Raw genomic sequence first — 57671 nt, 5'->3', positions numbered from 1 at the left:
CTGGCACGGCCACGGCAATATAATGAGAATTGTTATCATTCTAAAAATGCTTGAGGAGTAAGAGATGGCTATTACTAAGCTGGTTCTGGTGCGTCACGGCGAAAGCCAGTGGAACAACGAAAACCGCTTTACCGGTTGGTACGACGTTGATCTGTCCGAGAAAGGCGTAAGCGAAGCAAAAGCAGCAGGTAAACTGCTGAAGGAAGAAGGCTTCAGCTTTGATTTTGCTTACACCTCTGTGCTGAAACGTGCCATCCATACCCTGTGGAACGTGCTGGACGAACTGGACCAGGCCTGGCTGCCGGTTGAGAAATCCTGGAAACTGAACGAGCGTCACTACGGTGCGCTGCAGGGCCTGAACAAAGCGGAAACCGCTGAGAAATACGGTGACGAGCAGGTTAAACAGTGGCGTCGCGGCTTCGCGGTCACCCCACCAGAGCTGACCAAAGATGACGAGCGCTACCCGGGCCACGACCCGCGTTACGCGAAACTGACCGACGCTGAGCTGCCAACCACCGAGAGCCTGGCGCTGACCATCGACCGCGTTGTGCCTTACTGGAACGAAACCATTCTGCCACGTCTGAAAAGCGGCGAGCGCGTGATTATCGCCGCTCACGGTAACTCCCTGCGTGCGCTGGTGAAATACCTGGACAACATGGGTGAAGACGAAATTCTCGAACTGAACATCCCAACTGGCGTACCGCTGGTGTATGAGTTCGACGAAAACTTCAAGCCAATCAAACACTACTACCTGGGTAACGCGGACGAAATCGCAGCGAAAGCGGCGGCCGTTGCGAACCAGGGTAAAGCGAAGTAATTTTCGCTGACCATAAAAAAAGCGCGGAACCGTCCGCGCTTTTTTATTTGAGCCGTCAGAATTAACCGCGACGCGCTTTCACCGCATTCGCCAGCTGGCGCAGGATGGCGTCGGTATCGTCCCAGCCGATGCAGGCATCGGTCACGCTCTTGCCGTACACCAGCGGCTCGCTGCCTTCCAGGTTCTGGTTACCTTCAACCAGATGGCTTTCGATCATCACCCCAATTACCGCCTTCTCACCGCCGGCAATCTGCTGACAGACATCTGCGCCCACTTCCATCTGCTTTTTAAACTGCTTGCTTGAGTTGGCGTGGCTGAAATCGATCATCACCTGCGGTGGCAGCCCGGCTTTTTCCAGCCCGACTTTGACTTCGGCCACATGCTTTGCGCTGTAGTTCGGCTCTTTGCCGCCGCGCAGAATGATATGGCAGTCACCGTTACCGCTGGTGTTAACGATGGCGGAGTGGCCCCATTTGGTCACGGACAGGAAGCAGTGCGGTGCGCCCGCTGCGTTGATGGCGTCGATAGCCACCTTAATGGTGCCGTCAGTGCCGTTTTTGAAGCCCACCGGACAAGAGAGACCGGACGCCAGCTCGCGGTGAACCTGAGATTCAGTAGTGCGGGCACCAATTGCCCCCCAGCTCATCAGGTCTGCCAGATACTGGGGCGTAATCATATCCAGGAACTCACCGGCCGCAGGCAGCCCGCTGTCGTTAATCTCCAGCAGCAGCTTGCGCGCAATGCGCAGGCCGTCGTTGATCTGGAAGCTGTTATCCATGTGCGGATCGTTAATCAGCCCTTTCCAGCCAACGGTGGTGCGCGGTTTTTCAAAATAGACGCGCATCACGATTTCCAGCTCATCCTTCAGCTCTTCACGCAGGGTGAGCAGACGGGCTGCGTATTCTTTCGCGGCAGCAGGATCGTGGATAGAGCATGGGCCAATCACCACCAGAAGACGATCGTCATTACCTTTCAGGATCTTATGGATCGCTTTACGAGCATGAGAAACCGTGTTTGCGGCATTTTCAGTGGCGGGGAATTTCTCAAGGAGTGCTACAGGAGGTAATAACTCATTGATCTCTTTAATACGTAAATCGTCATTCTGATAATTCATCTTCGTTCCAGCTCTGCCATATCTTTAGTAATGAAAGCAATCCTTTCAATCTATCTTGTCGCTCAGGAAGTGTAAACACGGTTTTACACTTCACGCAGATAATTCCTGGAATTCGCCTAAAAATCGCCACAAAATAGCGAAAAACGAGATCTAACCTAAGCTTTTTAACTGTAACAACCATTTTTACACGCTTAAACGCGATTCCCGACTGACGTAAGTCCGTATGGCGGAATCTTTCGCCTCTGAAAAAGATGCACTGTTGGAAAAAGTTATCCAGCGTAACGACAAGAACAGGAGCACCATGATGAAAATGACAAAACTGGCAACCCTCTTCCTGACCGCCACCCTCACCCTGGCCAGCGGTAGCGTTCTTGCGGCCGAAACGGGCTCATCGGGTAACGGTGATGCAAACGCGGCTGCGTCAGCAGGCCAGGTCGCCCCTGATGCCAAACAGAACGTCGCCCCGAACAATGTCGATAATAGTCAGATCAATAATGGAAACACTAACACCGGCGGCACCATGCTGCACCCCAACGGTACCGACTCCGGCACCATGAATCATGACAGCATGAGCAAAGATGAAGTTCATAAGAACTCCATGTGTAAAGATGGCAAATGTCCCGACCCGAATGACAAAGTGGGGGATGATGCCAATACCAAAACAGATGGTACGACTCAGTAACCGGCTGTGAAATTAATGATAAAAGGAGAGCTAAGGCTCTCCTTTCTTTTTGAGTAACCTATTAAAAACGCTACACTAAAAACGATAACGAATCAGGAAAGATAACATGGCACACACACATTCCCACGCCGCTGGCGACGACAACGCTAAACGATTGCTGCTGGCCTTTGGCGTCACCGCAACCTTCATGATTGTTGAGGTCATCGGCGGTCTGGTCTCCGGCTCTCTGGCGCTACTGGCTGACGCCGGGCATATGCTTACCGATGCAGCGGCGCTACTTTTCGCCCTTCTGGCCGTACAGTTTGCCCGTCGTCCCCCCAATACACGCCATACCTTCGGCTGGCTGAGGCTGACGACCCTTGCCGCCTTTGTTAACGCGATTGCCCTGGTGGTCATTACCATTCTTATCGTCTGGGAGGCCATTCAGCGCTTCAGACATCCTCAGCCGATTGCCGGGGCGACAATGATGGTGATTGCCGTGGCAGGGCTGGTGGCGAATATCCTGGCCTTCTGGATTTTGCACCGCGGCAGCGAGGAAAAGAACCTCAACGTGCGCGCGGCGGCTCTGCATGTGCTGGGGGATTTGCTCGGTTCAGTCGGGGCGATTTTCGCCGCGCTGGTGATCCTCTATACCGGCTGGACGCCTGTCGATCCGATTTTGTCCGTGCTGGTGTCGTGTCTGGTCTTGCGCAGCGCCTGGCGGCTGCTGAAGGAGAGCGTGAATGAACTGCTTGAAGGGGCTCCGGCATCCATGGACATCGACGAGCTGAAGCGCAACCTGCGCCGTACTGTTCCGGAAGTCCGCAATGTCCACCACGTGCACGTCTGGCTGGTGGGGGAGAAACCGGTCATGACGCTCCATGTCCAGGTGATCCCGCCTCACGACCACGATGCGCTGCTCGATCGCATCCAGCACTTCCTGGAACATCACTACGACATTAGCCATGCCACCGTTCAGATGGAGTATCAGCCCTGTAGCGGACCGGACTGCCACCTTAACGAGGCGCAGTCCGGTCATTCACATCATCATGACCACTAGCTGGAAAGCGCGCGAGAGCCTCGCTCACGCGCGCTGTTAATCCACATCCGGCTACCGTTCAGCGCGATGAAGGTCAGCAACAGATATTCCAGCGACATGGCATAGACGCCCTGCAGGGCGAAGATCGCCACGCTGATAACGTTGATGATGACCCACAGGAGCCAGTTCTCAACGTATTTACGGGTCATCAGAATCATCGCCGCAATCGACAGCACCATCATGCAGGAATCCCAGAACGGGAAAGCATCCGGCTGGAGTTCTGGCATCGTCACGTTCAGGCCGATGCCGGACATGACCGAAACGGCAATGCGGGTCAGGAACGCAAACACCGGATTGATGAAGACGGTCATTAAGCCAATGGCCACCACGCAGGCGACAAACCAGGCGATGGCTTTCGGCAAGGGCAGCCAGCGAATCTGCAGCTCTGCCTCCTGCTGGCTGTTCTGACGCGACCACGCATACCAGCCGTAAATATTGGCGGCGAAGAAGAACAGCTGCAAAAGCAGGCTGGCGTACAGCTGGATCTGGAAGAAGATAATCGCAAACAGCGTGACGTTAATCAGCCCGAACGCATAATTACTGATCTTCTCAAGGCTTGCCAGCCAGATACACAATAGTCCCGCCAGCGTACCAACGGCCTCAATCCATGACAGGTCATAGCCACCTGCACCAATCGGTATATGAACCAGAATGTTCTGTGTGCTAAAAAAATCCATCTTTTCCCCGGGGCGTAGTGAATTAAGTACGTAGTGTAGCCGCAAAATCCAGCATGCGGTTAAGCGGAATTAACGCGCCTTCACGCAGGCCAGCATCCACGTGGATTTCATGCGCCGCACCACCGGTTTCTAACCCTTCGGCAATCGCTTTCAGGCCGTTCATCGCCATCCACGGGCAATGCGCACAGCTGCGGCACGTTGCCCCCTCGCCTGCGGTAGGCGCTTCGAGAAGCTCTTTCTCCGGCACGGCCTGCTGCATCTTATAGAAGATACCGCGATCGGTCGCCACGATAAGCTGCTTGTGAGGTAAAGTCCTGGCCGCGTTAATAAGCTGGCTGGTTGAACCCACCGCATCCGCCATGTCGACAATCGACTGCGGAGATTCAGGGTGCACAAGAATGGCGGCGTCAGGATAAAGCGCCTTCATGCGCGCCAGCGCCTGCGTCTTGAACTCGTCATGAACGATACAGGCGCCCTGCCAGCAGAGTACGTCAGCCCCCGTCTGCTTCTGAACATAGTTGCCGAGATGGCGATCAGGCGCCCAGATAATTTTCTCCCCCAGACTATCCAGATATTCTATCAGCTCAACGGCGATGCTTGACGTGACCACCCAGTCTGCCCGCGCTTTCACTGCTGCCGACGTGTTCGCGTAAACCACCACGGTCCGGTCAGGGTGGGCATCACAGAAGGCCGTGAATTCGTCAATCGGACAGCCGAGATCCAGGGAACACTCCGCGTTAAGCGTGGGCATCAGAATGGTTTTTTCCGGGCTCAGGATCTTTGCCGTTTCGCCCATAAAACGCACGCCGGCAACCAGCAGCGTGGAAGCGGGATGTCGTGCACCGAAGCGCGCCATCTCCAGTGAGTCAGAAATGCAGCCCCCGGTCTCTTCCGCCAGCTGCTGAATTTCCGGGTCAGTGTAGTAATGGGCCACCATCACCGCGTCGCGCTCTTTAAGAAGACGTTTAATCTTCTCGCGGTAGAACTGCTTTTCGTCCTGGCTCAGCGGGACAGGCTTAGGCGGAAACGGATAGATTGCGGCTTCAGGATCAAACATCACACTCATTATGGCTTCTCGTTTTACGGGCTTAACAATATTGCCTTTCATTTGCCTGACATAGCAAAATGCGTGGCAATTGTGTTTTGTATACTAAACAAGATAGCGAATCTGGCGTGAAAAGTCACCGGGAATAGATGGGCGGAGCATTTGTTGTACCGCAGATAGCAAAAAGGCGCCTTTAGGGCGCCTTTCTACACTGGTGGGTCGTGCAGGATTCGAACCTGCGACCAATTGATTAAAAGTCAACTGCTCTACCAACTGAGCTAACGACCCATTCGGGTGCTGACTTCGAAGATTTTTACTCGGTACCACTTTAAAGTGGTGGGTCGTGCAGGATTCGAACCTGCGACCAATTGATTAAAAGTCAACTGCTCTACCAACTGAGCTAACGACCCCTTGCGGGATTTTTTTCTTCGAAGTGGTGGGTCGTGCAGGATTCGAACCTGCGACCAATTGATTAAAAGTCAACTGCTCTACCAACTGAGCTAACGACCCGAAATGGTGGGCGATGACGGGCTCGAACCGCCGACCCCCTCCGTGTAAAGGAGATGCTCTACCAACTGAGCTAATCACCCACTCTGTACTGCCGGAACTGCGTTAAGTGGTGGGTCGTGCAGGATTCGAACCTGCGACCAATTGATTAAAAGTCAACTGCTCTACCAACTGAGCTAACGACCCACTTTTATGCTGCTTTCACGTTGTTTGATATCCCGTGGCAACGGCGGCATATATTACTGATTTAAGAATTCTGCGCAACAAAAATTTCGATGAAGATCACTTAACTGCTTAGTAATCATGCTGCACGACCAGAAATAACGCGATTTCTGGTCATGCGATAATCATCCCATCGAATTCAGACGTTTTTGCGCCTGCTTAGCACCTTCGGTACCCGGGAATTTTGCGACCACCTGCTGATAAACCGCTTTGGCTTTCGCCGTGTCGCCTTTGTCCTGCATGATCACGCCAACCTTATACATCGCATCTGGCGCTTTCGGCGATTTTGGGTAATTTTTCACCACTGAGGCAAAATAAAACGCCGCATCGTCCTTTTTACCCTTGTTGTAATTCAACTGACCGAGCCAGTAATTGGCATTTGGCTGATAAGTGGAATCAGGGTATTTCTTAACAAAGCTCTGAAACGCAGCAATCGCGTCATCCTGACGAGATTGATCCTGCACCAGGGCAATGGCCGCATTGTAGTCCGTATTCGCGTCACCGCTCTGTACAGGCGCGCCTGTTGAGGCAGACGTATCAGCAGATGGCGCTGGCGTAGACGTCGCCGCACCGCTCTGATCGCCTGCGGCTGGTTGCGCTGCTGCACCACCACCGCTGCTCAGGCTATCTATCTGCAACAAGATTTGCTTCTGACGTTCCACAACCTGATTAAGCTGATACTGGCTTTCCTGAATCTGACCGCGGAGAGAGTCAATATCATGCTGGTTATCGGAAAGTTGTTGCTGGAGTTGGGTTAAAAGCTGGCTGTGAGCGTTAGAAATACGCTCGAGTTGAGTGACCCGGTCTTCTACCGAGCCTGAGCCGACACTACTGATTGGTGCCTGAGCAAAAGCGGCCCAGGGGGCCGCTATTCCAACCAGTAACGACAGACTCAACAGATGATGTCTGAAGTTACTGCTCATGCAATTCTCTTAGTAAACCAGTACGGCACGACGGTTTTTGGAGTAAGCCGCTTCGTCGTGACCCAGTACTGCAGGTTTTTCTTTACCGTAAGAAACGATGGAGATCTGGTCAGCAGAAACGCCTTTACCCTGCAGGTACATTTTAACAGCGTTAGCACGACGTTCACCCAGGGAGATGTTGTACTCTGGGGTACCACGTTCGTCCGCGTGACCTTCTACGGTGACTTTGTAAGATGGGTTGCTACGCAGGAAGTTAGCGTGCGCATCCAGCATCGCAGCGAAGTCAGAACGGATGTCGTATTTATCCAGATCGAAGTAAACGATGTTGTTCTGCTGCAGCTGCTGCATCTGAAGACGCGCCTGCTCTTCAGAAGACATGTTGCCATTGCCGTTCGCGTCCATACCGGTGCCGGCACCCATCATGCCTTCGCCGCTCTGGTCATTGCTGGCGTTCTTGTTAGAAGAACACGCTGCGATTGCCATTACAGGCAGAGCGATCATCAGCCCCTTCAGCACTTTGTTCAGTTGCATTTCTATGATTCCTTTAGTAATCAATTAATTATTATTTACAGATACGGCGACCAGGCAGGTGATTTTACCTGTCCATCAGTTGCCGGAATACGCGCTTTGAAACGCCCATCTGTAGAAACCAGATTCAGCACAGATCCCATCCCCTGAGAAGAGCTGTAGATTACCATAGTGCCGTTAGGTGCCAGACTTGGCGTTTCATCCAGGAACGTTGACGACAGAACTTGCACGCCACCCGCTACCAGATCTTGTTTGGCAATGTGCTGCTGCCCGCCGTTGGAGCTGACCATTACCATAAATTTACCGTCGCTGCTCACGTCTGCGTTCTGGTTCTGAGAACCTTCCCAGGTAATACGCTGCGGAGCACCACCGTTGATGTTGACTTTGTAGATTTGTGGACGGCCAGCCTGGTCAGAGGTAAACGCCAGGTTTTGACTGTCCGGGAACCATGAAGGTTCGGTGTTGTTGCTGCGACCGTCGGTCACCTGACGGATCTGGCCAGAGCCAATGTCCATCACGTACAGGTTCAGGCTACCGGTTTTTGACAGCGCAAAGGCCAGTTTAGAGCCGTCTGGAGAGAACGAAGGCGCACCGTTGTGACGTGGGAAAGACGCCACCTGACGAACCGCACCGTTTGCCAGCGTCTGGATAACCAGCGCAGAACGGCCGCTTTCGAAGGTCACATACGCCAGCTTAGAACCGTCCGGAGACCAGGCTGGAGACATCAGTGGCTGCGAAGAGCGTTTCACCAGGAACTGGTTGTAGCCATCGTAGTCAGATACGCGCAGTTCGTACGGGAACTGACCACCGTTGGTCTGCACCACGTACGCGATACGGGTACGGAACGCGCCTTTAATGCCGGTCAGTTTTTCAAATACCGCATCGCTGGCAGCGTGTGCCGCGTAGCGCAGGTACTGCTTAGTGACCTTGTAAGAGTTCTGGGCCAGAACGGTACCTGGTGCACCGCCGGTATCCACCAGCTGCCAGGCCACGTTGTAAGAACCGTCCGGATTAGGGGTAACCTGACCCACAACCACGGCATCAATACCCAGTGCAGACCATGCTGCAGGCTGAACTTCCTGCGCGCTACCCGGCTGCTGTGGCAGGCGAGAACGATCTAACGGGTTGAATTTACCGCTGTTACGCAGGTCAGCCGCCACGATGCCACCGGCATCTTCAGGTGCAGCGCCAGGACCGGCCCACTGGAACGGAACAACACCGATTGGGCGTGCCGAGTCCACCCCCTGGGTGATCTCGATACGTACTTCTGCGTGCAGTACTGCTGCCCACAGCATTAAAAAACTAAATGCTACACGTAATGCCTGCTTCATCATATCTCCCTTATCCGGGTAACCTTACCCACGATAATTTAGCAGAATGTTAACAAACTCAAATAGACAAAACTACCCGAACCCTGTGACTAAACCTGGTCTATTTTTCCCCGTTTGCACGGGGAAAATGTAACTTAAGGTTTGAAGTCCAGCGGCGCATTTTTGAAGACTTCGTAGACTGCCTGCGAAGGCGGTTTAGGCATCTTCGCCTGACGCGCTGCAGCCAGGGCCGCAGTACATAGAGCCGGGTCGCCACCTTCAGACTTAATATCCAGCAGCATGCCGTCCGGAGCCAGTTTTATACGCAACGTACACGTTTTACCGGTATAGGAAGACGCATCATAGAATCGGCTTTCAATAGCGGATTTAATCTGCGCGGCATAACCGTTGATTTCAGCCCCTGTCGCACCGTTACTCTTAGTGTTACCACTTCCGGTCGGCGCTGCGTTGTTTCCTTTCGCCCCACCGCCCGTTTTCGGCGCATTCTTACCGGAGCTCAAATCGCCGAGCAGATCGTCAACCCCTGCGGCAGCAGCGGCTTTTTCAGCGGCGGCAGCCTTTTTAGCAGCCGCTTTTTCAGCTGCTGCTTTCTTATCGGCAGCGGCCTTCTCAGCTGCAGCTTTTTTGTCAGCAGCGGCTTTTTCGGCAGCTGCTGCTTTTTCTGCCGCGGCTTTTTCTGCTGCTGCTTTCTCTGCAGCAGCCGCTTTCTTCGCGGCCTCGGCAGCAGCTTTCTTCTCTGCTTCCTGAGCGGCCTTCTTCGCGGCTTCCGCTTCTGCTTTCTTCTGAGCATCAGCTGCGGCTTTCTTCGCGGCTTCCGCTTCGGCTTTCTTCTGAGCATCAGCGGCCGCTTTCTTCGCCGCTTCGGCTTCCGCTTTCTTCTGGGCGTCTGCAGCCGCTTTCTTCGCCGCTTCTGCCGCTAATTTCGCCTGGGCATCAGCCTGTGCTTTCGCGTCCGCTGCGGCTTTTGCTGCCGCCTCTTCCGCCTGCTTTTGCTGTTCCTGTGCTTTTTTCGCGGCCTCTTCGGCTTGTTTCTGCTGCTCTGCCTGCGCTTTCGCGGCTTCCTGCGCCTGCAAACGTTCTTTCTCAAGCTGCTTCAGACGCTCCTGCTCTGCGGCCTGCTTTTCACGCAGTTCTTCCGCCTGCTGTTGCGCCTGTTTTTCACGCTGCTCTTCAGCCCGTTTTGCACTCGCCTTCTGCTGCTGTTGGCGATTATAGTTCTGTACTACCGCACCGGGATCCACCATGACGGCGTCAATGGAAGATCCTCCACCGCCGCCGGCTGATGCATCAATATGCTCGTCGAACGAACTCCAGATCAGCGCTGCAAAGAGAATAACGTGCAGCACTGCGGAGACGATTATCGCTCGCTTAAGCTTGTCGTTCTGTTCGGTTGCCTTTGACACTATCGGTTCCCAAAAACTACGCGGATGATCAAATAGGTTGGGTCATTAAGCCAACTGACTTAACACCCGCACTATGTAGCAAGTTCAGCGCTTTAATAATTTCATCGTAGGGTACGTCTTTCGCGCCACCGATTAAGAAGACCGTTTTCGGATTTGACTCCAGGCGACGCTGCGCTTCGGCAATAACCTGCTCAGGTGGCAGCTGATCCATACGATCTTTTTCTACCACGACGCTGTATTGCCCTACGCCGGAAACCTCAATGATAACCGGAGGATCGTCATTGGTGCTCACCGCCTGTGATTCTGTCGCATCCGGCAGATCAACTTCCACGCTCTGGGTAATGATTGGCGCTGTTGCCATGAAGATCAGCAGCAGTACCAACAGGACGTCCAGCAGCGGAACGATATTGATTTCGGACTTGAGCTCGCGACGACCTCGTCCACGCGATCTGGCCATGGTTTACCCCTTGTTGCTCTCGGTGCTGGTAAACGCCTGACGGTGCAGAATCGCAGTGAACTCTTCCATAAAGTTGTCGTAGTTCAGTTCCAGTTTGTTCACGCGCTGGTTCAGACGGTTGTAAGCCATAACCGCAGGAATTGCCGCAAACAGACCGATAGCGGTCGCAATCAGTGCTTCAGCGATACCCGGTGCAACCATCTGCAACGTGGCCTGCTTCACCGCGCCCAGCGCGATAAAGGCGTGCATGATCCCCCACACGGTACCAAACAGGCCGATATACGGGCTGATGGAACCGACAGTACCGAGGAACGGAATATGCGTTTCAAGGTTTTCCAGCTCGCGGTTCATCGAAATGCGCATCGCACGCGAGGCACCTTCCACCACCGCTTCCGGCGCATGATTGTTTGCACGATGCAGACGGGCGAACTCTTTGAAACCGCTATAGAAAATTTGCTCGGAGCCGGTCAGGTTTTCACGACGTCCCTGGCTCTCCTGGTACAGACGAGAAAGCTCAATGCCCGACCAGAACTTATCTTCAAACGCTTCAGCCTCACGGCCAGCGGCATTGAGGATACGCGTTCTCTGGATGATGATGGCCCAGGATGCGATTGAAAAACCAATCAAAATCAACATGATAAGTTTAACCAGAAGGCTTGCCTTCAGGAACAAATCAAGGATATTCATGTCAGTCACTGCTTAAACTCCGCGACAATAGACTTAGGAAGCGCACGAGGCTTCATTATGGTTGGATCAACACAAACAATCAGCACTTCAGCTGAGTTCAGTACGGTATTCTCTGCGTTGACTATCCGCTGCGTGAAAACAATTGAGGTCCCGCGCATTGATGTAATTTCAGTTTGGACTTCGAGCATATCGTCGAGTCTGGCAGGCGCAAAATACTCAAGCGTCATCTTGCGTACCACGAAGGCAACTCGCTCAGCCAACAGCACCTGTTGACTAAAGTGATGATGGCGCAGCATCTCTGTGCGTGCCCGTTCATAAAAAGCAACGTAGCTGGCGTGGTAAACCACACCACCGGCATCGGTATCTTCGTAATAGACACGAACCGGCCATCGAAACAGCGTTGTATTCACTTTACATCCCAGTAATGCAACAAAAGTTAGAGCTTTTAAACTTCGCTACTATACGCGCGGGAAAGATGGTTTGGAATGGGGGAAAGTAAACGGAGAGTAAATTTTTATGGGCTCGGGTAAGCCCATAACGTTAACGGACATTTCTTATTCAGAAGAAGAAGAAAATCAAACCGGCGAGTAGCACCAGATCGGCGATCAACGGGCAAAAAATTCCCTGCCAGTGAACGGCTTTCGGACGAAAGCCGACGCCGTGGATCACACCTGCGCACACCGCCCACATGATGAGGAAGCCGTGCCAGATTTCAAGCTCGCTGGTTTTCGCTGCAAAGCGCGAAGGGTCCCAGAAGATACAGCCTGCCAGCAGTAATGCCATCACTAAAGAAAGCGCCCGTAACGGGCGCTTATCCATTACCGCGTAAAGTTTCGCGATAATATTCATCAGTGTTTTTCTTCACCCGCTTTGGTCGCTTCAACGTGCTCAAGCGCCAGGGCAGTGATGACACCAAATGCACAGGCAAGAAGCGTCCCTAAAATCCATGCGAAATACCACATATTCAGCTCCTTACTTAATACATAGAGTGGGTATTGCTTTCGATATGTTCTTTCGTGATGCGACCGAACATTTTCCAGTAACACCAGATGGTGTAGGCCAGAACAATCGGAACGAACACGCAAGCAACATACGTCATCAGGTTCAGCGTCATATGGCTGGACGTTGCATCCCACATGGTCAGGCTAGCATTCAGCATGGTGCTGGATGGCATGACGAATGGGAACATCGCAATACCCGCCGTCAGGATGATGCATGCCAGAGTCAGTGAAGAGAACACGAACGCCAGCGCGCCTTTTTCCAGACGAGACGTCAACATGGTCAGCAGCGGCAGCAGCACGCCCAGCGCCGGGATCGCCCACAGCACAGGGGTATTGTTAAAGTTCACCAGCCATGCTCCCGCCTGACGCGCCACTTCTTTGGTCAGCGGGTAAGACGGTGCGGTGTGGTTAATGGCAGACGTCACCACGTAGCCATCAATGCCGTACACCACCCACACACCGGCCAGCGCGAAGCAGACCAGCGTAACCAGCGCAGCAACCTGAGCCGTCGCGCGGGAGCGCAGATGCAGCTCGCCTACGGTACGCATCTGCAGGTAGGTTGCGCCCTGAGTGATGATCATCGCCACGCTGACGACACCGGCCAGCAGACCAAACGGATTCAGCAGCTGGAAGAAGTTACCGGTGTAGTAAAGACGCATGTATTCGTCCAGGTGGAACGGTACGCCCTGCAGCAGGTTACCGAACGCCACGCCGATCACCAGCGGTGGAACGAAGCTACCGATGAAGATGCCCCAGTCCCACATGTTGCGCCAGCGGGTATCTTCAATCTTCGAACGGTAGTCGAAACCGACCGGACGGAAGAATAAAGAGGCCAGCACCAGAATCATCGCCACATAGAAACCGGAGAACGCAGCCGCGTAGACCATCGGCCAGGCAGCGAACAGCGCGCCGCCTGCGGTGATCAGCCACACCTGGTTACCGTCCCAGTGCGGGGCGATGGAGTTGATCATGATTCGACGCTCGGTGTCATTACGACCGAGGAAACGGGTGAGCATCCCCACCCCCATGTCGAAACCATCCGTGACGGCGAAACCGATCAGCAGAACGCCAACCAGCAGCCACCAGATAAAACGCAATACTTCATAATCGATCATTTGATGACTCCTGTCTTAGCGTGCCGGCTGAGTAGTCGCAGTGGACTGCTCGTAGTGATAGCGACCGGTTTTCAGGCTGCTTGGGCCAAGGCGCGCGAACTTGAACATCAGGAACAGTTCAGCCACCAGGAACAGGGTGTACAGACCACAAATCAGCAGCATGGAGAAGATCAGGTCGCCTGCGGTCAGGGACGAGTTCGCTACCGCCGTTGGCAGCACCTCACCGATCGCCCATGGCTGACGGCCATATTCCGCCACAAACCAGCCGGACTCAATCGCGATCCACGGCAGTGGAATACCGTACAGCGCGGTGCGCAGCAGCCATTTTTTCTCGCCGATGCGGTTGCGAATCACGGACCAGAAGGACGCCGCAATGATCAGCAGCATGATGATGCCGCAGCCCACCATGATACGGAATGCGAAGTACAGTGGCGCAACGCGTGGAATTGAGTCTTTGGTTGCCATCTGGATCTGCGCTTCCGTCGCATCAGAAACGTTCGGGGTATAACGCTTCAGCAGCAGACCGTAACCCAGATCTTTCTTCACGTCGTTAAACTGGTCGCGAACGGCCTGGTCGGTAGAACCGGCACGCAGCTGTTCCAGCAGCGAGTAGGCTTTCATACCGTTACGGATACGCTCTTCGTGCTGCACCATCAGCTCTTTCAGACCCGTCACCTGCTTATCAACAGAACGGGTGGCGATGATACCCAGCGCGTAAGGGATTTGAATAGCGAAGCGGTTTTCCTGCGCGTCCTGATCGGGAATACCGAACAGCGTAAAGGCAGCAGGTGCCGGCTGGGTTTCCCATTCGGCTTCGATAGCGGCCAGTTTGGTTTTCTGCACGTCGCCCATTTCGTAACCGGATTCATCACCCAGAACAATAACGGAGAGAATCGCAGCCATACCGAAGCTTGCAGCGATAGCAAAGGAGCGCTTGGCGAACGCGAAGTCACGACCGCGCAGCATGTAGTAAGAACTGATACCCAGTACAAACATCGCGCCGCACACATAGCCAGAGGCGACGGTGTGAACGAATTTAACCTGAGCAACCGGGTTCAGGACCAGCTCGGCAAAGCTGACCATCTCCATACGCATGGTTTCGAAGTTGAAATCAGACGCGATAGGGTTCTGCATCCAGCCGTTCGCGACCAGGATCCACAGCGCGGACAGGTTCGAACCTAATGCCACCAGCCAGGTCACCGCCATATGCTGGACTTTACCCAGACGGTCCCAACCGAAGAAGAACAGACCTACAAAGGTGGATTCAAGGAAGAATGCCATCAGACCTTCAATGGCCAGCGGCGCACCGAAGATATCCCCTACATAGTGGGAATAGTAAGACCAGTTAGTCCCGAACTGGAACTCCATGGTCAGACCGGTTGCCACGCCCAGTGCGAAGTTGATACCAAACAACTTGCCCCAGAACTTGGTCATATCTTTATAAATCTGTTTGCCGGAGAGAACGTATACCGTTTCCATGATGGCCAGCAGGAACGCCATACCGAGCGTCAGTGGCACAAACAGGAAGTGGTACATCGCGGTCAAGGCAAACTGTAAGCGCGACAGTTCGACTATATCTAACATCATGACTCCTTGCTCATCGCATGAAGACTCCGAGAGTGAACCCCGTCAGAAAGAGATCCACACGCATGCCCCAATACAAATTATTCGCATCCTTGTCGTCGTTATTACCCTGAAGGAGGATAAAAACGATGACGTGAGGTTACAAATACGTTAATAAAAAACTCAAATTGATACCGCAAATATAATACGCTGCAAACCCCTTACAATAAACAGGTTTTTATTGAATCACATTTACGTTTTTCGACGGTGATCAATTTATAGCAAAATTACCACTTTTCGGCCATTTTGATCGGGAACAATTTAGCGCTTTTCAGCACCTTTTTCCAAGGATTAAACTTTGATTTAAATCAAAAACAAACCTTGATGTTAACTATGTTTAATCGTGGTGAGAATGGTAAAAACCATGTTAATGATATGTGCATGTAAAGATGTGATTGGTTATCGAAGACGAAAAAAAATATAAACAGAAGTGATTTTAATTAACGCGAAACAAAAGCCTCATTTCGATGCGCGGCAAACAATAAAGCATAGTCGGGCCGGGTTATTTTTCCACGGCATTTATGCAACCCTTCGCAATTACATTTATTTTACTTTTGTCACCCCATAACTTAACACCGCGGAGTGACTATTTAATGAAAAAGGCCGCAAACAGTGCAGCCTTTTAATGATATCAGCGGTTCTCAGGCAAGAAGAAGGCTAAAGGTTCGCGACTGTCCCGGTCTGAACGCCCCGACAATCCCTTCGTCTTCACCGTGGTCCATCTGCCGTTCATTCATGTCCGTTTCGCAGCACCGCTTCACCGCTGGATTGACGGATAGCGTCGCGTCACATGCACTGGACTGTGAAGGGTTGAACAGACGAAGAATGAGCTCATCACGATCTTCCGCTTTTTTGATCGCACTGAGTACGCATCCCGTTGGCGAAAGCGCTAACAGGCTGTAACTTTCCGGCGTGGTCAACGACGCGCGATTCAGCTTCATTGCATCCCAGGGGATCTTGTTATAACACTGCACCGGCGTTAACCACGATTGAGCCTGCTGCGCGACACCCGCGTTTTCCGGCGTGCCGCTGAAGCTGAAGAGGCTAAAGCGACAGCTTAGCGGACCACGCACCTGAGCGTCCGGGACCGGCATTTTGATACCGGATGGTCTGCCGGGGCGCAGGAGCAGATCTTCTTTGCCGAGTACCCCCACGCCGCGCAGCAAGGTCAGAGCAAATGCCTTTTGTTCATCGCCCACGACTTCAAATTCACGCAGCCCCTCGGTAAATAGCGCAAGCCCGTTTCGTTTTTCCTGCAGGACGGCGTAGTTGAGTAAATTCCAGACGGGAACCGGCGCTTCTTTCCACCCCTCCTCCTGCCAGTTTTGCATCGCCGCGTCCTGCACCGGACGAGAGATCGTGCCAAACTGTGTATCCGCTAACACCTCCCGGGTCGCAAACGGCGTTGGGATGAGCACGCGAACGCGGTGGTCGTCGGCCTGATTATCCAGGCGCACCCCCACGTCAATGCGTCTGCTGTTGCGGCTTAGCGTAATTTCAAATTCAGCGTCGAGGTAGCCGTTTCGCTGGCGCGCCGCGCGTTCCGCCAGGTTTGCCGGAACGGCGATTCGATGGCGGATAACTGCCCTGCTCTGCCAGCCTTCATGCGTAACCTCAAATTCATGCTCGCCCTGCGCGGAAGTGAGTCTCCACTCTTCCCGCGAAGGCGAGTAGTCGTACTCATCGCCATCATCCGAGCTCTCTTCGATTTCCAGCACGCGGTCATAAATAAGCCCGGTTTCTTTGTCGCGCAGGCGCAGCGAACCGTCGTCATTTACGTCAATCTGCCAGAAGGCGTTTTCAAGTAAGGAGGCGGTATTTTCCCCGGGAGAGAGCACCTTCCCGGCCACGTTAGGTTCGATAAACAGCGTACGGTAGCCCATCGACGGCAATATCTGGCTGAGCTGAATATCAAACTCCATAAACGGTTCGTAATTGCCGTAGTGAACAATCTGTCGGTCAATGAGGCCCGGGTCGAGCTCTCGCGCGCTGCGGATGAAATACGGGATCTCGTTGCCTTTGTCATCCCGCAGACGGAACTGGCTGGCGCGCAGTCGAATCGTGGTGTTCATCACCTCCTCACGCGGCCAGGGCATCAGGTTGAACATCACCAGCTTATCGGCATCGCTTTGCGGCATGTTGTCGACAATCTTGCGCATATAGAAACGCGCCAGGTTATCTGCCATGTCCTCAGCCAGTTCAAAGCGGGAGACAATCTCGCGATGCACCTTGTCGCTGCAGCAGCAGCCGATGCTGTCGTGAGCGTGGTTTTTGAGGATCTCTTTCCACATCTTCTCCAGCAGGCCGTGGTGGTAGTCGAAGCCCAGCGTCCAGGCAAGCGTCGCCAGCGGCTCAAGGATATTGACAATTTTGTTCTCAATACGCGCATGGGCGATTTTGATATCCATGCGCGTGGAGCCGATGGTCCGGTGCACGCGCATGTATTTCCCGTCGATAAACTCACCTTTTAAGGTCGCCAGATCGTCGCGGTGCGCGTCGATGCGATCAAAGACCTCCTCAAACCGGCTCATCACAAATTGACGCTGAGGATAGATTTCACGCAGCTTCTCCATCACCGCGAAAATGTTCTGCTGCAGCGGCATCTGGTCGTGTCCGTTGGGCAGCAAAATCGCTTTGGTGACGGACGCCTTTTCCAGAACCTCGAAATAGCTGTCGAGCCGTTTTCGCAGCCCCGCTTCGTCCTCCGGTAAGTACTTACCAATCGCGTAGCCCAGCGGCAGCACCTGTGCCGTCACTTCACTGCCGTCCTGGCTCTGCCAGAGAAATTCGGTTTTATCGGTCCCGTGGCGTTCAGAACAACCGCGCCAGAACATCGTGCGGGTAATGCCAAACCCGTTATAGATATGCGGAAGCTGGCCGGACATGCCAAACGAATCCGGCAGATAGCCGATCTTCATCGGCTCGCCGAAGGCCATACAATCCCGGATGCCGTACATCAGGTTGCGGACAATCGACTCGCCGCTCACAATCGTGGTATCAGTCTGGGTATACCAGGGACCGATAATCAGCTTTCCACGCTCGACAAGCGCCTTCACGCGAGAGCGGTTTTCGGGCACAACGGCAAAATAATCCTCCAGAACAGCCGTCTGTCCATCGAGAACATAGTATTTGTACTCATCATCCTGCTCCAGCCGGGTCAGGATCTCTTCCATATTATTGACCAGAAGAATACGCGACTCTTCGGTGGTGAAGTACCACTCACGGTCCCAGTGCATATGCGGCGTGATATGAACGCGAGATACAGCTTTCATCTTCGTTTCCTGTTTGTGCGTTTTTACGATAAGGCGTCTTCAGTGACGTAGTTGCCCTTTTTTACCGCCTGGCGTCGCCAGAGCAGCAGAACCAGGGTGGAGATAGCGGTCCCCACCAGCGCCGCGCCAAACCAGCCCGCCGCAGCAACCACACCGCCCAACCCGGCATCGTGAAGTAAAAAGAGAGAGAAAATCCCGGCCCCCGGCGTAGACAACCCGATCCCCATCGCACCGACAGCCGCGCCTGTCACCATGGATCCGAGTACAAATGAGCCAATGACGCGAAGCGGATCTTCAATCGCCATCGGAATCGCCCCTTCGGTAATGCCCGCGAGGCCGAGCAGCCAGGTCGATTTACCGGTTTCAATTTCAAACGACTTAAACAGCTTCGGTGCCAGCATCGTTGACGCCGTGACGGTGAAGGCTGAGACCATTTTGACGGAGGCAAAGATGGCATAGGGACCGTATACCCCGTTCGCCATCGCCCCCAGGCAGAACGCGTAAGAGGCTTTGTTGACCGGGCCACCCAAATCGAATGAGCACATAAACCCGAGGATCGCCCCCAGAAGCAGCGCATTCGCGCCGGACAGACCGTTAAGCCAGACGGTGAGCGTGTTATTGAGCCAGGCCACCGGTTCGCCAATCACAAACAGCATCAGGCTGCCCGCGCCCAGCACGCCAATCACCGGATAGAGATAAAAAGTCAGAAAGCCGTTGTAGCGGCTACTGAGCCGGATGTGGTTTTTCACCCAGCGCATCAGGTAGCCCGCGATCAGCCCGCCGACGATAGCGCCAAGAAAACCGGAGCCGATCATGTTGGCAGCCAGACCGGCCGCAAAGCCCGGCGTCAGCGCGGGTTTATCCGCCAGCGAGTAGGCGGTATAGGCCGACAGGACAGGCACCATCAAAATGCCAAGCATGCCGCCGCCAAGCTTGCGGTACATCCACAGCCACGAGTTTTCCTGGTCAAACAGGTGCTGCAGGCCAAGGATTTGCGCCAGCAGTACCGATACGGCCAGCACCGTACCGCCGGCGACGATCAGCGGCACCGCAAAAGAGATGCCGCTGAGAAGCGCCTGCTTGAGTTCAGTTTTAACGCGCTTTTTCGTTTCGGTATCGACTTGCGCATGGCGCGCATCGGTAGAAGGCTTTAGCGCCAGCGCGCGCTCAATCAACGCTTCGGCATGACGCAGGGGTTCCGTAACGGGCACGGAAATGGCGGGGATCCCCTGAAAGCGCTCGCTCTCTTTGATCGCCACTTCAGCGGCAAAAATACACGCTTTCGCCTCCTGCAACTGCTGGGCAGTAATTCGCCCTTCGATGCCGTTCGCCCCCTGCTTTTCGACCACCACGTTGACGCCGAGCTTACGTCCCGCTTTCTCCAGGTACTCTGCGGCCATATAGGTATGCGCGATCCCCGCAGGACAGGCGGTGACACAGACGACGGTTGGTGCATTCACCGGCGTATCAGCCTCGTCTTCCTTCGAGACACCGTTCAGCGCATCAAGCAGATCCTCTGCCGTCTCAGCAGCCATAACGCGTTCCCGGAGGGCATCATCGGCCAGGCGAGACGTCAGCGCCGTCAGCACCTGAATATGCGTGGATCCCGCTTCAGCTGGCGGGATGGCAAGCAGGACGATCAGCTCTACGCGTTCAGGGCCGTCCACCCCCTCCCACTCCAGCGGTTCGCGCAGCGTAGCAACCGCAAAAGCCGCTTCGTTCACCGCGTTCGATTTACCATGCGGGACAGCCAGCCCTTCACCCAGGGCGGTTGGCCCCTGCGATTCGCGACGGTAGACCTCCGCCAAAAATGCCTCGCCATCGGTAATTTTGCCCAGCGCCACCAGCCGCATTGTAAGCTGGCGAATGGCCTCATCACGGCTGGCATAGTGCGCCTGCACGCAGACAGCACTGGTGTGGGTCAGAGTCGTCAGGTTCATAAGATCCTCACACATACGTTGTTATTGTCTGGCGGCAATTGTGGCAGGTCACACAATACATTTATGTGATCATTTTCACTAACAATGCAAATTTGTATTTAAGTTGTATTATTTACAAATTTTAAGCGGGAGGCATAATTCCATGAAAAGGTATTAGAAAGGCAGATTCGATGGGTAACAAACCGATGTACCGGCAAATAGCCGATGCGCTTCGCGAAAAAATCAGTGCGGGAGAGTTAAAGCCTGGCGATGCGTTACCGACGGAATCCAGCCTCCAGGAGGCATTCAACGTGAGTCGCGTCACGGTGAGACAGGCGCTGAAGCTGCTTACGGAAGAGCAGATCGTCGAGAGCATTCAGGGCAGCGGCACCTACGTAAAAGAAGAGCGCGTCAATTACGACATTTACCAGCTCACCGGATTTTACGAAAAACTGGCGGACCGGAACGTGGATACCCACAGTGAGGTGAGCATTTTCGAAGTGCTGAAAGCCGATGCAAAACTTGCCGAAAAGCTGAATCTCTCTCATGACGATAAAGTCTGGCACGTTAAACGCGTCCGCTTTATCAAACAAAAACCGGTAAATCTGGAAGAAACGTGGATGCCGCTGGCCCTGTTCCCCGACCTCGCCTGGGAAGTGATGGAGAATTCGAAATACCACTACGTTGAGCAGATCAAAAAGCTGGTTATCGATCGCAGCGAGCAGGAGCTGGTGCCGATCATGCCGTCAGAGGAGGCGATCGCCGCGCTGTCGCTCGATCCGGCAAAGCCGATCCTGGAAAAAGTCTCCCGCGGGTTTCTGAAGGACGGGCGGGTATTTGAATACAGCCGCAACGTGTTCAATACCGATGATTACAAGTTCACGCTAGTCGCCAGACGCAGGCAATAAAAAAGGCCGCTTTACAGCGGCCAACCATGTCGAAACGGACATTTTTATACTGCAACGCCCCCCTTTCGGGGAGCAGAGAGGACTTACTTAATGATGGATTTCAGTGCTTCGCCGATATCCGCCAGGCTGCGAACGGTCTTCACGCCTGCGGCTTCCAGCGCTGCGAATTTCTCATCAGCCGTACCTTTACCACCGGCGATGATCGCGCCTGCGTGACCCATACGCTTGCCTTTCGGCGCAGTCACACCCGCGATGTAACCCACAACTGGCTTGGTCACGTGTTCTTTGATGTAAGCAGCCGCTTCTTCTTCCGCGCTACCACCGATCTCACCGATCATCACGATCGCTTCGGTCTGTGGATCTTCCTGGAACAGCTTCAGGATGTCGATGAAGTTAGAACCCGGGATCGGGTCACCGCCGATGCCCACGCAGGTGGACTGGCCGAAACCGTAGTCGGTGGTCTGCTTAACCGCTTCATAGGTCAGGGTACCGGAACGGGACACGATGCCCACTTTACCCGGCTTGTGAATGTGGCCCGGCATGATGCCGATTTTGCATTCGCCCGGGGTGATAACGCCTGGGCAGTTCGGGCCGATCATACGTACGCCGGCTTCATCCAGCTTCACCTTCACGGTCAGCATATCCAGCGTCGGGATACCTTCGGTGATGGTGATGATCAGTTTGATGCCTGCGTCGATCGCTTCCAGAATGGAGTCTTTGCAGAACGGCGCCGGAACGTAGATCACGGTCGCGGTTGCGCCCGTCGCTTCTACGGCTTCACGCACGGTGTTGAACACCGGCAGGCCCAGGTGGGTGGTGCCGCCTTTACCTGGCGTTACGCCGCCAACCATCTGCGTGCCGTAGGCAATCGCCTGTTCGGAGTGGAAAGTCCCCTGGCTACCGGTGAAGCCCTGGCAGATAACCTTGGTATCTTTATTAATTAAAACTGACATTATTTCCCCTCCACTGCGGCAACAACCTGCTGAGCTGCATCCGTCAGACTTTTCGCTGCAATAATATTCAGGCCGCTGTCAGCCAGTTTTTTCGCGCCAAGTTCAGCGTTGTTACCTTCCAGACGCACAACCACCGGAACGTTAACACCCACTTCTTCTACCGCACCGATGATACCGTCGGCGATCAGGTCGCAACGGACGATGCCGCCGAAGATGTTAACCAGAACGGCCTTCACGTTGTCGTCGGAGAGAATGATTTTGAACGCTTCGGTTACGCGCTCTTTGGTTGCGCCACCGCCCACGTCGAGGAAGTTCGCTGGCTCACCGCCGTGCAGCTTAACGATGTCCATGGTGCCCATCGCCAGGCCCGCACCGTTAACCATGCAGCCGATGTTACCGTCCAGCGCCACGTAGTTCAGCTCCCACTGAGCAGCCTGCGCTTCACGCGGGTCTTCCTGAGACTGGTCGCGCATTTCGCGCAGATCCGGCTGGCGGAACAGCGCGTTGCCGTCAGCGCCCAGCTTGCCGTCGAGGCAGATCAGATCGCCCTGGGTCGTGATCACCAGCGGGTTGATCTCGATCAGCGCCAGATCGCGCTCCAGGAAAATGGTCGCCAGACCCATGAAGATCTTGGTGAACTGCTGAACCAGCTTGCCTTCCAGACCCAGTTTGAACGCCAGCTCGCGACCCTGGTAAGGCATTGGGCCTGCCAGCGGATCGATAGCCACTTTGTGGATCAGGTGCGGGGTCTCTTCCGCCACTTTTTCGATTTCCACGCCGCCTTCGGTAGATGCCATGAACACCACGCGACGGGAGCTACGGTCAACCACCGCGCCCAGGTACAGCTCTTTCGCGATATCGGTTGCCGCTTCAACCAGGATCTGGTTAACCGGCTGGCCGTTCGCATCTGTCTGGTACGTTACCAGACGCTTGCCGAGCCAATGTTCAGCAAACGCACGAATCTCTTCTTTGCTCTTAACAACCTTCACACCGCCCGCTTTACCACGGCCACCAGCGTGAACCTGACACTTAACTACCCACGGGCCGGAACCGATTTTAGATGCGGCTTCTTCTGCTTCACGCGGGGTAGTACAGGCATAACCCACCGGAGCCGGTAAGCCATACCGGGCAAACAGCTGTTTGGCCTGATATTCATGTAAGTTCATGTGTTCTATCCATCCTTCAGGGTAATCGTTATCTTCAAACCTGTAGACCGGCGCAGCGTGTGCCGGTCTACGGGGCAGGTGATGCTAAATCGTGACTAGACGTCCAGCAGCAGACGCGTTGGATCTTCGAGCAGCTCTTTAATGGCTACCAGGAAGCCCACGGACTCGCGGCCGTCGATCAGGCGGTGGTCGTAAGAGAGCGCCAGGTACATCATCGGCAGGATCTCAACTTTACCGTCTACCGCCATAGGACGATCTTTGATGGCATGCATACCCAGGATCGCGCTCTGCGGCGGGTTAATGATCGGGGTAGACATCAGCGATCCGAAGACGCCGCCGTTGGTAATGGTGAAGTTACCGCCGGTCAGGTCGTCTACGGTCAGCTTGCCGTCGCGGCCTTTCACCGCCAGCTCTTTAATGTTTTTCTCGATGTCGGCCATACCCAGGGTATCCACATCACGCAGAACCGGGGTCACCAGGCCACGTGGGGTCGAAACCGCCATGCTGACGTCGAAGTAGTTGTGGTAAACCACGTCATCGCCATCAATGGACGCGTTCACTTCCGGGTAGCGTTTCAGCGCTTCAACCACCGCCTTCACGTAGAAGGACATAAAGCCCAGACGGATACCGTGACGTTTTTCGAACGCGTCACCGTACTGCTTACGCAGGTCCATGATTGGCTTCATGTTCACTTCGTTGAAGGTGGTCAGCATCGCGGTAGAGTTTTTCGCTTCCAGCAGACGCTCGGCAACGCGCTTACGCAGGCGAGTCATCGGCACGCGTTTTTCGCTGCGGGCACCCAGAGCAGGCTGTGCTGCCGGTGCTGCCGCAGGGGCTTTCGCTTCCGCCTGAGCAGGCGCTTTCGCCAGATGCTTGTCGATGTCTTCGCGGGTCAGACGACCGCCCACACCGGTGCCTTTAATGGCTGCCGGGTCAAGGCTGTGTTCCGCCAGCAGGCGACGGATCGCCGGGCTGAGGGCGTCATTAGACTGCTCTTCCAGAGAGGCCTGCTGGCGCTGCGCTGGCGTAGAGGCTTTCTCTTCAGATTTCGCGCTGGACTCTTTGCCCGCGCTGTTGCCTTCACGCAGGCGACCCAGGATCTGACGAGAGGTGACGGTGGTGCCTTCATCTTCCAGCACCGCGTCCAGAACGCCATCCGCCGAAGCCGGTACTTCCAGTACCACTTTGTCAGTTTCGATTTCTACCAGCACTTCATCGCGCTTAACGGCATCGCCTGGTTTTTTGTGCCAGGTAGCGACGGTCGCATCTGCTACAGATTCAGGCAGGTCGGGAACAAGAATATCTACGCTACTCATTATGTATCCTTTAATTAATCGACGTTCAGCGCGTCATTGACCAGATCTTGTTGCTGCTTCTGGTGAACGGACATATACCCTACCGCCGGAGAGGCGGAGGCCGGGCGACCTGCATAGCGCAGGGCTGACCCAAATGGAATCACTTCACGGAAATGATGCTGGCTGCAGTACCATGCGCCCTGGTTGAGCGGCTCTTCCTGGCACCAGACAAAATCATGAACGTGAGCGTACGGTTTCAGCGCTTCCTGCACCGCCTGGTGCGGGAACGGATAAAGCTGTTCGATACGCACGATGGCGACATCTTTCTGATCGTTCTTACGGCGCTGTTCCAGCAGGTCGTAATAAACCTTACCAGAACACATCACCACACGCTTCACGGCCTGTGGATCCAGCTCGTCAATTTCACCGATGGCCGGCAGGAAGGTACCGTTCGCCAGCTCTTCCAGGCTGGACACCGCCAGCGGGTGACGCAGCAGGGATTTCGGCGACATGACCACCAGCGGACGACGCATACCGCGCAGCGCCTGACGACGCAGCATGTGGTAAACCTGCGCCGGGGTCGACGGCACGCAAACCTGCATGTTCTGCTCGGCGCAGAGCTGCAGATAACGTTCCAGACGCGCGGAGGAGTGCTCCGGACCCTGGCCTTCATAGCCGTGCGGCAGCAGCATCACCAGGCCACACATACGGCCCCATTTCTGTTCGCCGGAGGAGATGAACTGGTCGATCACCACCTGCGCACCGTTGGCGAAGTCGCCGAATTGCGCTTCCCAGATGGTCAGGGTGCGCGGTTCTGCCGTGGCGTAACCGTATTCGAAAGCCAGTACCGCTTCTTCAGACAGCACGGAGTCCCAGACCTTGAACTGGCCCTGACCGTTGTGCACGTGCTGCAGCGGGGTGTAGGTTGAACCGTTAGACTGGTTGTGAACCACCGCGTGACGGTGGAAGAAGGTGCCACGGCCCGCATCTTCACCGGACAGACGAACAGGAATGCCTTCGTCAACCAGCGTCGCGTAAGCCAGCGTTTCCGCGCCGCCCCAGTCGAACAGCTTCTCGCCTGCCGCCATGGCCTGACGGTCAGCATAAATTTTCGCCACGCGAGACTGCATCTCGATAGCGTCCGGCACGGTGCTGATGCGTTTAGCCAGCTCCTGCAGGCGCTTCATCTCCACCTTGTTCGGGTAGCTCTCATCCCACTCGTGGTTGAGGTACGGCGACCAGGTAAAGGAGTGCATGTTCATCGGGCGCAGCTCTTTCACTACGCATTCACCCGCGTCCAGCGCGTCGCGGTAGAGGTTGACCATTTCGGTCGCATCTTCCAGCGTCGCCACTTTGTCGCTCTCCAGCTTGTCAGCATAGATTTTGCGCGGGGTCGGGTGTTTTTTGATTTTCTGATACATCAGCGGCTGGGTTGCACTTGGCTCATCCGCTTCGGTGTGGCCGTGGCGGCGGTAGCAGAAGAGGTCAATGAACACATCGCGTTTGAAGGTATTACGGAAGTCCAGCGCCAGGCGGGTCACGAAAGCCACGGCTTCCGGGTCATCCGCGTTAACGTGGAAGATCGGCGCCTGAACCATCTTACCGATGTCGGTGCAGTACGGGGTAGAACGTGCGTCCAGCGGGTTAGAGGTGGTGAAGCCCACCTGGTTGTTGATCACGATGCGAACGGTACCGCCCACTTCGTAACCACGCGCTTTGGACATGTTCAGGGTTTCCTGCACCACGCCCTGCCCTGTCACCGCCGCATCACCGTGGATGGTGATTGGCAGAACTTTGTTGCTGCTCGGCTCGTCCAGACGATCCAGACGCGCGCGCACGGAACCGATAACCACCGGGCTGACGATCTCGAGGTGCGACGGGTTAAACGCCAGCGCCAGGTGAACCAGACCGCCTTCGGTTTCGATATCTGACGAGAAGCCCATGTGGTACTTCACGTCGCCGGTGCCGAGGTGTTCTTTATGTTTGCCCGCGAATTCGTCGAACAGGTCCTGCGGTTTTTTACCCAGCACGTTGACCAGTACGTTCAGACGACCACGGTGTGCCATGCCCAGCACCACTTCACGGGTGCCGCTCTTGCCTGCGTGACGAATCAGCTCTTTCAGCATCGGCACCAGGGCGTCGCCGCCTTCCAGCGAGAAGCGTTTTGCGCCCGGGAACTTCGCGCCCAGATAGCGCTCAAGGCCTTCCGCTGCGGTCAGTTCGCTGAGGAAGCGTTTTTTCTCGTCAGCCGAGAAGGTCGCGTGGCCCGCTACGGATTCGATACGCTGCTGGATCCAGCGCTTCTCTTCGGTAGAGGTAATGTGCATGTATTCCGCGCCGATGGAGCCGCAGTAGGTTTGCTTGAGCGCGTCAATCAGATCGCCCAGCTTCATCGTGTCTTTGCCGATGGCAAAGGAACCTACGTTAAAGCTTTCCTGGAAATCGGCCTCGGTCAGATCGTGATACGCCGGATCGAGATCGGCCACACGGTCTTGTTTCCACAGTCCCAGCGGATCGAGATTCGCATGCTGGTGACCACGGAAGCGATAAGCGTTGATAAGCTGCAGGACTTTAACCTGCTTCGCATTGGTGTCAGGGTCGGAAATCGCAGAAGAGTAACGTGAGGCATCCTTCGCCAGACGACGGAAATAATCACGTGTTTTGGAATGGAATTGATCCGGTTTGACCCCTGTACCAGGCAACTGCTGGAACATGGAACGCCAGTTTGCGTCCACTGAGTCAGGATCGGTTAAGAAGTCTTCATAGAGCTGTTCTATCCAGCTCTGGTTGGCACCAGAGAGGTAAGAAGAGTCCAGCCAGGCTTTCATTGCGCCGTTCTGCATCGTGATCCCTTAAGCATTTTTATGCTTACTTTCGCCGTAGAAACTACCACGCACACCACGTGTACGTGCCGGGGTTCACCTGCGAGCTCTTTTCATTTGGCCCGCGAAGGAACCTTTAGAAACTGTCTGGACTTCAGGGTAGTACAGGGCAGTTTTTAAAGGTTTCTGCATTTTGCCCGGTGGCGCTACGCTTACCGGGCCTACAGTTTCGTAAGCCGGATAAGCGCAGCGCCATCCGGCAACGTTACTTACGCACTGCGCTGCAGCAGCATCGACTTAATATGGCCGATGGCGCGCGTCGGGTTCAGCCCCTTCGGACACACACTGACGCAGTTCATGATGCTATGGCAGCGGAATACGCTGAAAGCGTCACTCAGTCCTTCCAGACGGCTGTCGGTTTCGGTGTCGCGGCTATCGATCAGGAAGCGATAGGCAGCCAGCAGACCGGCCGGGCCGATAAACTTGTCCGGGTTCCACCAGAACGACGGGCAGGACGTAGAACAGCATGCGCAGAGAATACACTCGTACAGACCATCGAGTTTTTCACGCTGCTCAGGAGACTGTAAGTGCTCACGAGCCGGTGGATTTTGCCCATTATTCAATAAGTAAGGCTTAATCTTCTCATATTGTGCATAGAATTGCCCCATGTCTACCACCAAATCACGCACGACCGGCAGGCCTGGCAGAGGACGGATAACAATTTTCTGACCAGGACGCTGCAACGCTGAAATTGGCGTGATGCAGGCCAGGCCATTTTTGCCGTTCATGTTCACACCGTCAGAACCACACACCCCTTCACGGCAGGAGCGACGGAACGACAGGGTTGGATCTTTTTCTTTCAGCTGGATTAAGGCATCCAGCAGCATCATGTCGCGACCTTCTTCCGCTTCCAGGGTGTAGTCCTGCATGCGCGGAGCGTCATCAACATCCGGGTTATAACGATAAACTGAGAATTCGAGTTTCATTATCCTGTCTCCGCATTAGTAAGTACGAATCTTCGGCGGGAACGCCGGACGCAGTTTCGGTTCCATGTTGACGCTACGACGCGTCATGGTTTCCGACTCTGGCAGATACAGGGAATGGCACAGCCAGTTTTCGTCATCACGTTCCGGGAAGTCGAAGCGGCTATGCGCGCCACGGCTTTCGGTACGGAAGTTTGCCGACATCGCGGTCGCGAACGCGGTTTCCATCAGGTTATCCAGCTCCAGGCACTCAACGCGCTGGGTGTTGAACTCGCTGGAGGTGTCGTCCAGACGGGCATTTTTCAGACGCTCGCGGATCGCTTTCAGCTGCTCAAGACCTTTGGCCATCGCGTCGCCTTCACGGAATACCGAGAAGTTGTGCTGCATGCATTCCTGCAGCGCTTTACGGATTTCCACCGGATCTTCGCCGTTACGGTTGCCGTTCCAACGGTTGAGACGCTCAAGAGAGGCATCAATTTCGTCGTCGGTCGCGTCACGCAGCGCGCCCTGCTCGGCAATGGATTCCTGCAGATGCAGACCCACCGCACGACCAAACACCACCAGGTCCAGCAGGGAGTTGCCGCCCAGACGGTTTGCGCCGTGTACGGATACGCAGGCAATTTCGCCCACCGCGAACAGGCCAGGAATGACCACGTCTTCGCCCTGCTCGTTCACGGTCAGCGCCTGACCGGTCACTTTGGTCGGAATACCGCCCATCATGTAGTGGCAGGTTGGAATAACCGGAATCGGCTCTTTCACCGGATCGACGTGCGCGAAGGTGCGGGACAGTTCCAGGATGCCCGGCAGACGGGATTCCAGCACTTCTTTACCCAGGTGGTCGAGCTTCAGCTTGGCGTGTGGACCCCAAGGGCCGTCACAGCCGCGGCCTTCACGGATTTCGATCATGATGGAACGCGCCACCACGTCACGACCCGCCAGGTCTTTCGCATTCGGGGCATAACGCTCCATGAAGCGCTCGCCGTGTTTATTCAGCAGGTAGCCACCTTCACCACGGCAGCCTTCTGTTACCAGCACGCCTGCACCGGCGATACCGGTTGGGTGGAACTGCCACATCTCCATATCCTGCACCGGCACGCCCGCGCGGATAGCCATACCGACACCGTCACCGGTGTTGATGTGGGCGTTGGTAGTGGACTGGTAAATACGGCCTGCACCGCCGGTCGCCAGCACGGTTGCACGGGCTTTGAAGTAGACCACTTCACCGGTTTCGATGCACAGCGCGGTACAACCAACGATGGCACCATCGGCGTTTTTCACCAGATCCAGCGCATACCATTCGGAGAAGATGGTGGTGTGGTTTTTAAGGTTCTGCTGATACAGGGTGTGCAGCAGCGCGTGACCGGTACGGTCAGCCGCCGCCGCGGTGCGTGCCGCCTGCTCGCCGCCGAAGTTTTTCGACTGGCCGCCAAACGGACGCTGATAGATGGTGCCATTTTCCAGACGGGAGAACGGCAGACCCATGTGGTCCAGCTCCAGAATCGCTTCCGGGCCGGTTTTACACATATATTCGATGGCATCCTGGTCACCGATGTAATCGGAACCTTTTACCGTGTCATACATGTGCCATTCCCAGTTATCTTCATGGGAGTTACCCAGCGCAACGGTAATACCGCCCTGCGCAGACACAGTATGGGAACGGGTTGGGAAGACTTTAGAGAGCAGCGCACAGCTCTGGCCACTCTGGGAAATTTGCAGTGCGGCACGCATACCTGCGCCACCGGCACCAATCACAACAGCATCAAATTCTCTGACTGGCAGTTTCATTACACACCCCACACCACAACGAATCCATAAATAACGTAAACCCCCAGTGCAACGACAATGGCCAGCTGCAGCGGGAGGCGAATCGCCAGCGGTTTAACGTAATCGGTCAACACCTGCCACATGCCAATCCAGGCATGAATAAGGATGGAGAAAAGAGCCAGCAGGGTGAACACTTTGGTGAAGGCGGATCCGAAGAACCCACTCCAGATTTCCCACGTCAGCGTGCCGCTGGTCGCGAAGAAACCGATCATATAGATGATGTAGAGGGTGAGAACGATGGCGGTAGCACGGACCAGAATGAAGTCATGTACGCCGTTGCGTCCTAATGCGGAGGCGTTGCTTACCATACGAGAACTCCTGCGAGAAGTGAAAGCACGACTGTAATCACAAATGAAATGTTAGCGGAGCGCTTCCCGGCTTCGAAAGTCTCTTCCAGGTAGCCAAAGTCCATCAGCATATGGCGAACACCCACCACAACGTGGTACGCCAGCGCGGTCAGAATGCCCCACATGATGAATTTCACGAAGAAGCTGTTCATGATGGCAGAGGCCTGGAGGAATCCTTCAGGGGAAGAGAGGCTGGTGCCCAGTAACCACAGCAGAATACCGACCGCCACAAACGTAATCACACCAGAAACGCGGTGCAGAATGGACGCTATTGCTGTTACGGGGAACCGGATCGTTTTCAGATCCAGATTGACAGGTCTTTGTTTTTTCACATTTCTTATCATGAATAACGCCCACATGCTGTTCTTATTGTTTCCTTCCTCCGGACTGCGATGCGGGTCAGACAGCGTTCCTTTTCTATAACTGCGCGTCATGCAAAACAGTGCTTCCAGATGCTTAAACGACACATTACAACGCTGGGTGGCTCGGGATTGCAGGGTGTTCCGGAGACCTGGCGGCAGTATAGGCCGTTCACAAAATCATTACAATTAACCTACATACAGTTTGTCGGGTTTTCTCTGGAACAGTGATCAGGGTCACGATAACAACATCTTTTTAATTTTTAATCATCTGATTTGACAAATGTTAAACAATATTGTTACAAACGTCATCAGAAAAGGCATATAATGCGCAAAAGTTATGAGGTCTCTCTTTCACCTGACAAATAGTTATGTAACAGTGTGATGGTATTGACCGAAGTTATCAGGACAGTTATTAGTGATATACAGGTTTGAATAATTCGGACTGCAAAAACGCTGATTTGCTGTTGTTTCACTGAAATTTCATTCGTTTACCTGCAAGGCGCCATAGCTCTGTACCCTGGTTTGTCCTCGTGAGCTGAGCGGTAAGCCAAATAACAATCTGGTAACGGTGATTAACAGCTGAAAGCAAATCCGGTAAAGCGCAGTCTTAAGCATAAGGCGCTAAGGAGACCGTAAATGGCTGATACAAAGGCAACGCTCACCCTAAATGGTGACACTGCTATTGAACTGGATGTGCTAAAAGGCACGCTCGGTCAGGATGTTATTGATATCCGTACGCTGGGTTCCAAAGGGGTATTCACCTTTGACCCTGGATTTACCTCTACCGCATCTTGCGAATCCAAAATCACCTTTATCGACGGTGACGAAGGTATCCTGCTCCATCGCGGCTTCCCTATCGATCAGTTAGCCACCGAATCCAACTATCTGGAAGTGTGCTACATCCTGCTGAACGGCGAAAAACCGACGCAGGCCCAGTTCGATGAATTTAAAACCACCGTGACCCGTCACACCATGATCCATGAGCAGATTACCCGTCTGTTCCATGCGTTCCGTCGTGACTCTCACCCAATGGCGGTGATGTGCGGGATTACCGGTGCGCTGGCAGCGTTCTACCACGACTCCCTTGACGTGAATAACCCGCGTCACCGTGAAATCGCCGCTTACCGTCTGCTGTCCAAAATGCCTACCATGGCGGCGATGTGTTACAAATACTCCATCGGCCAGCCGTTTGTGTATCCGCGTAACGACCTCTCCTACGCGGGCAACTTCCTGCGCATGATGTTCTCCACGCCGTGCGAAGAGTACGAAGTGAACCCGGTTCTGGAACGCGCGATGGACCGTATTCTGATCCTGCATGCTGACCACGAACAGAACGCCTCGACCTCAACCGTTCGTACCGCAGGCTCTTCAGGCGCGAACCCGTTCGCCTGTATCGCTGCGGGCATTGCCTCCCTGTGGGGACCGGCGCACGGCGGCGCCAACGAAGCGGCGCTGAAGATGCTGGAAGAGATCAGCACCGTTGAGCACATTCCTGAGTTCGTGCGTCGCGCGAAAGACAAGAATGACTCCTTCCGCCTGATGGGCTTCGGTCACCGTGTTTACAAAAACTATGACCCGCGCGCCACCGTGATGCGTGAAACCTGCCACGAAGTGCTGAAAGAGCTGGGTACCAAAGATGACCTGCTGGAAGTGGCGATGGAGCTGGAACACATCGCGCTGAACGACCCGTACTTCATCGAGAAGAAACTCTACCCGAACGTCGATTTCTACTCTGGCATTATTCTGAAAGCGATGGGCATTCCGTCTTCCATGTTCACCGTGATCTTCGCCATGGCGCGTACCGTAGGCTGGATTGCGCACTGGAACGAAATGCACAGCGAAGGCATGAAGATCGCCCGTCCTCGTCAGCTGTATACCGGCTACGAGCAGCGTGATTTTAAGTCTGACCTGAAGCGCTAAAAGTTAAGCCCGGTGGCGCTACCGCTTACCGGGCCTACAAATGCGAAACATAGGCCGGGTAAGGCGTAGCCGCCACCCGGCTTTTTTATTTTTGACAATGTGGACACCAGTAAAAGGGTCTCGAAGAGAGCATAATCCTGTCGATAATCCCGCCGCACCGCTCGCACTTCTTCCCCGCCCGATGAAACACCTTGAACCGGAACAGCGCCCCGTGGTGCTTGTTTTCATCTACGATGCCACGCGTGTTGTACGACAGCCGCGGAATGTCCAGCAGCGCGTGGGACAGCGCCTCCAGCTGTTCATCGCTCAGCTGAGAAGCTTTGTGCTGCGGTGCCAGCCCGACTTCCCAGAGGATCTCCACCCGCAGGTAGTTGCCAAGCCCGGCGAGAAAGGCCTGGTCAAGGAACAGGCCGGAAAACTGCCGGTTGCGGAATGTGGGCGATAGCAGCCGGGCCTTCACATCGCTCGCCGTCAGGCGCATATCCAGCACGTCCGGCCCAACCCGCTGTAAGAACGGGTGCGTGAGCAACTGCTCAGGCGTTAACATTTCGATATCAGAGGCGCTATAGAGCAGGATCGCCTTATCCGCCGTTTGCAGCCTGACGCGCAGCACGCGGGTCGTTTGCGGCTGTTCACCCGCCTCCACCACGCGCCACACGCCGTAAAGCTGGTTATGGCTATATAACGTCAGGTTATGGGAAAAGTGCGTGAGCAACGCTTTGCCGCGCGTTTCAATATGCGTTACCGACTGCCCCACCAGCTGTGATTCAAACGGTTTCAGTTGAGGAAAAGCAAACCAGACCTCCGTCAGCGGTTTGCCCTTTATCGCCGCCTCGAGGCTATCCGCCGCGCGGCGGATCTCCGGGCCTTCTGGCATTTTTCTGTCCTTTTATGATTAATCTGCGCTGACAAGAATGCCCTCTTCAGCGAACGCGGCCCGCAGGCGGCGCGCGAACTGGAGCGCATGCTCGCCATCGCCGTGTAAACATACCGTATCAGCCTGAACGTGCGCCGTTGTGCCATCCACGGCGGTCACTCGCCCGTAGCGCACCATCTCCAGCGTCTGCGCCAGCGCTTTCGCTTCATCGGTAATCAGCGCACCGGCTTGCGTGCGCGGAACCAGACTGCCGTCCGGCATGTATCCCCGATCGGCAAACACCTCCTGCCGCGTGGTCAGCCCCAGCCGTTCTCCGGCACGAATAAGCTCACTGCCCGCCAGGCCGACCAGAATCAGCTGCGGATTACAGTCCCGCACCGCACGGGCAATCGCCGCCGCCAGCACCGGGTCTTTTGCCGCCTGGTTATAGAGCATACCGTGCGGCTTCACGTGACGCAGTACGCCCTTCCCGGCGCGAACCATCGCCTCCAGCGCGCCAGTCTGGTAGAGCACCTGCGCGTAGACCGTCTCAGGCGGCAGGTCCATCGCGGTGCGACCAAAGTTATCCCGGTCAGGGAAGCTCGGGTGAGCGCCAATCGCCACGCCATTTTTGATGGCATGACGCACGCTCTCCAGCATGGTTTGCGCATCGCCCGCGTGAAAGCCGCAGGCAATATTGACCGAAGAGACCAGCGTCATCAGCGCCGCGTCGGCGCTGCCGCCCTCGCCCAGATCGGCGTTTAAATCAATCTTTACCATCGAGCCTCCACGCCAGCTGTTCGAGATAGCGCTGCTGATCCTGCCGCGCCTTTAGCGCTTCCTCCAGCGAACACTGCACGAAGTGAATCGGCTGACCGAGGGGAATTTGCGCCAGATGGTAGCGATCGGCTTCAATAATGCAGGCAATTCGCGGATAGCCCCCCGTCGTCTGCGCGTCGTTCATTAAGACGATCGGTTGCCCGTTGCCTGGAACCTGAATCACGCCGGGCAACAAACCGTGGGAGAGCAGTTCCCGGTCGGTGGTCCGGATCAGCGGCTGCCCCTGCAGACGATAGCCCATTCGGTTACTCTGCGGACTAAGCTTCCACGGCGCGCGCCAGAAAGACTCTTTTGAGGCCTCGTCGAACTCATGATATTCCGGCCCCGGTAAGGCGCGGATCTGGTTTCCCCAGAGAAGTTGTTTCACCCCCTGAGCCGTCGAGAAGTGACGCGAAGAGGGCTTAATCGCCAGGCGATCGCCGTCGCGCAACAGACGTCCTTCGTGACCGCCTATCCCGGCTTTCTGATCGGTACTGGATGAGCCCAGCACCTCAGGCACATCAATGCCGCCAGCCACCGCGAGATAGCTACGCACGCCGTGCAGAGGACGCTTTAAGGTCAGACGCTGCCCGGCTTTCGCCCGCAGACGCCAGCCGGTCCACACCGCTTTGCCGTCCAGCGTGGCATCACAGCCGGCGCCGGTGAGCGCGAACCAGGTCTCCTGACCAAACTCAATGACACACTGGCCGAGCGTAATTTCGAGCGCCGCCGTGCTGCCGGGGTTGCCCACCAGCACGTTAGCAATTTCCAGCGCTGGACGGTCCAGCGCGCCACAATAGCTCACGCCGGACTGGCGCATGCCAAAGCGCCCGGCATCCTGTACGGAGGTGTAAAGCCCGGCGCGAATAAGCGTTAACATACCCCCTCCTTCTGCGGGATAAAGCGAAGGGTGTCGCCCGGGCGCAGGAGTATTGGCGACGCCAGCGCGGGGTCAAATAACGGGGTGGAGGTATGCCCAATAAGCTGCCAACCACCGGGCGAAGCCAGCGGATATACGCCGGTCTGCTCGCCACCAATCGCGACCGTCCCCGCCGGTACGCTCAGGCGCGGTTCAGCGCGGCGCGGCGTATGCAGCCGGGGAGATAATCCCCCCAGATACGGGAATCCGGGCTGGAATCCCAGGAACCAGACGACGTAATCCACCGAACTGTGCAGTTCAACCACCTGCTTTTCGGTGAGCCCGCAATGGTCTGCGACCACACCAAGATCCGGTCCCCCCGTACCGCCATAAACGACCGGGATCTCAATGGCACGCGATTCCGGCTCCAGCGCCTCGCTCTCTTCCCACCAGCGCTGTAAACGCTCGATGGCATCCAGCGCCAGCGTATGCGGACTACGCAGCACCACCGTGATGTTATTCATCCCCGGAATGGCTTCAACCACGTCCGGCAGATCGACCAGACGCTGGGTTAGCCGCCAGATACGCTTTTGCGTGGCAAGGGTCACCGGCGGCTCGAGCTCCAGAACCACTGCCGTTTCTCCCAGAAGATAACAACGCGCTCGCTGCACTCAGGCACCTCTCATCAGGCCGGATTAGGGATATCAATAAAGGTTACATCCAGATCGGTATTTTCCGTCAGCCACTCGCTGAGGGCCCGAATGCCGCCGCGCTCGGTGGCATGATGACCGGCCGCGTAGAAATGCAGCCCCTGTTCACGCGCCGAATGAATGGTCTGCTCGGAAACCTCGCCGGTGATAAAGGCATCAACACCGAAGCGCGCGGCGCTGTCGATAAAGCCCTGCCCGCCCCCGGTGCACCAGGCAACGCGTTTTACCAGGTCCGCGCCCGTATCGCCGCACCACAGCGGGCGACGCCCCAGGCGCGCTTCAATCCACGAGGCCAGCTCCAGTCCGGGAACCGGCATCGCCAGCTCGCCCCACGGCACCAGCGGCTCGATTTCGCCCATTACGGTAATTCCCAACAGCTGCGCAAGCTGAACGTTGTTGCCCAGTTCCGGGTGTGCGTCCAGCGGCAGGTGGTAACCGTACAGGTTGATGTCATTTGCCAGCAACGTTTTCAGGCGGTTGCGCTTCATGCCGCGAATAATCGGTGATTCGTTTTTCCAGAAGTAGCCGTGATGGACAATCACCGCATCGGCTTCCTGACGGACAGCCTCGTCCAGCAGCGCCTGGCTTGCCGTGACGCCGGTGATAATTTTCTGCACCGTTTCGCGCCCTTCTACCTGCAGGCCATTTGGGCCGTAGTCGCTAAAGGAGGCGGTATTGAGTTTTTCGTTAATCAGGCGTTCCAGTTCACTGTTTTTCATCTTTATGCTCTCAAACTTTTCGGGCGGCTTCGTACGCCGCCAGCGTGGCGGTGCGCGCCTGTTTATGGTCAACAATCGGGCGGGGATAATCGAGCTTTACGCCCTGTTTATCCGCCCATGCCCACGGGTCGTGGATCGCTTTCGCAGGAACGTTCCTGAGCGCGGGCAACCAGCGGCGGATAAAGTCGCCGTTGGCATCAAATTTTTGCCCCTGAGTGGTCGGATTAAAAATCCTGAAATAGGGAGCCGCATCGGTGCCGGTAGAGGCCGCCCACTGCCAGCCGCCGTTATTCGCAGCGAGATCGCCGTCGATCAGCTGAGAGATAAAATAGCGCTCTCCGATACGCCAGTCGATAAGCAGATCCTTCACCAGAAAGCTGGCGGTAATCATTCGCAGGCGGTTGTGCATCCACCCGGTTTCATTCAGCTGGCGCATGGCGGCATCAACAATCGGATAGCCCGTTTCCCCTTTTTGCCAGGCCTGTAAACGTGCCTCATCGTGCTGCCATTTTACGTTGTCGGTCCAGGGGATGAACGGACGATGCTTACAAAGATCGGGATGATACGTCATCAGATGGCGATAGAATTCACGCCAGATGAGTTCGTTCAGCCACACCGAACCCGCCCCACCGTCCATCGCCTGCGGCTGCTCGGCCAGAAGACGATGTAAACACTGGCGAGGAGAGAGTACGCCCAGCGCCAGGCTTGCCGATAAGCGGCTTGTCCCTTCAATCGCCGGGAAATCCCTGCGCGCGTCGTACTCTCCCGCGCCCTGTTTGCAAAACTGGCGCAGCTTCGCAATTGCTGCCTTCTCGTTTGCGGGGAACAGAAGCTCATCGAATGCCTGTTGGGGATAGTTAAACGTTAATTCAGGCAGCGTGGTTATAGCTTCCCCTCTGGCTGCGGGTGCGGGTACGCACTCCGGCAGCGCCTCTTTCAGACGTTTAACAAAAGCATTTTTAAACGGCGTGAACACTTTATACATTTCATGGCCGCCGGTCATGACGCTGCCCGGTGCCAGCATTACGCTGTCATCAAATCCTTCACAAACCACCTCGCCCAGAATGTTCTCCAGTTGGCGATCCCGCAGCCGTTCGTTCAGCTCGTACTGGTAGTTATAAAAAAGATGCGTGACGCCGTTCTGCTGACATACCTCCCGCAACATCTTAAGCTGCGCGGCAAAGTCACTGACCTCTTTGTAGATCAGCGGGATACCTTTTTCAGCCAGTGAGTGTTGCAGATCGTTCAGATGCGATTTGAGGTAAGCCGCCTGCCGCGGGGCCATATCATGCTGCTGCCACTGTTCGGGCGTAGCGATAAACAGCGCCAGCACGCTGGCGTCATCGGAACGGCAGGCTGCCGCGAGTGCGAAGTTGTCATGTACGCGCAGGTCCGCGCGAAACCAAACCAGATGGGTGGGCATAAAACTCCAGGCTATTGTCCATTATGTCCATAAGGGCATGCCGTAAAAGGAAAAAGCATGCATTGAACTACTTTGCCATGAAGTGTAGACGGGATGAAATAAAAAAGGCCGCCCAAGGCGGCCTTACAGACTAATGACAAGGTGCATGCTGTGCATTTCGCCCGGCGGCGCTACGCTTGCAAGGGCCTACAATGAAACATGCAATGCATTGATCTCTTTGCCCTGTGTAGGCCGGGTAAGCGCAGCGTCACCCGGCAAGAAAGACGGCTATTATGTGCCTGTAAACCCTGACGAGGGGCTATCGCTCCCCCCGGCGTTTTTTTCTGGGTGTCGTCTTAGTATCAGTAAAAATCGCAGGTCGCTTTCTCGGCCTGATCCATCCACACCGGCTTCTCGCTGGTTTTCGCCCAGACGCGGTGCAAATAGCTATAAAAACGTGCACGATCTTTCCAGAACAGCATCACCGGCAGAGCCAGCACGCCAGCCACTACGGCGAAAGCGCGGCGCATGAACACGATATGAGCCGGAAACTCTTTATAAAGATCCATATTTTTCTCCCCTATAGTTGGCCGGAAACGTCATCCGGAAAATTCAAAATCTGTGACCTGGCTAAAATAATATCGCTTTGTTTGTAATTTTACTACTCATCCGACCACTTATTTTCGTCCGTTTAGCCAAAATTTACATTCACGCCGTAATTAAGTTACAAAAAAGTTAACGATTTACTTATCAATAGTTAAATTGTGGGCTTTGCCATTTTTATACTTTTTTTACACCCGCCCTTCTCATTTTTGCGAAATCTTTGCGCCATAAATCCTACCGTTAGCACAACAACAAAAGTCACCCGGAGGTGGATTGTGAGTGCAGGTCTCATTGCTGGCATCGTGCTGGTGTTCCTGTTATTGGGTTATCTGGTTTATGCCCTGATTAATGCGGAGGCATTCTGATGGCTGCTCAGGCGTTTTTGCTTATTGCCAGTTTCTTAGTGGTGTTGTTCGTCCTGGCAAGGCCACTGGGCTCGGGGCTGGCACGGCTGATCAATAACGTTCCCCTGCCCGGCACGGGAAGCGTTGAAAAAGGGATCTGGCGCGTACTGGGTATAGACGATCGGGAGATGAACTGGCGTGACTATCTGATCGCCATTCTGCTGCTGAATATCGTTGGCCTCATCGCGCTTTTTGCCATGCTGATGTTGCAGGGTGTCCTGCCTTTGAATCCGCAGCAGTTACCGGGCCTGTCCTGGCATCTGGCGCTAAACACGGCGGTCAGTTTTGTCACCAACACCAACTGGCAGTCCTATGCCGGTGAAACCACGCTCAGCTACTTCAGCCAGATGGTCGGGTTAACCGTGCAGAACTTCCTCTCTGCCGCCAGCGGTATTGCGGTGATCTTCGCGCTAACGCGGGCGTTTGCGCGCCAGAAAGTGAGCACGCTGGGTAACGCGTGGGTGGATCTGACGCGCATTACGCTGTGGATCCTGCTGCCGATTGCGCTGCTGATCGCACTGTTCTTCATTCAGCAGGGCACCCTGCAAAACCTGCTGCCTTACGCACCTTATACCTCGCTGGAAGGCGCAAAACAGCTCCTGCCGATGGGGCCAGTGGCGTCGCAGGAAGCCATCAAAATGCTCGGGACGAACGGTGGCGGCTTCTTCAACGCCAACTCCTCGCACCCGTTCGAAAACCCGACCGCCCTGACCAATTTTGTGCAGATGCTGGCGATTTTCCTGATCCCCGCCGCGCTCTGCTTTGCCTTTGGCGACGTGGTCAACGATCGCCGTCAGGGGCGTACCCTGCTCTGGACCATGTCGCTGATCTTTGTGGTCTGTGTTGCGCTGGTGATGTGGGCCGAATGGCAGGGTAATCCGCACTTCCTCTCACTGGGTGCAGATAGCGCAATCAACATGGAAGGTAAAGAGAGCCGCTTTGGCATTCTCGCCAGCAGCCTGTATGCGGTGGTCACCACGGCAGCGTCGTGCGGGGCCGTCAATGCCATGCATGATTCCTTTACGGCGCTGGGCGGCATGATCCCGATGTGGCTGATGCAGATTGGCGAGGTGGTGTTTGGCGGCGTGGGCTCCGGTCTTTACGGCATGCTGCTGTTCGTGCTGCTGGCGGTGTTTATTGCCGGTCTGATGATTGGCCGCACCCCGGAGTATCTGGGTAAAAAGATCGACGTTCGCGAGATGAAGTTAACCGCACTGGCGATTCTGGTCACCCCGACTCTCGTGCTGCTCGGCACCGCGCTGGCGTTGATGACCGAGGCTGGACGCAGCGGCATCTTTAACCCCGGCATTCACGGTTTTAGCGAAGTGCTGTATGCCGTCTCCTCTGCCGCCAACAACAACGGCAGCGCCTTTGCAGGCTTAAGCGCCAACTCTCCGTTCTGGAACTGTCTGCTGGCGTTCTGCATGTTTGTGGGCCGCTTCGGGATCATTGTGCCGGTTATGGCGATAGCCGGATCGCTGGTGAACAAAAAAATCCAACCGACCACCACCGGAACGTTACCGACCCACGGCGCGCTGTTTATCGGCCTGCTGACGGGCACCGTGTTGCTGGTCGGCGCCCTGACCTTTATCCCCGCCCTCGCGTTAGGCCCGGTCGCGGAATACCTCTCTTTACGCTGATTTTGCGGAGAAATTGTCATGAGTCGTAAACAACTGGCCCTGTTCGAACCGTCATTAGTTCGCCAGGCGCTCATGGATGCGGTGAAAAAGCTGAGCCCGCGCGTGCAGTGGCACAACCCGGTGATGTTTATCGTCTGGGCGGGAAGCGTCCTGACCACCGCCCTGGCGATTGCCATGGGAACGGGCCATATGCCGGGAAATGCGATGTTTACCGGCGCCATCAGCCTGTGGCTGTGGTTTACCGTGCTGTTCGCCAACTTTGCAGAAGCGCTGGCGGAAGGCCGGAGCAAAGCCCAGGCCAACAGCCTGAAAGGGGTGAAAAAGACCGCCTTCGCACGCAAGCTACGTGAGCCGAAGTACGGCGCGCAGATGGACCACGTTCCGGCAGATGAACTGCGTAAAGGCGATGTGGTGCTGGTGGAAGCCGGTGACATCATCCCTTGCGACGGCGAAGTTATTGAAGGGGGCGCATCGGTCGATGAGAGCGCCATCACCGGCGAATCCGCGCCGGTGATCCGTGAGTCCGGCGGCGATTTCGCCTCCGTGACGGGCGGGACGCGCATTCTCTCCGACTGGCTGGTGATCCAGTGCAGCGTTAACCCGGGTGAAACCTTCCTCGACCGGATGATCGCCATGGTGGAAGGCGCACAGCGTCGTAAAACGCCAAACGAGATTGCCCTGACCATCCTGCTGGTGGCCCTGACCATTGTCTTCCTGCTGGCAACCGCGACGCTCTGGCCGTTCTCTGCCTATGGCGGTACCGCGGTCACCGTCACGGTGCTGGTGGCGCTGCTGGTTTGTCTGATCCCCACCACCATCGGCGGCCTGCTGTCGGCCATCGGCGTGGCCGGCATGAGCCGTATGCTCGGTGCCAACGTCATCGCCACCAGCGGGCGTGCGGTGGAAGCCGCCGGTGACGTGGATGTCTTGCTGCTGGATAAAACCGGGACCATTACCCTCGGTAACCGCCAGGCGTCGGATTTCTTACCCGCCCCGGGCGTGGATGAAAAAACGCTGGCGGATGCCGCGCAGCTCTCATCCCTTGCCGATGAAACCCCGGAAGGCCGCAGTATCGTGATCCTCGCCAAGCAGCGCTTTAACCTGCGCCAGCGCGACGTTCAGAGCCTGCACGCCACGTTCGTGCCCTTTACGGCGCAAACCCGCATGAGCGGAATTAACATTCAGGATCGCATGATCCGTAAAGGCTCGGTTGACGCGATCCGCCGCCACATCGAGGCTAACAACGGCCACTTCCCGCCGGAAGTGGACAGCCTGGTCGAAAGCGTGGCCCGTCAGGGGGCGACGCCGCTGGTGGTGGCCGAAGGCGCGCGCGTGCTCGGGGTCATTGCCCTGAAGGACATCGTCAAAGGCGGCATCAAAGAGCGCTTTGCCCAGCTGCGTAAAATGGGGATCAAAACGGTAATGATCACCGGGGATAACCGTCTTACCGCCGCGGCGATTGCCGCCGAAGCGGGCGTGGATGATTTCCTTTCTGAAGCCACCCCGGAAGCCAAGCTGGCACTGATTCGTCAGTATCAGGCGGAAGGCCGTCTGGTGGCGATGACCGGCGACGGGACCAACGATGCCCCTGCCCTCGCACAAGCCGACGTGGCGGTGGCGATGAACTCCGGAACCCAGGCCGCAAAAGAGGCGGGCAACATGGTCGACCTCGACTCTAACCCGACCAAGCTGATTGAAGTGGTGCACATCGGCAAGCAGATGCTGATGACGCGCGGTTCGCTGACCACGTTCAGTATCGCCAACGACGTGGCGAAGTATTTCGCCATCATTCCGGCCGCGTTTGCTGCGACCTATCCGCAATTAAACGCCCTGAACGTGATGCACCTGCACTCTCCGGCCTCGGCCATTCTGAGCGCAGTGATTTTTAACGCCCTGATTATTGTCTTCCTGATCCCGCTGGCGCTGAAGGGCGTGAGCTATAAGCCGCTCACGGCGGCCGCCATGCTGCGCCGTAACCTGTGGATTTACGGCCTGGGCGGGCTGGTGGTGCCCTTCGTCGGTATCAAGGCTATCGACCTGCTGTTGACGCTGTTCGGCCTGGTTTAAAAGGTGAATCAAATGACAATGTTACGCCCCGCTATACTTCTGTTCATACTGCTGTCTCTCATTACCGGCGGGCTGTACCCGCTGGTGACCACCGCGCTGGGCCAGTGGTGGTTTAAGGATCAGGCCAACGGCTCGCTGATACTGCAAAACGGTGAAAACCGCGGCTCTCGCCTGATTGGTCAGAACTTTACGGATGCCCGCTACTTCCAGGGACGCCCTTCCGCCACTGCCGAAAGCCCGTATAATCCGATGGCATCCGGCGGCAGCAACCTGGCGGGCAGCAACCCCGAGCTGGACAAAGCCGTCGCTGAGCGCGTGGCAGCCCTGCGCGCCGCGAATCCGCAGGCCAGCCGTGACGTTCCCGTGGAGCTGGTAACCGCCTCGGCCAGCGGACTGGACTACAGCCTGACGCCAGCAGCCGTGGCATGGCAGATCCCGCGCGTCGCCGCTGCCCGTCAGCTGACCGTCGAACAGGTGAGCAGGCTTGTGGCAGAGCACACGCAAAAGCCGCTGGTCAGCTTCATCGGCATGCCCGTGGTAAATATTGTTGAGCTGAATCTGGCGCTGGACGCGCTAAGGAAAAACTAAATGACCGACGAGCCCATGCGCCCGGATCCGGACAGGCTGCTCGAACAAACAGCTGAGGCCCATCGCGGCAAACTGAAAATTTTCTTCGGCGCCTGCGCGGGCGTCGGGAAAACCTTCGCCATGCTGACGGAAGCCCAGCGGCTTCGGGCGCAGGGGCTCGATATTCTGATCGGCGTGGTTGAAACCCACGGACGTAAAGAGACGGCATCACTGCTGAAGGGGCTGGCTACCCAGCCGCCCCGCCGCATCAGCCACCGCGGTCGGTTAGTCACCGAATTCGATCTCGATGCCGCCCTCGCCCGCCGCCCCGCGCTTATCCTGATGGACGAGCTGGCGCACAGCAATGCGCCAGGCTCGCGCCACCCCAAACGCTGGCAGGACGTTGAAGAATTACTTGAAGCCGGTATCGATGTGTTCACCACGGTTAACGTTCAGCATCTCGAAAGCCTGAACGACGTGGTCAGCGGCGTGACCGGCATTCAGGTGCGAGAGACGGTGCCGGATCCCTTCTTTGATTCCGCGGACGAGGTGGTGCTGGTCGACCTGCCCCCCGATGATTTACGCCAGCGCCTGCATGAAGGCAAAGTCTACATCGCCGGCCAGGCCGAGCGCGCCATCGAACATTTCTTCCGTAAAGGTAACCTGATTGCCCTGCGCGAGCTGGCTCTGCGTCGTACTGCCGATCGCGTCGACGATCAGATGCGCGCCTGGCGCGACCTGCAGGGCCAGGAGCGCGTCTGGCACACGCGGGACGCCATCCTGCTGTGCGTGGGGCACGGCAGCGGCAATGAAAAGCTTGTCCGCACCGCCGCGCGCCTGGCAGCCAAATTTGGCAGCGTCTGGCATGCGGTGTATGTTGAAACGCCGCAGCTGCACGCGCTGCCCGAAAACCAGCGCCGCGCGATCCTGAGTTCGCTGCGCCTGGCGCAGGAGCTGGGCGCGGAGACCGCCACCCTTTCCGATCCGCAGGAAGATAAAGCGATTCTGCGCTACGCGCGCGAGCATAACCTGGGGAAAATCGTCATTGGCCGTCGTCAGCATCGGCGCTGGTTTAGCCGCGAATCCTTTGCCGACAAGCTGGCCCGTCGCGCGCCGGATCTGGATCTGGTGATCGTGGCGCTGGACGACAAACCTACCCCCTTACCCAATCGCGCGCCGGACAGCCGTACCTTCAGCGATAAATGGCGCATTCAGCTTCGCGGCTGTCTCGTCGCCGTCGTGCTCTGCGCCCTGATTACCGTGATTGCCAGCCAGTGGCTGATCGCGTTTGATGCCGCCAACCTGGTGATGATCTACCTTTTAGGCGTGGTGGTGGTGGCGCTCTTCTACGGGCGCTGGCCGTCGGTCCTGGCGACGGTGATCAACGTCATCAGCTTCGATCTGTTCTTTATTGCCCCCCGCGGGACGCTAGCCGTCTCGGACGTGCAGTACATCCTCACCTTTGCCGTCATGCTCACCGTCGGGCTGGTGATCGGCAATCTGACGGCGGGCGTGCGCTATCAGGCGCGCATCGCCCGCTATCGCGAACAGCGCACGCGCCATCTCTATGAGATGTCGAAATCGCTGGCGGTGGGCCGCACGCCGCTGGATATCGTGCAGACCAGCGAGCAGTTTATCCGCTCGACGTTTCATGCCAGCAACCTGATTTTACTCCCGGACGAACACGGCAAGCTGCGCCCGCTGACCTCCGCCACAGGCATGACGCCCTGGGACGAAGCCATCGCGCGCTGGAGCTTTGACAAAGGCTTACCGGCGGGCGCAGGGACCGACACCCTCCCCGGCGTGCCCTACCAAATTCTGCCCCTGCGCAGCGCCGATAAAAATCAGGGGCTGGTCATCGTGGAGCCTTCCAACCTGCGCCAGCTGATGATTCCCGAACAGCAGCGACTGCTGGAGACCTTTACCCTACTGGTGGCCAGCGCGCTGGAACGACTGGCCCTCACCGCCAGCGAGGAACAGGCCCGTCTGGCGAGCGAGCGTGAAAGCATTCGTAACTCGCTGCTGGCGGCGCTCTCTCACGATCTGCGTACCCCGCTCACCGTCCTGTTTGGTCAGTCAGAAATTCTGACGCTGGACCTGGCGGCGGAAGGCTCGAAGCATGCCCTTCAGGCCAGCGAGATCCGCCAGCACGTGCTGAATACCACGCGCCTGGTGAATAACCTGCTCGACATGGCGCGTATCCAGTCGGGCGGTTTTAACCTCAAAAAAGAGTGGCTCACGCTGGAAGAGGTGGTGGGCAGCGCGCTGAAAATGCTCGAGCCCGGCCTGGGCGGGCGACATATTGCGCTGAACATGCCTGAACCCCTGACCTTAATTCACGTTGATGGTCCGCTGTTTGAACGGGTGCTGATCAACCTGTTGGAAAATGCCGCCAAATATGCGGGCGCCAGCGCGCAGATTGGGGTGGATGCGACGGTGGACGACGGCGCGCTTCGCCTTAACGTCTGGGATACCGGCCCGGGCATTCCTGCCGGGCAGGAGTCGGCTATTTTCGAGAAATTCGCGCGCGGCAATAAGGAGTCGGCCATTCCGGGCGTGGGGCTGGGGCTGGCCATTTGCCAGGCGATCATTGACGTCCACGGCGGGGCCATTTCCGCGGAGAATCGTCCGGAAGGCGGTGCGCGTTTTTGTGTTACACTTCCTCTGGAAACCCCGCCAGAACTTAATGAATTACCAGAGGATTTGTGATCAACGTTCTGATTGTTGAAGATGAGATCGCCATTAGCCGTTTTCTGCGCGCTGCGCTGGAAGGAGACGGTCTGCGCGTCCATGATGCAGGTACGCTTCAGCGGGGGTTAATTGAAGCCGCCACCCGCAAGCCGGACCTGGTGATCCTCGATCTGGGTCTCCCGGACGGTGACGGCATCGATTTTATTCGTGAAGTCCGTCAGTGGAGCCAGATGCCGATCCTCGTGCTCTCCGCCCGTACTGAAGAGACGGATAAAATCGCCGCGCTGGATGCCGGGGCGGATGACTACCTGATTAAACCGTTTGGCATCGGCGAGCTACAGGCTCGCCTGCGCGTGGCGCTGCGTCGCCACAGCGCCACCACGCCTGCCGATCCAACCTACACGTTTGGGGATATCCGGGTTGACCTGGCCGCGCGGCGCATTGTGCGCGGCGAAGAGGAAATTCACCTCACGCCCATCGAATTTCGCCTGCTCGCCGTGCTGCTCAACAATCACGGCAAGGTTCTCACCCAGCGCCAGCTGTTAAGTCAGGTGTGGGGACCCAACGCCGTGGAACATAGTCACTATTTACGCATATATATGGGCCATCTTCGTCAGAAACTCGAAGTCGACCCCGCTCGCCCTCGCCATTTATTAACTGAAACCGGTATCGGTTATCGGTTTATGCTCTGAATAACTATTCATTTTATTTTTAAATAAAATCAAAACCTCTCAGAAAATATTTCATAAATAATCCACTCGATATTTTTTGGGTTATTTATGTCCATTTAAAACATTTGCAATACATCCTGTTAACCCGATACCAACAAATCAGAATTTTGATCTGCGATATTCATCAAAAACGACTATTTATTTCTAAAATGATCGGTTAACGGTGATCTCCTTCACAGTTAATCGCGTTTTCCTGGATAAAATGACCGTGCTTTCAATTACTGAAAGGAAAATAAATCATGGAAAACAACAATCGTTTAATGCCCCATATAAGGCGGACAACACATATCATGATGTTTGCCCACCGAAACTGCTTTGACTTTCATCTCTTTAATGCCCGGTAGTCCTTCGACTTCTGGCGCACTCACTTACAGGTTATCCTGAAACATCTTATTTTACAGGCCATTGCCTGTGAACGCGTGCGCTCATTCATTTTGATTCAGACCCATCCGCACCGGGCGGACTGAATTTCAATCATCAAAAAAGCAATGTACTGATTTTAATCAGCGGCCACCCTTTGCTTTTTTTCCGGAAAATTATCGATTTCTTTTTTGCAAGAAATCGAGGGACGCTTATTACCTAAAATAAAGAGAGAAAGATGAAAAGTTTAAAAATCGCAGCCAGCCGCGCCTGTCCTGATTGCTTTACCACCCAGCGTGAACTGGTGGATGTCCGGGCCTCGGATTATATCGACGTTGCCGCTATTGTGCTGGCGGTCAGTGATATTACCGACGGCATACTGGAAGAAATAGAAGCCACCGGATTTGGCATTCCTGTTTTTGTCGCGACGCATAAAGAAGAATTCATTCCGGCAGATTATTTATCGCGCATTCATGGCGTATTTGAGTATTCAGACACCAGCAACGACTTTTATGGACGCCAGCTGGAGGCGGCTGCCCTGAAGTATGAAACCCAGCTGCGTCCGCCGTTTTTCCGCGCCCTTGTCGACTATGTAAAACAGGGCAACAGCGCGTTTGACTGCCCGGGGCATCAGGGCGGCCAGTTCTTCCGCCGCCATCCTGCCGGTAATCAGTTCGTTGATTTCTTTGGCGAGACGCTTTTCCGCGCCGATCTGTGCAACGCCGACGTGGCAATGGGCGATCTGCTGATCCACGAAGGCGCGCCGTGCATCGCACAGCAGCATGCGGCGAAGGTCTTTAATGCCGATAAGACCTATTTCGTGCTCAACGGCACCTCGTCATCCAACAAAGTGGTGCTGAACGCCCTGCTCACCCCGGGCGACCTGGTGCTGTTCGACCGTAATAACCACAAATCCAACCATCACGGTGCCCTCCTTCAGGCAGGCGCAACGCCGGTCTATCTGGAAACCGCGCGCAACCCGTACGGCTTTATCGGCGGCATTGACGCCCACTGTTTTGAAGAAAGCTATCTTCGCGAGCTGGTGGCAGAAGTCGCACCCGGTCGTGCACGCGATGCGCGTCCGTTCCGTCTGGCGGTGATCCAGCTGGGCACCTACGATGGCACCATCTACAACGCTCGCCAGGTGGTGGATAAGATTGGGCACCTGTGTGATTACATCCTGTTTGACTCGGCCTGGGTGGGTTACGAGCAGTTTATTCCAATGATGGCCGACTGCTCGCCGCTGCTGCTGGAGCTGAACGAAAACGACCCGGGGATTTTGGTTACCCAGTCGGTGCATAAACAGCAGGCCGGCTTCTCCCAGACCTCGCAAATTCACAAGAAAGACAGCCACATCAAAGGTCAGCAGCGCTATGTCCCGCATAAGCGGCTGAATAATGCCTTTATGATGCACGCCTCCACCAGCCCGTTTTATCCGCTGTTTGCCGCGCTGGACATCAACGCCCGTATGCATGAAGGCCAGAGCGGCCGCAACATGTGGATGGACTGCGTGGTGAACGGTATCGAAGCGCGCAAGCTGATTCTGGAGAACTGCCGGTATCTGCGCCCCTTCGTGCCGGAGACGGTGGATGGCCGTCCGTGGGAAAGCTGGGACACGGCGGAGATTGCGACCGATCTACGCTTCTTCCACTTCGTACCGGGTGAAAACTGGCACGCTTTTGAAGGCTACGCCGAGCATCAGTATTTTATCGACCCGTGCAAGCTCCTGCTGACCACGCCGGGCATTAACGCCCGCACCGGGGAGTATGACGGCTTTGGCGTGCCCGCCACCATCCTCGCCAACTTCCTGCGTGAAAACGGCATCGTGCCGGAGAAATGCGATCTCAACTCGATCCTGTTCCTGCTCACGCCTGCGGAAGATATGGGCAAGCTGCAGCAGCTGGTGGCGCAGCTGGTGCGTTTCGAAAAACTGCTCGAGAGCGATGCTCCATTAAAAGAGGTGCTGCCTTCCATCTGCAGACAACATCCGGAACGTTACGCGGATTACACCCTGCGCCAGATCTGCCAGGAGATGCACGACCTGTACGCCCGTCACAATGTCAAACAGCTGCAGAAAGAGATGTTCCGCAAGTCCCATTTCCCGCGGGTGATGATGAACCCGCAGGACGCGAACTACGCCTATCTGCGCGGAGAAGTGGAACTGGTCTCCCTGCGCGACGCGGAAGGCCGCATCGCCGCCGAAGGCGCCCTCCCTTATCCACCGGGGGTATTGTGCGTGGTTCCAGGGGAGGTCTGGGGCGGCTCCGTGCTGCGCTACTTCGCCGCGCTGGAAGAAGGCATCAACCTGCTGCCGGGCTTCGCGCCGGAGCTGCAGGGTGTGTACGTCGAAGAGTGCGAGGGTCGCAAACAGGTTCGCTGTAACGTCATCAAACAACCCGCCGCTCAGCCCGCGCTGCTGAAAGGAGAGAAATTATGAGTAAGTCCAATAAGATGGGCGTGGTGCAGCTGACCATCCTCACCATGGTGAACATGATGGGTTCAGGGATCATTATGCTGCCCACCAAGCTTGCCGAAGTAGGAACCATTTCAATTATCTCCTGGCTGGTGACCGCCGTCGGCTCGATGGCGCTTGCGTGGGCATTTGCCAAGTGCGGGATGTTCAGCCGCAAGTCAGGCGGCATGGGGGGCTACGCCGAGTATGCCTTTGGCAAGTCGGGCAACTTTATGGCCAACTATACCTACGGGGTGTCACTGCTGATCGCCAACGTGGCGATTGCCATCTCCGCCGTGGGCTACGGTACGGAGCTGTTTGGCGCGACGCTTAGCCCGGTACAGATTGGCCTGGCCACCATCGGCGTGTTGTGGATCTGCACCGTGGCTAACTTTGGCGGGGCGCGTATCACCGGACAGCTCTCCAGCATCACCGTCTGGGGCGTGATTATTCCGGTTGTCGGCCTGTGCATCATCGGCTGGTTCTGGTTCAGCCCGACCCTGTACGCCAACTCCTGGAACCCGCACCATGTGCCGTTCTTCAGCGCAGTCGGCTCTTCTATCGCCATGACGCTCTGGGCCTTCCTGGGCCTGGAATCCGCCTGCGCGAACGCAGAAGTGGTTGATAACCCTGAAAAGAACGTGCCGATTGCGGTCCTCGGCGGTACGCTGGGCGCGGCGGTGATCTATATCGTCTCGACAAACGTCATTGCGGGCATCGTTCCGAACATGGATCTGGCCAACTCCACGGCGCCGTTCGGACTGGCCTTCGCGCAGATGTTCACGCCGGAAGTCGGGAAAGTGATTATGGGTCTGATGGTCATGTCATGCTGCGGTTCACTGCTTGGCTGGCAGTTCACCATCGCACAAGTATTTAAATCTTCGGCTGATGAAGGTTACTTCCCCAAAATCTTCTCCCGCGTCACCAAAGCCGATGCGCCGGTGCAGGGCATGCTGGCGATTGTTATCTTCCAGAGTGGATTGTCGCTGATGACCATTAGCCCGTCGCTGAACAGCCAGTTCAACGTGCTGGTCAACCTGGCGGTGGTGACGAACATCATTCCGTATATTCTGTCGATGGCGGCGCTAGTGATTATTCAGAAGGTTGCGAAGGTGGATCCGCGCAAGGCGCGTGCGGCCAATATCGTGGCGCTGATTGGCGCAATCTACAGCTTCTATGCGCTCTATTCCTCCGGCCAGGAAGCGATGCTGTATGGTGCGATGGTGACCTTTATGGGCTGGACGCTGTACGGTCTGGTGTCGCCACGGTTTGAATTGAAGAATAAGCACAGTTGAAAAAAAGCCCGGTGGCGCTAGCGCTTACCGGGCCTACGATCGTTGTTGTAGGCCGGGCAAACGCAGTGCCGCCCGGCACACAAACCGCACTTACGCGTTTTTCAGCACTTCGCTGACAATCTCTACCGCTTCTTTCTCAATCTGCTGACGATGCTCAGCGCCGAGGAAGCTTTCGCAATAGATTTTATACGCATCTTCCGTACCGGATGGACGCGCAGCGAACCAGCCGTTTTCGGTCATTACTTTCAGACCACCAATAGACGCACCGTTACCCGGTGCCGCCGTCAGACGCGCGGTGATCGGATCGCCCGCCAGAGTGCTTGCACTGACCATCTCCGGAGAGAGTTTGGACAGGGCCGCTTTCTGGGCAGACGTTGCGCTGGCCTGAATACGGTTATAGCTTGGCGCACCAAAGCGTGCTGCCAGGTCGTTGTAATGTTCCTGCGGGTTTTTACCGGTGACCGCGGTGATTTCCGCCGCCAGCAGGCACATGATGATGCCGTCTTTATCGGTTGACCACGGCGTGCCGTCGAAGCGCAGGAAAGAGGCCCCCGCGCTCTCTTCACCACCGAAGCCAAAGCTGCCGTCGTGCAGACCGTCAACAAACCATTTGAAGCCCACAGGTACTTCCACCAGCTTGCGGCCCAGCGCCTCGACCACGCGGTCGATCATCGCGGAGGAAACCAGCGTCTTACCGACAGCCACCTCTTTGCCCCACTGCGGACGGTGCTGGAACAGGTAGTTGATCGCAACAGCCAGATAGTGGTTCGGGTTCATCAGCCCGGCAGGAGTGACGATACCGTGACGGTCGTAATCCGGGTCGTTCGCAAACGCCAGATCGAATTTATCACGCAGCGCCAGCAGGCCCGCCATCGCGCACTCGGAGGAGCAGTCCATGCGGATCGCGCCGTCTTTGTCCAGGTGCATAAAGCGGAAGGTCTGATCGACGTGATCGTTCACGATGGTCAGATCCAGCTTATAGTGCTCGGCGATACGTTTCCAGTATTCAATACCGGAGCCGCCCAGCGGATCCACGCCCAGCTTCAGGCCGGCTTTCTGGATGGCCGCCATATCGACGATCTCCGCCAGCCCTTCCACGAACGGCTGAACCAGATCCTGCTCTTTTACGTGGCCGGACGCCATGGCCGCATCCAGAGAGATGCGCTTCACGCCTTTCAGACCGTCAGCCAGCAGGGCGTTCGCACGATCTTCCACCACTTTGGTGACGTTAGTGTCTGCCGGGCCACCGTTAGGCGGGTTGTATTTGATGCCGCCGTCTTCCGGCGGGTTGTGGGATGGCGTGATCACGATACCGTCAGCCAGCGCGCCACCTTTTTTGTTGTGCACCAGGATGGCGTTAGAGACCGCAGGCGTTGGGGTGAAGCCGTTGTTCTCCTGAACAATCACATCGACGCCGTTCGCAGTCAGAACTTCCAGCACGGAGATAAAGGCCGGTTCAGACAGCGCATGGGTATCTTTCCCCACGTAGCAAGGACCGGTAACGCCATTTTTAGCGCGCTCTTCCGCAATGGCCTGAGCAATGGCCAGAATGTGCGGTTCGTTAAAGCTGTGGCGAGCCGCGCTGCCGCGGTGACCAGATGTACCAAACTTCACTGCGTGTTCTGCGTTGCCCACGACCGGCTTCAGCACGTAATACTGCGCGGTCAGCTGAGCGACGTTAATCAAATCGCTTTGTTGTGCAGGTTGGCCTGCACGGCTGTGATTTGCCATTACCGGGTCCTTCTGATGCAAGGGTTAAATTGTACCGCAAACCTTCTCAATCAATTCCGCCGGGAACTGCATGGACTGCATGATGTGTTCAATCATGCTGCACTTGCGGCCCGTATTGGTATTGGTGATCACCCAGTACGGGGTGCCAGGAACATGTTTGGGTTTGGTTTGATTGCCATTTTGCAGCAGCGTCTGCTCGTCGCCCGCGAAGTAGACGCGAGTACGACCGTGCAGCGACTCGGTCGCTTCAGCAAACGCTTTGTTATCCAGTGAATAAAGTGTAGACAGCACCAGCATAAAGCGGTTAACCGCCTTTTTTTGCTCCGCATATTCATCGGAGAGCAGCAGCTCGCGCATCGCGCGCACTTTATCTTTTGCCGGTGTCACGGCAGGTTTTGCTTGTGCAACAACGCTTGGCTGAGACACGACATCTTTGGTGACTGGGGTAGCAGGCTGTGAAGCGGCGGAAATTTTAAGCATGCGCCGTAAAATGTCGGACGCGCTCTCCCCGATATGCCGCGTCTGGCTGGCAATATACTGATAGAGTTCGTCATCAACTTCGATTGTTTTCATCTTAATCCAGTGCGATATCTTATCTGAATACAAGTCATTGGGATTATAAGGTCAAATCCCAACAGCGGATAGCGTCAAACCAGGTTGGCGGCAAAAGTCAGATTAAACTGGAACCTTGCAGCCGGGCGGCAGAATGGTCAACATGATACCCTAACCTGACATACGTAAAAAAAGAACTTTGCCATGAAATTGAATACCCGAGCGCAAACTGCACAATCGCCGAACAATAATTCTCCCATCGTACTGGTTCACGGGCTTTTTGGCAGCCTGGATAACCTGGGCGTGCTGGCGCGCGATCTGGTTACCGACCACGATATTCTTCAGGTTGATATGCGCAATCACGGTCTTTCTGGCCGTTCCGACGAGATGACCTACGCCGCGATGGCGCAGGATCTGCGGGATACGCTGGATGCCAACCACTTGCAAAAGGTGACCCTCATCGGGCATTCAATGGGCGGTAAAGCGGTGATGGCCCTTACGGCGCTGGCCCCGGAGCGTATTAACGGCCTGGTGGTGATTGATGTTGCGCCCGTGGATTACGACGTCCGCCGTCACGACGAAATTTTTGCCGCCATCAATGCGGTCACCGAAGCGGGTGTCGCGACGCGTCAGCAGGCGGCTGCCGTCATGCGTGAGCATCTTGATGAAGAAGGCGTCGTCCAGTTCCTGCTGAAGTCATTTGTTGACGGCAAGTGGCGTTTTAACGTGCCGGTGCTCTGGAACCAGTACAACAATATCGTGGGGTGGGAAACCGTCCCCGCCTGGCCACACCCTACCCTCTTTATTCGCGGCGGTAATTCCCCTTACGTTACCGACGCGTACCGCGACGCCATACTGGCGCAATTCCCGCAGGCTCGCGCCCACGTCATTGCCGGAGCCGGACACTGGGTTCATGCGGAAAAACCTGACGCCGTGCTGCGCGCCATTCGCCGCTATCTTGCTGATACTGCAAATTGATTAAAAAGAGAGCGACTGGAAGGCTGCGGGCTTCCAGTCGTTGGCGCGCCGTTTTTGGTGATGTATGATGGCGCGCTTATCGCCCGGGCATTAGCAGGGCGGCGTGTTTCCCCCGAAGTCTCAGAATCATGGCCAAAGAACAAACGGACCGTACGACACTAGATCTGTTCGCGAATGAGCGTCGCCCGGGACGACCGAAGACGAATCCGCTTTCGCGCGATGAACAGCTGCGTATCAATAAACGCAATCAGCTTAAACGCGATAAAAATCGTGGGCTTAAGCGTGTCGAACTGAAGCTCAACGCCGACGCGGTCGATGCGCTTAACGAGCTGGCCGACGCGCGAAATATTAGCCGCAGCGAGCTCATTGAAGAGATGTTGATCGCCCAGCTTGAGATGCTGCGCAGCCAGGCATAAGTCTGAAAATTCCCTTAATTACCCTTTTCATGTAGCACAGAGTGCAGTCCTGCGCGATAGCTGTTTCCGCAGGGTTGCCAGTTCTGCTATTATTGCCCTTATCCGTGGCCGAATTGCGCCACCATACTATTAAGTTTCAAGAGGTTATTTTACTCATGGCAATCATCGGCATTTTCTTTGGCAGTGATACCGGCAATACCGAAAATATCGCGAAAAACATTCAGAAACAGCTCGGTAAAGACGTTGCTGATGTGCATGACATCGCCAAGAGCAGCAAAGAAGATCTCGAAGGCTATGACATTCTGCTGCTGGGTATTCCGACCTGGTACTACGGCGAAGCCCAGTGCGACTGGGATGATTTCTTCCCGACGCTGGAAGAAGTGGACTTCAACGGTAAGCTGGTTGCCCTGTTTGGCTGTGGCGACCAGGAAGACTACGCCGAGTACTTCTGTGACGCGCTGGGTACCATCCGCGACATCATTGAGCCGAATGGCGCTGTAATCGTCGGCCACTGGCCAACCGCCGGTTACCACTTCGAAGCGTCCAAAGGCCTGGCCGATGACGATCATTTCGTGGGTCTGGCCATCGACGAAGACCGTCAGCCAGAACTGACTGCAGAGCGCGTCGAGAAATGGGTTAAGCAGATCCGTGAAGAACTGCACCTGGACGATATTCTCAACGCCTGATTTTTATCGCGGCGCAACGGCGGTTGCGCCCGCGCACCAGGTCAAACCGATTAAATTAATTGCTACAATCTTTTAACTTTTTCGCCCAGACCTGTACAATGTCTCCCTGATAAAATGTGGTTTTCCACCGAGCAAGTTTGTTGGTGATACCCCATTTTTATAAGCATATTTTGCCTGAGACTTGCAGTTTTCATTTAGCCATGGCAGTTCTATAATGAGACGCATTATCCCGGGTGCATTTTCTGTCACTTCCTACAGAAGTGAATCGTTTAGCAACAGGACAGATTCCGCATGACTGACAACAATACCGCATTAAAGAAGGCTGGCCTGAAAGTTACGCTTCCTCGGTTAAAAATCCTCGAAGTGCTTCAGGGTCCAGACAATCACCATGTCAGTGCGGAAGACCTTTATAAACGTCTTATCGACATGGGTGAAGAGATTGGGCTGGCTACCGTCTATCGCGTGCTGAACCAGTTTGATGACGCGGGCATTGTCACCCGTCATAATTTCGAAGGTGGTAAATCTGTCTTCGAACTGACCCAGCAGCAGCACCACGATCACCTGATCTGCCTCGACTGTGGCAAGGTCATTGAATTTAGCGATGACTCTATCGAAGCGCGCCAGCGTGAAATCGCCGCGCGTCACGGCATCCGTCTGACCAACCACAGCCTGTACCTTTATGGTCACTGCGCTGAAGGCGATTGCCGCGAAAATGAACATGCGCATGACGCAAAATAAGTGAGTGTTCATACTCTGAGCCAGCCGTAAGGTTGGCTTTTTTTTGCCAGAAAAAAGCCCGGTGGCACAGTGCCACCGGGCGTAAAGCAACTTATTTATTATTATTGCGTATCTCGTTCCAGATCTTGTCGCAACGCTGCGCCACTTCCTGATCGTTACCGGTTTTACGTGCCTGGATACAGGCCTGGTAATCCATCACGCGGACATTCTCCTGCGTCGCGAACTGCTCGTGCGCTTTCTCTTTCTTCAGCACGTTCAGCACGCTCTGGCAGGCTTCAATCTTCTCCGGCGAACCTTCCGCAGTATTAATGCAGGCGCTGTAGGCCTCCTTGAGACGGGAGTCCTCTTTCGGTGCCTGAGTCTGGGCACACGCCACCAGCCCCGATGCCAACAGCGCGACGATTACGATTTTTTTCATCATTTGCAGTCTCCGGTCCGGCGGGATCTAACCCGCCGGACGATTCATCAGAAGATGGTGAACGGTGCGATAACCATGAATTTCACGTCACGTTCATCCTGGAAGATGTTGCCGTAACCGCCCGCGTAGCTCGGGATATCGGAGTGGTTGTCGTACTGGGTGAAGTGCAGTTTGAACATCGTGCCTTTCGCGCGGCCATCCTGCAGGGTATAGATAGCATCCAGGCTGTAGGAAGACTCTTTCAGGCGATAGTTTGGATCGTAGTAAGCATCCGGTGTTGCCATGTCGGCTGGTTTTGCATCCCAGGCGTAAGCATAAGAAGCGCCCACCGCCCAGCCCGGCAGGTTCCAGTTTTTCAGATCATACATGGCGCCGAAGAAGACCGCCTTCTCACCGTCGGCGTTGAAATCGGAGCGGTTATCCCACCAGATATCAAGACGACCGTTGGAGGAAGCATAGGTCGGGGTCATACGCTGCAGGAAGTAGCCCTGCTGCCCTTCCGCTTTCACCCATGTGCCTTCCAGACGCAAATCAACCTGACCGACCTTGTAGCCGAAGGTTAACGCCTGCAGCCACGCGGTGCCGTCGTAGATATCATTGACGCCACCGTTACTGACTTTGTCGCGCGTACCGTAGAACTGGTAGCTGGTACTCAGCGGGCTACCCGCAATATCAAACTTATAGCTGGCCTTGGCAAAGTATTGATCGATATACCCTTGCGCCTGGCCGAATGCCGCTTCGAGAACCAGATCGTTTTTGAAGTCGTATTTCGCACCCAGCGAGTGGAGGTAATCGACTTTGGTTTTCTTATCGTTCTGGTAGAACTTGTCCATTTCAATGTGCCACGGTGCTTTGTACTCGTTGGTCCACATATAGGAGAAGCTCAGCGCACCTGCGTCACCGTAGTCAAAGTTAGCCCCGGCTTCTGCACCCTGATAGGTACCCGGCATAAAGCTCCAGTGTGTACTGCACCCATTTTGTTGGACGATGAAATGG

52 protein-coding genes, 5 tRNA genes and 1 pseudogene are annotated in these 57671 nt (G+C 55.7%); 18 read left to right on the top strand and 40 right to left on the bottom strand.

What is annotated here, in order from left to right:
• The first annotated feature begins 64 nt into the window (after positions 1-64).
• Positions 65-817 carry a 2,3-diphosphoglycerate-dependent phosphoglycerate mutase gene (gene gpmA, locus HMPREF3143_RS04230; protein WP_008501111.1) on the top strand — a complete coding sequence of 251 codons (753 nt, stop codon included), beginning with the start codon at positions 65-67 and terminating at the stop codon, positions 815-817.
• Between the two features lie 61 nt (positions 818-878).
• Here gpmA and aroG read toward each other — a convergent pair whose 3' ends face one another.
• Positions 879-1931, bottom strand: a complete 1053-nt coding sequence (aroG, locus tag HMPREF3143_RS04225) for a 3-deoxy-7-phosphoheptulonate synthase AroG (protein ID WP_008501110.1) — start codon at positions 1929-1931, stop codon at positions 879-881.
• A 304-nt stretch (positions 1932-2235) separates the two neighbouring features.
• Between aroG and HMPREF3143_RS04220 the strand changes: the two genes are divergently transcribed.
• Together HMPREF3143_RS04220 and zitB are read left to right on the top strand one after the other, a co-directional pair.
• Entirely contained in the window at positions 2236-2613 is a 378-nt protein-coding gene (locus tag HMPREF3143_RS04220; protein ID WP_008501109.1) for a YbgS-like family protein, read from the top strand.
• A gap of 106 nt (positions 2614-2719) precedes the next feature.
• A complete protein-coding gene (gene zitB, locus HMPREF3143_RS04215; RefSeq protein ID WP_070531880.1) occupies positions 2720-3652 on the top strand; it encodes a CDF family zinc transporter ZitB in 933 nt (310 codons plus the stop codon).
• Here the strand turns inward: zitB and pnuC are convergent.
• From pnuC to mngA, 20 genes are all read right to left on the bottom strand, one after another.
• A complete protein-coding gene (pnuC, locus tag HMPREF3143_RS04210) occupies positions 3649-4368 on the bottom strand; it encodes a nicotinamide riboside transporter PnuC (RefSeq protein ID WP_023293003.1) in 720 nt (239 codons plus the stop codon). The genes zitB and pnuC overlap by 4 nt on opposite strands.
• Before the next feature lie 22 nt (positions 4369-4390).
• Positions 4391-5434 (bottom strand): quinolinate synthase NadA, encoded by a 1044-nt coding sequence (gene nadA / locus HMPREF3143_RS04205; RefSeq protein WP_045373092.1) that lies wholly within the window; start codon positions 5432-5434, stop codon positions 4391-4393.
• Positions 5435-5625: 191 nt separating this feature from the next.
• A tRNA-Lys gene (locus HMPREF3143_RS04200) sits at positions 5626-5701 on the bottom strand.
• Positions 5702-5747: 46 nt separating this feature from the next.
• Positions 5748-5823: transfer RNA gene (locus HMPREF3143_RS04195), tRNA-Lys, on the bottom strand.
• Positions 5824-5847: 24 nt separating this feature from the next.
• Positions 5848-5923 (bottom strand) — tRNA-Lys (locus HMPREF3143_RS04190).
• Positions 5924-5927: 4 nt separating this feature from the next.
• Positions 5928-6003 (bottom strand) — tRNA-Val (locus HMPREF3143_RS04185).
• Positions 6004-6030: 27 nt separating this feature from the next.
• A tRNA-Lys gene (locus HMPREF3143_RS04180) sits at positions 6031-6106 on the bottom strand.
• Between the two features lie 161 nt (positions 6107-6267).
• A complete protein-coding gene (cpoB, locus tag HMPREF3143_RS04175) occupies positions 6268-7065 on the bottom strand; it encodes a cell division protein CpoB (RefSeq protein ID WP_070531878.1) in 798 nt (265 codons plus the stop codon).
• 9 nt (positions 7066-7074) lie between these two features.
• The gene (pal, locus tag HMPREF3143_RS04170; protein ID WP_003858578.1) at positions 7075-7596 is read right to left on the bottom strand and encodes a peptidoglycan-associated lipoprotein Pal; all 522 of its coding nucleotides are present in this window, start codon (positions 7594-7596) and stop codon (positions 7075-7077) included.
• Between the two features lie 35 nt (positions 7597-7631).
• Complete coding sequence (tolB, locus tag HMPREF3143_RS04165) at positions 7632-8924, bottom strand: Tol-Pal system beta propeller repeat protein TolB (RefSeq protein ID WP_013097529.1); 1293 nt, start codon at positions 8922-8924, stop codon at positions 7632-7634.
• A gap of 134 nt (positions 8925-9058) precedes the next feature.
• Positions 9059-10327: a cell envelope integrity protein TolA gene (gene tolA / locus HMPREF3143_RS04160; protein WP_008501102.1), complete on the bottom strand. Its 1269-nt coding sequence runs from the start codon at positions 10325-10327 to the stop codon at positions 9059-9061.
• A 28-nt stretch (positions 10328-10355) separates the two neighbouring features.
• The gene (gene tolR / locus HMPREF3143_RS04155; RefSeq protein WP_003858589.1) at positions 10356-10784 is read right to left on the bottom strand and encodes a colicin uptake protein TolR; all 429 of its coding nucleotides are present in this window, start codon (positions 10782-10784) and stop codon (positions 10356-10358) included.
• 3 nt (positions 10785-10787) lie between these two features.
• Positions 10788-11480, bottom strand: a complete 693-nt coding sequence (gene tolQ, locus HMPREF3143_RS04150) for a Tol-Pal system protein TolQ (protein ID WP_008501101.1) — start codon at positions 11478-11480, stop codon at positions 10788-10790.
• Complete coding sequence (ybgC, locus tag HMPREF3143_RS04145) at positions 11477-11881, bottom strand: tol-pal system-associated acyl-CoA thioesterase (RefSeq protein WP_070531875.1); 405 nt, start codon at positions 11879-11881, stop codon at positions 11477-11479. The genes tolQ and ybgC overlap by 4 nt, the downstream gene beginning before the upstream one ends.
• A 148-nt stretch (positions 11882-12029) precedes the next feature.
• The gene (gene ybgE / locus HMPREF3143_RS04140; RefSeq protein WP_008501100.1) at positions 12030-12320 is read right to left on the bottom strand and encodes a cyd operon protein YbgE; all 291 of its coding nucleotides are present in this window, start codon (positions 12318-12320) and stop codon (positions 12030-12032) included.
• Complete coding sequence (gene cydX, locus HMPREF3143_RS04135; protein ID WP_003858598.1) at positions 12320-12433, bottom strand: cytochrome bd-I oxidase subunit CydX; 114 nt, start codon at positions 12431-12433, stop codon at positions 12320-12322. Before cydX ends, ybgE begins: the two co-directional genes overlap by 1 nt.
• 14 nt (positions 12434-12447) lie before the next feature.
• Positions 12448-13587 (bottom strand): cytochrome d ubiquinol oxidase subunit II, encoded by a 1140-nt coding sequence (gene cydB, locus HMPREF3143_RS04130; RefSeq protein ID WP_070531872.1) that lies wholly within the window; start codon positions 13585-13587, stop codon positions 12448-12450.
• 15 nt (positions 13588-13602) lie between these two features.
• A complete protein-coding gene (gene cydA, locus HMPREF3143_RS04125; protein ID WP_008501098.1) occupies positions 13603-15171 on the bottom strand; it encodes a cytochrome ubiquinol oxidase subunit I in 1569 nt (522 codons plus the stop codon).
• 680 nt (positions 15172-15851) lie between these two features.
• Entirely contained in the window at positions 15852-18482 is a 2631-nt protein-coding gene (gene mngB / locus HMPREF3143_RS04120) for a mannosylglycerate hydrolase (protein WP_070531870.1), read from the bottom strand.
• A 23-nt stretch (positions 18483-18505) separates the two neighbouring features.
• The gene (gene mngA, locus HMPREF3143_RS04115) at positions 18506-20422 is read right to left on the bottom strand and encodes a PTS 2-O-a-mannosyl-D-glycerate transporter subunit IIABC (RefSeq protein ID WP_070531867.1); all 1917 of its coding nucleotides are present in this window, start codon (positions 20420-20422) and stop codon (positions 18506-18508) included.
• A gap of 170 nt (positions 20423-20592) precedes the next feature.
• Here mngA and HMPREF3143_RS04110 point away from each other — a divergent pair, with 170 nt between their 5' ends.
• A complete protein-coding gene (locus HMPREF3143_RS04110; RefSeq protein WP_070531864.1) occupies positions 20593-21309 on the top strand; it encodes a GntR family transcriptional regulator in 717 nt (238 codons plus the stop codon).
• A gap of 83 nt (positions 21310-21392) precedes the next feature.
• Here HMPREF3143_RS04110 and sucD read toward each other — a convergent pair whose 3' ends face one another.
• The 8 genes from sucD to sdhC all read right to left on the bottom strand — a co-directional run bounded on the left by sucD (position 21393) and on the right by sdhC (position 31058).
• Entirely contained in the window at positions 21393-22262 is an 870-nt protein-coding gene (gene sucD, locus HMPREF3143_RS04105) for a succinate--CoA ligase subunit alpha (RefSeq protein ID WP_008501094.1), read from the bottom strand.
• Positions 22262-23428 (bottom strand): ADP-forming succinate--CoA ligase subunit beta, encoded by a 1167-nt coding sequence (gene sucC / locus HMPREF3143_RS04100; protein ID WP_006809579.1) that lies wholly within the window; start codon positions 23426-23428, stop codon positions 22262-22264. The genes sucD and sucC overlap by 1 nt, the downstream gene beginning before the upstream one ends.
• A gap of 95 nt (positions 23429-23523) precedes the next feature.
• The gene (gene odhB, locus HMPREF3143_RS04095) at positions 23524-24744 is read right to left on the bottom strand and encodes a 2-oxoglutarate dehydrogenase complex dihydrolipoyllysine-residue succinyltransferase (RefSeq protein ID WP_008501093.1); all 1221 of its coding nucleotides are present in this window, start codon (positions 24742-24744) and stop codon (positions 23524-23526) included.
• A gap of 14 nt (positions 24745-24758) precedes the next feature.
• Entirely contained in the window at positions 24759-27566 is a 2808-nt protein-coding gene (gene sucA, locus HMPREF3143_RS04090; RefSeq protein WP_070531862.1) for a 2-oxoglutarate dehydrogenase E1 component, read from the bottom strand.
• A 248-nt stretch (positions 27567-27814) separates the two neighbouring features.
• Complete coding sequence (sdhB, locus tag HMPREF3143_RS04085) at positions 27815-28531, bottom strand: succinate dehydrogenase iron-sulfur subunit SdhB (RefSeq protein WP_008501090.1); 717 nt, start codon at positions 28529-28531, stop codon at positions 27815-27817.
• A gap of 15 nt (positions 28532-28546) precedes the next feature.
• Positions 28547-30313 (bottom strand): succinate dehydrogenase flavoprotein subunit, encoded by a 1767-nt coding sequence (sdhA, locus tag HMPREF3143_RS04080; RefSeq protein ID WP_008501089.1) that lies wholly within the window; start codon positions 30311-30313, stop codon positions 28547-28549.
• Entirely contained in the window at positions 30313-30660 is a 348-nt protein-coding gene (gene sdhD / locus HMPREF3143_RS04075; protein WP_070531859.1) for a succinate dehydrogenase membrane anchor subunit, read from the bottom strand. Before sdhD ends, sdhA begins: the two co-directional genes overlap by 1 nt.
• On the bottom strand, positions 30654-31058 hold the full coding sequence (gene sdhC / locus HMPREF3143_RS04070; RefSeq protein ID WP_020684965.1) for a succinate dehydrogenase cytochrome b556 subunit: 405 nt from the start codon (positions 31056-31058) through the stop codon (positions 30654-30656). The genes sdhD and sdhC overlap by 7 nt, the downstream gene beginning before the upstream one ends.
• A gap of 639 nt (positions 31059-31697) precedes the next feature.
• On the opposite strand from sdhC, the gene HMPREF3143_RS04065 reads away from it, so the two are divergent.
• Complete coding sequence (locus HMPREF3143_RS04065) at positions 31698-32981, top strand: citrate synthase (protein WP_008501086.1); 1284 nt, start codon at positions 31698-31700, stop codon at positions 32979-32981.
• 85 nt (positions 32982-33066) lie between these two features.
• On the opposite strand, the gene nei is transcribed toward HMPREF3143_RS04065, so the two are convergent.
• The 7 genes from nei to HMPREF3143_RS04030 all read right to left on the bottom strand — a co-directional run bounded on the left by nei (position 33067) and on the right by HMPREF3143_RS04030 (position 38915).
• Entirely contained in the window at positions 33067-33858 is a 792-nt protein-coding gene (gene nei, locus HMPREF3143_RS04060) for an endonuclease VIII (RefSeq protein WP_021241018.1), read from the bottom strand.
• An 18-nt stretch (positions 33859-33876) separates the two neighbouring features.
• Positions 33877-34617 carry a 5-oxoprolinase subunit PxpA gene (gene pxpA / locus HMPREF3143_RS04055; RefSeq protein ID WP_025912732.1) on the bottom strand — a complete coding sequence of 247 codons (741 nt, stop codon included), beginning with the start codon at positions 34615-34617 and terminating at the stop codon, positions 33877-33879.
• Positions 34604-35536 carry a 5-oxoprolinase subunit PxpC gene (pxpC, locus tag HMPREF3143_RS04050; RefSeq protein WP_021241019.1) on the bottom strand — a complete coding sequence of 311 codons (933 nt, stop codon included), beginning with the start codon at positions 35534-35536 and terminating at the stop codon, positions 34604-34606. The genes pxpA and pxpC overlap by 14 nt, the downstream gene beginning before the upstream one ends.
• The gene (gene pxpB / locus HMPREF3143_RS04045) at positions 35530-36186 is read right to left on the bottom strand and encodes a 5-oxoprolinase subunit PxpB (RefSeq protein ID WP_045407779.1); all 657 of its coding nucleotides are present in this window, start codon (positions 36184-36186) and stop codon (positions 35530-35532) included. The genes pxpC and pxpB overlap by 7 nt, the downstream gene beginning before the upstream one ends.
• A 14-nt stretch (positions 36187-36200) precedes the next feature.
• Positions 36201-36944 (bottom strand): type 2 GTP cyclohydrolase I, encoded by a 744-nt coding sequence (locus HMPREF3143_RS04040; RefSeq protein WP_021241021.1) that lies wholly within the window; start codon positions 36942-36944, stop codon positions 36201-36203.
• A 10-nt stretch (positions 36945-36954) separates the two neighbouring features.
• A complete protein-coding gene (gene phrB, locus HMPREF3143_RS04035; protein WP_039024417.1) occupies positions 36955-38367 on the bottom strand; it encodes a deoxyribodipyrimidine photo-lyase in 1413 nt (470 codons plus the stop codon).
• 341 nt (positions 38368-38708) lie between these two features.
• Complete coding sequence (locus HMPREF3143_RS04030; RefSeq protein WP_008501079.1) at positions 38709-38915, bottom strand: YbfA family protein; 207 nt, start codon at positions 38913-38915, stop codon at positions 38709-38711.
• A 309-nt stretch (positions 38916-39224) separates the two neighbouring features.
• Between HMPREF3143_RS04030 and kdpF the strand changes: the two genes are divergently transcribed.
• The 9 genes from kdpF (at position 39225) to potE (ending at position 51156) form a co-directional block, all read left to right on the top strand.
• Complete coding sequence (gene kdpF / locus HMPREF3143_RS04025) at positions 39225-39314, top strand: K(+)-transporting ATPase subunit F (RefSeq protein WP_014069365.1); 90 nt, start codon at positions 39225-39227, stop codon at positions 39312-39314.
• Positions 39314-40993 (top strand): potassium-transporting ATPase subunit KdpA, encoded by a 1680-nt coding sequence (kdpA, locus tag HMPREF3143_RS04020; protein ID WP_070531857.1) that lies wholly within the window; start codon positions 39314-39316, stop codon positions 40991-40993. Before kdpF ends, kdpA begins: the two co-directional genes overlap by 1 nt.
• 18 nt (positions 40994-41011) lie before the next feature.
• Positions 41012-43060 carry a potassium-transporting ATPase subunit KdpB gene (gene kdpB, locus HMPREF3143_RS04015; RefSeq protein ID WP_070531854.1) on the top strand — a complete coding sequence of 683 codons (2049 nt, stop codon included), beginning with the start codon at positions 41012-41014 and terminating at the stop codon, positions 43058-43060.
• Between the two features lie 12 nt (positions 43061-43072).
• Positions 43073-43648: a potassium-transporting ATPase subunit KdpC gene (kdpC, locus tag HMPREF3143_RS04010; protein ID WP_023343593.1), complete on the top strand. Its 576-nt coding sequence runs from the start codon at positions 43073-43075 to the stop codon at positions 43646-43648.
• Positions 43649-46336, top strand: coding sequence for a two-component system sensor histidine kinase KdpD (kdpD, locus tag HMPREF3143_RS04005; RefSeq protein ID WP_023326914.1), 2688 nt, complete (start codon positions 43649-43651; stop codon positions 46334-46336).
• Complete coding sequence (gene kdpE / locus HMPREF3143_RS04000) at positions 46333-47010, top strand: two-component system response regulator KdpE (protein WP_008501074.1); 678 nt, start codon at positions 46333-46335, stop codon at positions 47008-47010. The genes kdpD and kdpE overlap by 4 nt, the downstream gene beginning before the upstream one ends.
• A 278-nt stretch (positions 47011-47288) precedes the next feature.
• The gene (gene speFL / locus HMPREF3143_RS24565) at positions 47289-47393 is read left to right on the top strand and encodes a leader peptide SpeFL (protein WP_003858645.1); all 105 of its coding nucleotides are present in this window, start codon (positions 47289-47291) and stop codon (positions 47391-47393) included.
• A gap of 254 nt (positions 47394-47647) precedes the next feature.
• Complete coding sequence (gene speF, locus HMPREF3143_RS03995) at positions 47648-49846, top strand: ornithine decarboxylase SpeF (RefSeq protein ID WP_023326913.1); 2199 nt, start codon at positions 47648-47650, stop codon at positions 49844-49846.
• Positions 49843-51156 (top strand): putrescine-ornithine antiporter, encoded by a 1314-nt coding sequence (gene potE / locus HMPREF3143_RS03990; RefSeq protein WP_008501072.1) that lies wholly within the window; start codon positions 49843-49845, stop codon positions 51154-51156. Before speF ends, potE begins: the two co-directional genes overlap by 4 nt.
• A gap of 90 nt (positions 51157-51246) precedes the next feature.
• Here potE and pgm read toward each other — a convergent pair whose 3' ends face one another.
• Together pgm and seqA are read right to left on the bottom strand one after the other, a co-directional pair.
• Positions 51247-52887 (bottom strand): phosphoglucomutase (alpha-D-glucose-1,6-bisphosphate-dependent), encoded by a 1641-nt coding sequence (gene pgm / locus HMPREF3143_RS03985; RefSeq protein WP_023343591.1) that lies wholly within the window; start codon positions 52885-52887, stop codon positions 51247-51249.
• A gap of 24 nt (positions 52888-52911) precedes the next feature.
• Positions 52912-53460 (bottom strand): replication initiation negative regulator SeqA, encoded by a 549-nt coding sequence (gene seqA / locus HMPREF3143_RS03980; RefSeq protein ID WP_008501070.1) that lies wholly within the window; start codon positions 53458-53460, stop codon positions 52912-52914.
• A 183-nt stretch (positions 53461-53643) separates the two neighbouring features.
• Here seqA and ybfF point away from each other — a divergent pair, with 183 nt between their 5' ends.
• The 4 genes from ybfF to fur all read left to right on the top strand — a co-directional run bounded on the left by ybfF (position 53644) and on the right by fur (position 56257).
• Complete coding sequence (gene ybfF, locus HMPREF3143_RS03975; protein WP_008501069.1) at positions 53644-54417, top strand: esterase; 774 nt, start codon at positions 53644-53646, stop codon at positions 54415-54417.
• 128 nt (positions 54418-54545) lie between these two features.
• A complete protein-coding gene (gene ybfE / locus HMPREF3143_RS03970; protein WP_008501068.1) occupies positions 54546-54833 on the top strand; it encodes a LexA regulated protein in 288 nt (95 codons plus the stop codon).
• A gap of 155 nt (positions 54834-54988) precedes the next feature.
• Positions 54989-55519 (top strand): flavodoxin FldA, encoded by a 531-nt coding sequence (fldA, locus tag HMPREF3143_RS03965; protein ID WP_008501067.1) that lies wholly within the window; start codon positions 54989-54991, stop codon positions 55517-55519.
• 291 nt (positions 55520-55810) lie between these two features.
• Positions 55811-56257 carry a ferric iron uptake transcriptional regulator gene (gene fur / locus HMPREF3143_RS03960; protein ID WP_008501066.1) on the top strand — a complete coding sequence of 149 codons (447 nt, stop codon included), beginning with the start codon at positions 55811-55813 and terminating at the stop codon, positions 56255-56257.
• A 91-nt stretch (positions 56258-56348) separates the two neighbouring features.
• Here the strand turns inward: fur and chiQ are convergent, their stop codons facing one another.
• Together chiQ and chiP are read right to left on the bottom strand one after the other, a co-directional pair.
• On the bottom strand, positions 56349-56675 hold the full coding sequence (chiQ, locus tag HMPREF3143_RS03955) for a ChiQ/YbfN family lipoprotein (protein ID WP_070531919.1): 327 nt from the start codon (positions 56673-56675) through the stop codon (positions 56349-56351).
• 47 nt (positions 56676-56722) lie between these two features.
• A pseudogene (chiP, locus tag HMPREF3143_RS03950) lies at positions 56723-57671 on the bottom strand (chitoporin); the annotation flags it as partial.

Source organism: Enterobacter sp. HMSC16D10 (genome assembly GCF_001807145.1).
Taxonomy (GTDB): domain Bacteria; phylum Pseudomonadota; class Gammaproteobacteria; order Enterobacterales; family Enterobacteriaceae; genus Enterobacter; species Enterobacter roggenkampii.
Note: the sequence above shows the minus strand (reverse complement) of the source record. Positions and strands in the feature narration are given on the sequence as shown.

Excerpts from the sequence above, each read along its gene's own strand:
- gpmA (WP_008501111.1), top strand. The coding sequence starts at position 65 with ATGGCTATTACTAAGCTGGTTCTGGTGCGTCACGGCGAAAGCCAGTGG.
- aroG (WP_008501110.1), bottom strand. The coding sequence starts at position 1,931 with ATGAATTATCAGAATGACGATTTACGTATTAAAGAGATCAATGAGTTA.
- HMPREF3143_RS04220 (WP_008501109.1), top strand. The coding sequence starts at position 2,236 with ATGAAAATGACAAAACTGGCAACCCTCTTCCTGACCGCCACCCTCACC.
- zitB (WP_070531880.1), top strand. The coding sequence starts at position 2,720 with ATGGCACACACACATTCCCACGCCGCTGGCGACGACAACGCTAAACGA.
- pnuC (WP_023293003.1), bottom strand. The coding sequence starts at position 4,368 with ATGGATTTTTTTAGCACACAGAACATTCTGGTTCATATACCGATTGGT.
- nadA (WP_045373092.1), bottom strand. The coding sequence starts at position 5,434 with ATGAGTGTGATGTTTGATCCTGAAGCCGCAATCTATCCGTTTCCGCCT.
- cpoB (WP_070531878.1), bottom strand. The coding sequence starts at position 7,065 with ATGAGCAGTAACTTCAGACATCATCTGTTGAGTCTGTCGTTACTGGTT.
- pal (WP_003858578.1), bottom strand. The coding sequence starts at position 7,596 with ATGCAACTGAACAAAGTGCTGAAGGGGCTGATGATCGCTCTGCCTGTA.
- tolB (WP_013097529.1), bottom strand. The coding sequence starts at position 8,924 with ATGAAGCAGGCATTACGTGTAGCATTTAGTTTTTTAATGCTGTGGGCA.
- tolR (WP_003858589.1), bottom strand. The coding sequence starts at position 10,784 with ATGGCCAGATCGCGTGGACGAGGTCGTCGCGAGCTCAAGTCCGAAATC.
- ybgE (WP_008501100.1), bottom strand. The coding sequence starts at position 12,320 with ATGAATATTATCGCGAAACTTTACGCGGTAATGGATAAGCGCCCGTTA.
- cydX (WP_003858598.1), bottom strand. The coding sequence starts at position 12,433 with ATGTGGTATTTCGCATGGATTTTAGGGACGCTTCTTGCCTGTGCATTT.
- cydB (WP_070531872.1), bottom strand. The coding sequence starts at position 13,587 with ATGATCGATTATGAAGTATTGCGTTTTATCTGGTGGCTGCTGGTTGGC.
- cydA (WP_008501098.1), bottom strand. The coding sequence starts at position 15,171 with ATGTTAGATATAGTCGAACTGTCGCGCTTACAGTTTGCCTTGACCGCG.
- mngB (WP_070531870.1), bottom strand. The coding sequence starts at position 18,482 with ATGAAAGCTGTATCTCGCGTTCATATCACGCCGCATATGCACTGGGAC.
- mngA (WP_070531867.1), bottom strand. The coding sequence starts at position 20,422 with ATGAACCTGACGACTCTGACCCACACCAGTGCTGTCTGCGTGCAGGCG.
- HMPREF3143_RS04110 (WP_070531864.1), top strand. The coding sequence starts at position 20,593 with ATGGGTAACAAACCGATGTACCGGCAAATAGCCGATGCGCTTCGCGAA.
- sucD (WP_008501094.1), bottom strand. The coding sequence starts at position 22,262 with ATGTCAGTTTTAATTAATAAAGATACCAAGGTTATCTGCCAGGGCTTC.
- sucC (WP_006809579.1), bottom strand. The coding sequence starts at position 23,428 with ATGAACTTACATGAATATCAGGCCAAACAGCTGTTTGCCCGGTATGGC.
- odhB (WP_008501093.1), bottom strand. The coding sequence starts at position 24,744 with ATGAGTAGCGTAGATATTCTTGTTCCCGACCTGCCTGAATCTGTAGCA.
- sucA (WP_070531862.1), bottom strand. The coding sequence starts at position 27,566 with ATGCAGAACGGCGCAATGAAAGCCTGGCTGGACTCTTCTTACCTCTCT.
- sdhB (WP_008501090.1), bottom strand. The coding sequence starts at position 28,531 with ATGAAACTCGAATTCTCAGTTTATCGTTATAACCCGGATGTTGATGAC.
- sdhA (WP_008501089.1), bottom strand. The coding sequence starts at position 30,313 with ATGAAACTGCCAGTCAGAGAATTTGATGCTGTTGTGATTGGTGCCGGT.
- sdhD (WP_070531859.1), bottom strand. The coding sequence starts at position 30,660 with ATGGTAAGCAACGCCTCCGCATTAGGACGCAACGGCGTACATGACTTC.
- sdhC (WP_020684965.1), bottom strand. The coding sequence starts at position 31,058 with ATGTGGGCGTTATTCATGATAAGAAATGTGAAAAAACAAAGACCTGTC.
- HMPREF3143_RS04065 (WP_008501086.1), top strand. The coding sequence starts at position 31,698 with ATGGCTGATACAAAGGCAACGCTCACCCTAAATGGTGACACTGCTATT.
- nei (WP_021241018.1), bottom strand. The coding sequence starts at position 33,858 with ATGCCAGAAGGCCCGGAGATCCGCCGCGCGGCGGATAGCCTCGAGGCG.
- pxpA (WP_025912732.1), bottom strand. The coding sequence starts at position 34,617 with ATGGTAAAGATTGATTTAAACGCCGATCTGGGCGAGGGCGGCAGCGCC.
- pxpC (WP_021241019.1), bottom strand. The coding sequence starts at position 35,536 with ATGTTAACGCTTATTCGCGCCGGGCTTTACACCTCCGTACAGGATGCC.
- HMPREF3143_RS04040 (WP_021241021.1), bottom strand. The coding sequence starts at position 36,944 with ATGAAAAACAGTGAACTGGAACGCCTGATTAACGAAAAACTCAATACC.
- phrB (WP_039024417.1), bottom strand. The coding sequence starts at position 38,367 with ATGCCCACCCATCTGGTTTGGTTTCGCGCGGACCTGCGCGTACATGAC.
- HMPREF3143_RS04030 (WP_008501079.1), bottom strand. The coding sequence starts at position 38,915 with ATGGATCTTTATAAAGAGTTTCCGGCTCATATCGTGTTCATGCGCCGC.
- kdpA (WP_070531857.1), top strand. The coding sequence starts at position 39,314 with ATGGCTGCTCAGGCGTTTTTGCTTATTGCCAGTTTCTTAGTGGTGTTG.
- kdpB (WP_070531854.1), top strand. The coding sequence starts at position 41,012 with ATGAGTCGTAAACAACTGGCCCTGTTCGAACCGTCATTAGTTCGCCAG.
- kdpC (WP_023343593.1), top strand. The coding sequence starts at position 43,073 with ATGACAATGTTACGCCCCGCTATACTTCTGTTCATACTGCTGTCTCTC.
- kdpD (WP_023326914.1), top strand. The coding sequence starts at position 43,649 with ATGACCGACGAGCCCATGCGCCCGGATCCGGACAGGCTGCTCGAACAA.
- speFL (WP_003858645.1), top strand. The coding sequence starts at position 47,289 with ATGGAAAACAACAATCGTTTAATGCCCCATATAAGGCGGACAACACAT.
- speF (WP_023326913.1), top strand. The coding sequence starts at position 47,648 with ATGAAAAGTTTAAAAATCGCAGCCAGCCGCGCCTGTCCTGATTGCTTT.
- potE (WP_008501072.1), top strand. The coding sequence starts at position 49,843 with ATGAGTAAGTCCAATAAGATGGGCGTGGTGCAGCTGACCATCCTCACC.
- pgm (WP_023343591.1), bottom strand. The coding sequence starts at position 52,887 with ATGGCAAATCACAGCCGTGCAGGCCAACCTGCACAACAAAGCGATTTG.
- seqA (WP_008501070.1), bottom strand. The coding sequence starts at position 53,460 with ATGAAAACAATCGAAGTTGATGACGAACTCTATCAGTATATTGCCAGC.
- ybfF (WP_008501069.1), top strand. The coding sequence starts at position 53,644 with ATGAAATTGAATACCCGAGCGCAAACTGCACAATCGCCGAACAATAAT.
- ybfE (WP_008501068.1), top strand. The coding sequence starts at position 54,546 with ATGGCCAAAGAACAAACGGACCGTACGACACTAGATCTGTTCGCGAAT.
- fldA (WP_008501067.1), top strand. The coding sequence starts at position 54,989 with ATGGCAATCATCGGCATTTTCTTTGGCAGTGATACCGGCAATACCGAA.
- fur (WP_008501066.1), top strand. The coding sequence starts at position 55,811 with ATGACTGACAACAATACCGCATTAAAGAAGGCTGGCCTGAAAGTTACG.
- chiQ (WP_070531919.1), bottom strand. The coding sequence starts at position 56,675 with ATGAAAAAAATCGTAATCGTCGCGCTGTTGGCATCGGGGCTGGTGGCG.